The sequence below is a fragment of the Streptomyces sp. H51 genome (genome assembly GCF_035656535.1).
Lineage (GTDB): Bacteria > Actinomycetota > Actinomycetes > Streptomycetales > Streptomycetaceae > Streptomyces.
Genome location: NZ_JAYMHD010000083.1, coordinates 57,672 through 114,045, shown reverse-complemented (window position 1 = coordinate 114,045; position 56,374 = coordinate 57,672). Strand labels below are relative to the sequence as shown.

Annotated in this window: 44 protein-coding genes (1 of these 44 running past the window's edge); 9 read left to right on the top strand and 35 right to left on the bottom strand. The window is 72.4% G+C overall.

The features are described from left to right. Positions 1 to 161 precede the first annotated feature (161 nt). The 4 genes from VKA29_RS33135 to VKA29_RS33120 all read right to left on the bottom strand — a co-directional run bounded on the left by VKA29_RS33135 (position 162) and on the right by VKA29_RS33120 (position 5,105). On the bottom strand, positions 162 to 353 hold the full coding sequence (locus tag VKA29_RS33135; protein ID WP_324789739.1) for an acyl-CoA carboxylase subunit epsilon: 192 nt from the start codon (positions 351 to 353) through the stop codon (positions 162 to 164). Positions 354 to 410: 57 nt separating this feature from the next. Further along, the gene (locus VKA29_RS33130) at positions 411 to 1,994 is read right to left on the bottom strand and encodes an acyl-CoA carboxylase subunit beta (RefSeq protein WP_324789738.1); all 1,584 of its coding nucleotides are present in this window, start codon (positions 1,992 to 1,994) and stop codon (positions 411 to 413) included. 154 nt (positions 1,995 to 2,148) lie between these two features. Continuing rightward, on the bottom strand, positions 2,149 to 4,512 hold the full coding sequence (locus tag VKA29_RS33125) for a polysaccharide lyase 8 family protein (protein ID WP_324789737.1): 2,364 nt from the start codon (positions 4,510 to 4,512) through the stop codon (positions 2,149 to 2,151). A gap of 95 nt (positions 4,513 to 4,607) precedes the next feature. Then, the gene (locus VKA29_RS33120; RefSeq protein WP_324789736.1) at positions 4,608 to 5,105 is read right to left on the bottom strand and encodes a hypothetical protein; all 498 of its coding nucleotides are present in this window, start codon (positions 5,103 to 5,105) and stop codon (positions 4,608 to 4,610) included. A 227-nt stretch (positions 5,106 to 5,332) separates the two neighbouring features. Between VKA29_RS33120 and VKA29_RS33115 the strand changes: the two genes are divergently transcribed. Beyond that, positions 5,333 to 5,947: a YceI family protein gene (locus VKA29_RS33115; protein WP_324789735.1), complete on the top strand. Its 615-nt coding sequence runs from the start codon at positions 5,333 to 5,335 to the stop codon at positions 5,945 to 5,947. 350 nt (positions 5,948 to 6,297) lie between these two features. Here the strand turns inward: VKA29_RS33115 and VKA29_RS33110 are convergent, their stop codons facing one another. The 9 genes from VKA29_RS33110 to VKA29_RS33070 form a co-directional block, all read right to left on the bottom strand. Beyond that, positions 6,298 to 7,596, bottom strand: coding sequence for a hypothetical protein (locus tag VKA29_RS33110; RefSeq protein ID WP_324789734.1), 1,299 nt, complete (start codon positions 7,594 to 7,596; stop codon positions 6,298 to 6,300). 71 nt (positions 7,597 to 7,667) lie between these two features. Next, entirely contained in the window at positions 7,668 to 10,688 is a 3,021-nt protein-coding gene (locus VKA29_RS33105; RefSeq protein ID WP_324789733.1) for a glycoside hydrolase family 3 protein, read from the bottom strand. A 204-nt stretch (positions 10,689 to 10,892) separates the two neighbouring features. Continuing rightward, positions 10,893 to 12,497: a citramalate synthase gene (gene cimA / locus VKA29_RS33100; protein ID WP_324789732.1), complete on the bottom strand. Its 1,605-nt coding sequence runs from the start codon at positions 12,495 to 12,497 to the stop codon at positions 10,893 to 10,895. A gap of 324 nt (positions 12,498 to 12,821) precedes the next feature. Continuing rightward, complete coding sequence (locus VKA29_RS33095; protein WP_324789731.1) at positions 12,822 to 13,421, bottom strand: TetR/AcrR family transcriptional regulator; 600 nt, start codon at positions 13,419 to 13,421, stop codon at positions 12,822 to 12,824. A 10-nt stretch (positions 13,422 to 13,431) separates the two neighbouring features. Continuing rightward, positions 13,432 to 14,496 (bottom strand): agmatine deiminase family protein, encoded by a 1,065-nt coding sequence (locus VKA29_RS33090; RefSeq protein ID WP_324789730.1) that lies wholly within the window; start codon positions 14,494 to 14,496, stop codon positions 13,432 to 13,434. Positions 14,497 to 14,505: 9 nt separating this feature from the next. Next, a complete protein-coding gene (locus VKA29_RS33085; RefSeq protein ID WP_324789729.1) occupies positions 14,506 to 16,179 on the bottom strand; it encodes an urease subunit alpha in 1,674 nt (557 codons plus the stop codon). Then, a complete protein-coding gene (ureA, locus tag VKA29_RS33080) occupies positions 16,176 to 16,862 on the bottom strand; it encodes an urease subunit gamma (protein ID WP_324789728.1) in 687 nt (228 codons plus the stop codon). Before ureA ends, VKA29_RS33085 begins: the two co-directional genes overlap by 4 nt. A 167-nt stretch (positions 16,863 to 17,029) precedes the next feature. Next, positions 17,030 to 18,118 carry a branched-chain amino acid aminotransferase gene (locus VKA29_RS33075; protein WP_324789727.1) on the bottom strand — a complete coding sequence of 363 codons (1,089 nt, stop codon included), beginning with the start codon at positions 18,116 to 18,118 and terminating at the stop codon, positions 17,030 to 17,032. A gap of 252 nt (positions 18,119 to 18,370) precedes the next feature. Then, positions 18,371 to 19,414, bottom strand: coding sequence for a 3-isopropylmalate dehydrogenase (locus VKA29_RS33070; protein WP_324789726.1), 1,044 nt, complete (start codon positions 19,412 to 19,414; stop codon positions 18,371 to 18,373). Between the two features lie 142 nt (positions 19,415 to 19,556). Between VKA29_RS33070 and VKA29_RS33065 the strand changes: the two genes are divergently transcribed. Beyond that, positions 19,557 to 21,131, top strand: coding sequence for a metallophosphoesterase family protein (locus VKA29_RS33065; RefSeq protein WP_324789725.1), 1,575 nt, complete (start codon positions 19,557 to 19,559; stop codon positions 21,129 to 21,131). 21 nt (positions 21,132 to 21,152) lie between these two features. Here the strand turns inward: VKA29_RS33065 and VKA29_RS33060 are convergent, their stop codons facing one another. Next, entirely contained in the window at positions 21,153 to 21,284 is a 132-nt protein-coding gene (locus VKA29_RS33060) for a hypothetical protein (protein WP_324789724.1), read from the bottom strand. 331 nt (positions 21,285 to 21,615) lie between these two features. On the opposite strand from VKA29_RS33060, the gene VKA29_RS33055 reads away from it, so the two are divergent. Together VKA29_RS33055 and VKA29_RS33050 are read left to right on the top strand one after the other, a co-directional pair. Beyond that, positions 21,616 to 22,590 (top strand): NADP-dependent oxidoreductase, encoded by a 975-nt coding sequence (locus VKA29_RS33055; protein WP_324789723.1) that lies wholly within the window; start codon positions 21,616 to 21,618, stop codon positions 22,588 to 22,590. Between the two features lie 121 nt (positions 22,591 to 22,711). Then, positions 22,712 to 22,918: a DUF5988 family protein gene (locus VKA29_RS33050; protein WP_324789722.1), complete on the top strand. Its 207-nt coding sequence runs from the start codon at positions 22,712 to 22,714 to the stop codon at positions 22,916 to 22,918. Positions 22,919 to 22,986: 68 nt separating this feature from the next. Here VKA29_RS33050 and pruA read toward each other — a convergent pair whose 3' ends face one another. Together pruA and VKA29_RS33040 are read right to left on the bottom strand one after the other, a co-directional pair. Continuing rightward, positions 22,987 to 24,618: an L-glutamate gamma-semialdehyde dehydrogenase gene (gene pruA, locus VKA29_RS33045; protein WP_324789721.1), complete on the bottom strand. Its 1,632-nt coding sequence runs from the start codon at positions 24,616 to 24,618 to the stop codon at positions 22,987 to 22,989. A gap of 39 nt (positions 24,619 to 24,657) precedes the next feature. Continuing rightward, positions 24,658 to 25,584, bottom strand: coding sequence for a proline dehydrogenase family protein (locus VKA29_RS33040; RefSeq protein ID WP_324789720.1), 927 nt, complete (start codon positions 25,582 to 25,584; stop codon positions 24,658 to 24,660). A gap of 164 nt (positions 25,585 to 25,748) precedes the next feature. Between VKA29_RS33040 and VKA29_RS33035 the strand changes: the two genes are divergently transcribed. Further along, positions 25,749 to 26,954 (top strand): helix-turn-helix domain-containing protein, encoded by a 1,206-nt coding sequence (locus tag VKA29_RS33035; RefSeq protein ID WP_324789719.1) that lies wholly within the window; start codon positions 25,749 to 25,751, stop codon positions 26,952 to 26,954. Between the two features lie 52 nt (positions 26,955 to 27,006). Here the strand turns inward: VKA29_RS33035 and VKA29_RS33030 are convergent, their stop codons facing one another. Continuing rightward, positions 27,007 to 27,600, bottom strand: a complete 594-nt coding sequence (locus VKA29_RS33030) for a TetR/AcrR family transcriptional regulator (RefSeq protein WP_324789718.1) — start codon at positions 27,598 to 27,600, stop codon at positions 27,007 to 27,009. A 97-nt stretch (positions 27,601 to 27,697) separates the two neighbouring features. Between VKA29_RS33030 and VKA29_RS33025 the strand changes: the two genes are divergently transcribed. After that, positions 27,698 to 29,194, top strand: coding sequence for an MFS transporter (locus VKA29_RS33025; RefSeq protein WP_324789717.1), 1,497 nt, complete (start codon positions 27,698 to 27,700; stop codon positions 29,192 to 29,194). 84 nt (positions 29,195 to 29,278) lie between these two features. On the opposite strand, the gene serA is transcribed toward VKA29_RS33025, so the two are convergent. From serA to VKA29_RS32995, 6 genes are all read right to left on the bottom strand, one after another. Then, on the bottom strand, positions 29,279 to 30,868 hold the full coding sequence (gene serA / locus VKA29_RS33020) for a phosphoglycerate dehydrogenase (RefSeq protein WP_324789715.1): 1,590 nt from the start codon (positions 30,866 to 30,868) through the stop codon (positions 29,279 to 29,281). Between the two features lie 307 nt (positions 30,869 to 31,175). After that, the gene (gene ilvC / locus VKA29_RS33015) at positions 31,176 to 32,174 is read right to left on the bottom strand and encodes a ketol-acid reductoisomerase (RefSeq protein ID WP_324789714.1); all 999 of its coding nucleotides are present in this window, start codon (positions 32,172 to 32,174) and stop codon (positions 31,176 to 31,178) included. A gap of 118 nt (positions 32,175 to 32,292) precedes the next feature. Beyond that, positions 32,293 to 32,817 (bottom strand): acetolactate synthase small subunit, encoded by a 525-nt coding sequence (gene ilvN / locus VKA29_RS33010; protein WP_324789713.1) that lies wholly within the window; start codon positions 32,815 to 32,817, stop codon positions 32,293 to 32,295. Between the two features lie 20 nt (positions 32,818 to 32,837). After that, complete coding sequence (locus VKA29_RS33005) at positions 32,838 to 34,685, bottom strand: acetolactate synthase large subunit (protein WP_324789712.1); 1,848 nt, start codon at positions 34,683 to 34,685, stop codon at positions 32,838 to 32,840. Between the two features lie 243 nt (positions 34,686 to 34,928). Continuing rightward, entirely contained in the window at positions 34,929 to 38,099 is a 3,171-nt protein-coding gene (locus tag VKA29_RS33000; RefSeq protein WP_324789711.1) for a putative bifunctional diguanylate cyclase/phosphodiesterase, read from the bottom strand. 438 nt (positions 38,100 to 38,537) lie between these two features. Continuing rightward, entirely contained in the window at positions 38,538 to 39,488 is a 951-nt protein-coding gene (locus VKA29_RS32995; protein WP_324789710.1) for a 2-hydroxyacid dehydrogenase, read from the bottom strand. A gap of 74 nt (positions 39,489 to 39,562) precedes the next feature. Here VKA29_RS32995 and VKA29_RS32990 point away from each other — a divergent pair, with 74 nt between their 5' ends. Together VKA29_RS32990 and VKA29_RS32985 are read left to right on the top strand one after the other, a co-directional pair. After that, on the top strand, positions 39,563 to 40,561 hold the full coding sequence (locus tag VKA29_RS32990) for an aldo/keto reductase (RefSeq protein WP_324789709.1): 999 nt from the start codon (positions 39,563 to 39,565) through the stop codon (positions 40,559 to 40,561). Between the two features lie 395 nt (positions 40,562 to 40,956). Further along, positions 40,957 to 42,108: a PQQ-dependent sugar dehydrogenase gene (locus VKA29_RS32985; RefSeq protein ID WP_324789741.1), complete on the top strand. Its 1,152-nt coding sequence runs from the start codon at positions 40,957 to 40,959 to the stop codon at positions 42,106 to 42,108. Positions 42,109 to 42,115: 7 nt separating this feature from the next. On the opposite strand, the gene VKA29_RS32980 is transcribed toward VKA29_RS32985, so the two are convergent. The 5 genes from VKA29_RS32980 to VKA29_RS32960 form a co-directional block, all read right to left on the bottom strand. Then, positions 42,116 to 42,334, bottom strand: coding sequence for a DUF6191 domain-containing protein (locus VKA29_RS32980; protein ID WP_324789708.1), 219 nt, complete (start codon positions 42,332 to 42,334; stop codon positions 42,116 to 42,118). 42 nt (positions 42,335 to 42,376) lie between these two features. Beyond that, positions 42,377 to 42,775, bottom strand: a complete 399-nt coding sequence (locus VKA29_RS32975; protein WP_324789707.1) for a hypothetical protein — start codon at positions 42,773 to 42,775, stop codon at positions 42,377 to 42,379. A 196-nt stretch (positions 42,776 to 42,971) separates the two neighbouring features. Beyond that, positions 42,972 to 43,514 (bottom strand): hypothetical protein, encoded by a 543-nt coding sequence (locus VKA29_RS32970; protein WP_324789706.1) that lies wholly within the window; start codon positions 43,512 to 43,514, stop codon positions 42,972 to 42,974. A gap of 35 nt (positions 43,515 to 43,549) precedes the next feature. Further along, positions 43,550 to 44,125 (bottom strand): GNAT family protein, encoded by a 576-nt coding sequence (locus VKA29_RS32965; RefSeq protein WP_324789705.1) that lies wholly within the window; start codon positions 44,123 to 44,125, stop codon positions 43,550 to 43,552. Then, on the bottom strand, positions 44,103 to 46,367 hold the full coding sequence (locus VKA29_RS32960) for an MMPL family transporter (RefSeq protein ID WP_324789704.1): 2,265 nt from the start codon (positions 46,365 to 46,367) through the stop codon (positions 44,103 to 44,105). Before VKA29_RS32960 ends, VKA29_RS32965 begins: the two co-directional genes overlap by 23 nt. Before the next feature lie 321 nt (positions 46,368 to 46,688). On the opposite strand from VKA29_RS32960, the gene VKA29_RS32955 reads away from it, so the two are divergent. Next, positions 46,689 to 47,492 carry an SAM-dependent methyltransferase gene (locus VKA29_RS32955; protein WP_324789703.1) on the top strand — a complete coding sequence of 268 codons (804 nt, stop codon included), beginning with the start codon at positions 46,689 to 46,691 and terminating at the stop codon, positions 47,490 to 47,492. Between the two features lie 75 nt (positions 47,493 to 47,567). Here the strand turns inward: VKA29_RS32955 and gatB are convergent, their stop codons facing one another. The 7 genes from gatB to VKA29_RS32920 all read right to left on the bottom strand — a co-directional run. Continuing rightward, on the bottom strand, positions 47,568 to 49,082 hold the full coding sequence (gatB, locus tag VKA29_RS32950; RefSeq protein WP_324789702.1) for an Asp-tRNA(Asn)/Glu-tRNA(Gln) amidotransferase subunit GatB: 1,515 nt from the start codon (positions 49,080 to 49,082) through the stop codon (positions 47,568 to 47,570). Between the two features lie 15 nt (positions 49,083 to 49,097). Next, positions 49,098 to 49,337 (bottom strand): hypothetical protein, encoded by a 240-nt coding sequence (locus tag VKA29_RS32945; RefSeq protein WP_324789701.1) that lies wholly within the window; start codon positions 49,335 to 49,337, stop codon positions 49,098 to 49,100. Continuing rightward, positions 49,334 to 50,827 carry an Asp-tRNA(Asn)/Glu-tRNA(Gln) amidotransferase subunit GatA gene (gatA, locus tag VKA29_RS32940; RefSeq protein WP_324789700.1) on the bottom strand — a complete coding sequence of 498 codons (1,494 nt, stop codon included), beginning with the start codon at positions 50,825 to 50,827 and terminating at the stop codon, positions 49,334 to 49,336. Before gatA ends, VKA29_RS32945 begins: the two co-directional genes overlap by 4 nt. Before the next feature lie 4 nt (positions 50,828 to 50,831). Continuing rightward, positions 50,832 to 51,128 carry an Asp-tRNA(Asn)/Glu-tRNA(Gln) amidotransferase subunit GatC gene (gene gatC, locus VKA29_RS32935; protein ID WP_030231941.1) on the bottom strand — a complete coding sequence of 99 codons (297 nt, stop codon included), beginning with the start codon at positions 51,126 to 51,128 and terminating at the stop codon, positions 50,832 to 50,834. Between the two features lie 149 nt (positions 51,129 to 51,277). After that, a complete protein-coding gene (locus tag VKA29_RS32930; RefSeq protein ID WP_324789699.1) occupies positions 51,278 to 53,515 on the bottom strand; it encodes a bifunctional diguanylate cyclase/phosphodiesterase in 2,238 nt (745 codons plus the stop codon). A gap of 280 nt (positions 53,516 to 53,795) precedes the next feature. Beyond that, positions 53,796 to 55,985 (bottom strand): NAD-dependent DNA ligase LigA, encoded by a 2,190-nt coding sequence (gene ligA, locus VKA29_RS32925; RefSeq protein WP_324789698.1) that lies wholly within the window; start codon positions 55,983 to 55,985, stop codon positions 53,796 to 53,798. A 15-nt stretch (positions 55,986 to 56,000) separates the two neighbouring features. Then, a protein-coding gene (locus VKA29_RS32920) for a methionine synthase (protein WP_324789697.1) crosses the window boundary here: on the bottom strand, positions 56,001 to 56,374 show its final stretch. Its footprint extends 634 nt past the window's final position; 374 of the gene's 1,008 nt are visible here — the last part of the coding sequence; the start codon falls outside the window, past its right edge; the stop codon is at positions 56,001 to 56,003.

The window sequence follows — 56,374 nt, the reverse complement described above, 5'->3', positions numbered from 1 at the left end:
GGGGGCGGGCCGGGCGCCGTCCGCGGCAGCCCGTGGTCGTCTCCGGCGGTATCCCGCGGCCCCCGGACGGCTCGGAACGGCCGCGGGCGCACGAAGGAGGGCCCCTCTCGACCACTAGAACCTGAGGTCGAGAGGGGCCCTCCTTCGTGACGTGGAACGGCTCAGCGCCAGCTGTGCGGCGCCCGGAAGCCGGGCTCGCGCTCCAGGCGGCGCCAGCCCGCCTTCGGGCGGCCCCGGTGGGCCGGCGCGGTGGCGGGCCGGGCGGCCGCACGGGCCAGGAGGACGGCCGTGATGGCGGCGACTTCCTCGGGCTCGGCGTAGCCCTTCTCGACACGGATGTCATGGGTGGTCATAGGTCTCAGTCTCCAGGAGAGAGGTTTCCGCGGGGGTACCGGGAAGGATCCGCCGGGTTACTGCGGGGGGTTGCCGTGCTTGCGGGAGGGCAGGTCGGCGTGCTTGTTCTGGAGCATCGCGAGCGAGCGGACGAGGACCTCGCGCGTCTCGGCCGGGTCGACGACGTCGTCGACCAGGCCGCGCTCGGCGGCGTAGTAGGGGTGCATCAGCTCGGACTTGTACTCCTTGACCATGCGGGCCCGCATGGCGTCGGGGTCCTCGGCCCCGGCGATCTGGCGCCGGAAGATGACGTTGGCGGCGCCTTCCGCGCCCATCACGGCGATCTCGTTCGTCGGCCAGGCGAAGGTGAGGTCGGCACCGATGGACTGGCTGTCCATGACGATGTACGCACCTCCGTAGGCCTTGCGCAGGATCAGGGAGATCCGGGGCACGGTCGCGTTGCAGTAGGCGTACAGCAGCTTCGCGCCGTGCCGGATGATCCCGCCGTGCTCCTGGTCGACGCCGGGGAGGAACCCGGGCACGTCCAGGAACGTGACGATCGGAACGTTAAAAGCGTCACACATCTGGACAAAGCGTGCAGCCTTTTCGGACGCCTCGATGTCCAGGACGCCCGCGAGCGTCTGCGGCTGGTTGGCGACGATGCCGACCACCTGGCCGTCCAGCCGGGCCAGCGCGCAGATGATGTTGCGCGCCCAGCGCTCGTGGACCTCCAGGTACTCGCCGTCGTCGACGATCTCCTCGATGACCTTGGCCATGTCGTAGGGCCGGTTGCCGTCCGCCGGGACCAGGTCCAGCAGGACGTCCGAACGGCGGTCGGCCGGGTCCGAGCACTCCACCCGGGGCGGGTTCTCCCGGTTGTTCTGCGGGAGGAGGGAGAGCAGGTAGCGGACCTCCGCGATGCAGGTCTCCTCGTCGTCGTAGGCGAAGTGACACACGCCGGAGGTCTCGGCGTGGACGTCGGCGCCGCCCAGGCCGTTCTGGGTGATCTCCTCGCCGGTGACCGCCTTGACGACGTCGGGTCCGGTGATGAACATCTGCGAGGTCTCGCGGACCATGAACACGAAGTCCGTCAGGGCGGGGCTGTAGGCCGCGCCGCCCGCGCACGGGCCCAGCATCACCGAGATCTGCGGGATGACGCCGGAGGCCTTGGTGTTGCGCTGGAAGATGCCGCCGTAGCCGGCGAGCGCGGAGACGCCCTCCTGGATACGGGCGCCCGCGCCGTCGTTGAGGGAGACCAGCGGGGCGCCGGCCGCGATGGCCATGTCCATGATCTTGTGGATCTTCGTGGCGTGGGCCTCGCCCAGCGCGCCGCCGAAGATGCGGAAGTCATGGGCGTAGACGAAGACCGTACGGCCCTCCACCGTGCCCCAGCCGGTGATCACGCCGTCGGTGTAGGGCTTCTTCGCCTCCAGGCCGAAACCGGACGCCCGGTGCCGGCGCAGCTGCTCGACCTCCTGGAACGTGCCCGGGTCCAGCAGCAGCTCGATGCGCTCCCGGGCGGTCAGCTTGCCCTTGGCATGCTGAGCCTCGGTCGCCTTCTCGCTCGGCCCGGCCAGGGCCTGCGCACGGATCTCGTGCAGCTCGGCCACCCGGCCGCGCGCGTCCGTCGGCTCACTCGGCGCCTCATCCAAAACGGTCATGTAGTGACCTTACGGAGGTCACCAAGGAAAGCGAGCCGTCGACTCCGTACAGTGTCCGGCCCGTTTTCCTGGTAGCCCTGAACAGAACCGGGACGGGATGCAGCCGTTCTGACTGCTCGGGGGGCGTTCCGCTTGTCGGGGTTGCACAAAGCCGTCATGTGAGACGCAGCTCACATCGATGGGTGGAGCATGCCACGCCCGGCGTAATCCTCAGGGTCGCACGGCGGCCCGTCGAGACGACTTGCACGGTGTCGTCCGCCCGCACCACCCCGCGCACCGGATGGTGCCAGATGATCTCCAGCGGCTCGCCGGTGCGGGGCGGCTCGCTCACGCAGAGGGTGGCGGTGCGGCCGCGGCGGCGCAGCAGCACGCTCGCCCCGGCGGAGGCGGTCAGCGGGCCCACGGTACCGGCCTGCCAGAAGTTGGCGGCCGTCAGGCCGAGGGAGGCGGCGTGCACCCCCTGGCGGGCGCGGTCGTTCGCGAGGACCGCCGGACGGTCGCGGCCGGCGGCGCGGGCCGCGGTCGTCCGGCGGGAGGCGCCGGGCAGCAGGACGTACCGGTACGTGGCGTCGACCGGGTCGGTGCCGTGGTCCAGCCAGAGGGTCTGCCAGCGGCGGGTGCGCCGCTCGGTGGCGGACGTGCTGTTGATGTCGGACCAGGCGCCGGTGCGGTCCTCGCGCAGGGTGCGCAGTCCGCCCTCCGGGACCAGCCAGCCGCCGTGGCCTTCCAGGTGCGCCCAGCCGGGGCCGCGCGCGAAGGCCTGGGTGCCGCCCTCGCCCAGGTTGCGGTTGTCCACCACCGTCTCGACCGGGACGCCGTCGGCGCAGGTGATGCCCGCGCCCAGGCAGACCACCGCGTCGGCGAGGAAGAACCAGGACTTGCGGGCCTCGAGCGTGGAGCCGAGGCCCTTCAGGTGCTGGCCGACGGCCGCGAACTCGCCGTCGGTCGTGCCGCCGACCCAGCGCACGTCCGGCCGGGGCTCGCCCCACTCGCCGCCGGCCCGGTCGGGCAGGCGTCTGGTGGAGACCGTCGTACCGGGCAGGCGGTAGCAGTCCACGGTCGGCCAGAACCAGTCCGTGTACTGGTCGCTCGGGCCGCCGGCCCACCAGTAGAGCATTCCGGCGCCGGTGTGCCAGCCGCGCGGGTTCTCGCCGTTGCCGCACTCGTAGTGCGCGATGCGGTCGCTGGCCATGGCGAGGTTGGCGGTGAAGCCGGGGCGGCGGTGCACGGCCCGGTCCATGGCGGTGAAGAGCCGGTGGCCGACGGGTTCGGCGGCCGCCTCCACGGGCGCGTCGGCGATCGCGTGCAGCCGTGCCAGGTCGGCCACCGGGAACTGAGGCGCGGTCAGGATCGGTGACACGGTGTCCCGTGCGATCCAGCCCTTGACCAGCGCGTGCCAGCGGTCGCGTTCGGCCGGGCTCGCCCCGCCGGCCAGCAGGGCGACAGCCGCGATGACGCCGTGCCCGTGGAAGTGGTCGCCGCGCAGGACGTGCCGTTCGTCGCTCTTGAGCAGGCCCCGGCTGACGGCGCGGCCGTTGACGCTGTCCATCACCAGCCCGTCGTGGATCAGGGGCGCGTAGGCGTGCTCGACGGCGTCGAGGACGATCTGCCGGTTCGGGTCGGTCACCTCCCACTCGCTTCCGGCGAGGAGCGCGAAGAGGCGGCCGAGGCCGTCGAGCATGACCTGCCCGTAGGTCCCCGAATAGGCGACCCGGGTGTGCTGGACGAACGACCCGTCCGGGTACAGCCCGTCCCCCCGGGTGACGTACGGGAAGACCGGTGACAGCGCGTCCCGGGCGAGGGCGATCTTGGCCGGGTCGCGGCCCAGGATGCCACGCAGGGCGACGGAGCGGCACAGGTCGACGCGGTTGGCGCCGGTCGAGGTGCCGGAGTAGTCGCCGAGCATCGTGTCGGGGACGAAGTGGTCGACGGCCGCGCAGGCCGCGGCGATCCGCGCGTCGGTGAGCTGCTCGCCGAGGGCCGCGGTGATGTCCATGAGGAGGCGGGGGCTGCCGATCTGCCACTCCCACCAGTTGCCGTAGCGGGTGGTGGAGGGGTTGTAGACGGTGGCGGAGAGGTGGTCGAGGCCGCGCCGGACGTCCGCGAGGAGTTCCTGGTCGCCGGTGCGGCCGGTGCCCGGCTGGAGGCAGGCCTGGGTCATCGTCCACAGGCGGCTGTAGCTGAGGGTGATCCCGGACGGCGGGTCGAACGGGTGGCCCGGCCAGAGGGAGTCGGCGGCCGGGGCCATGCCGGCCTGGAAGCGCCGGGCCAGTTCGCCGGTCTCGGCCAGGCGCGAGGCGAACGGCTCGGCGGCGGGGTCGTAGCCGGTTCCGAGGGCGATGGCGAGCCAGCGGCGGCGGAGGGTGTCGTAGGGGTCGGCGCCGGAGTCGGCACCGGGTCCGGGGTCGGCGGCGGGTCCGGGGTCGGCGGCGCGGGCGGGTCCGGCGCCGGAGCCGAGGGACGTGGCCGCGAGGGCCGCGGCGGACAGGAAGGCGCGGCGCGTCGGAGTCGTGCCCATGTGCGTGTGTCACCTCGGTCGGCGGGACGGGGGACGGATGCGGCCGGGGAGCCCCGGACGGTGGCGGCCGTCCGGAACTCCCCGTGGTGCACGGCTCAGCAGCCGCCGCAGTTGTAGTACAGGACGTCCCAGTGGTTGCCCTCGTCGGCGTAGATGTTGCCGGAGCCGGACTGGTACTGCGGGGCGCCGTCGCCGCGCAGGCCGATGTAGGTGAAGTTGTTCTTGACGTAGCTCGTCACGCAGGTGTTCTTGCCGTAGTCGAGCTTGTAGCCGTTCCAGTGGGAGTAGGTGCCGGAGGCGTGGCCGGTCTCGGTGCCGCCGGTGATGTTCAGGGCGCAGCCGCTGGCGCGCTTGAGGGTCTGCGCCCCCTGGGCGGTGGCGAGGTTGAGCTGCTCGAAGGACGTGCAGGTGGAGTTGTAGCGGTCGGAGCAGTTGCCGGAGGAGGACCAGGTGATGCCGACCTCGCGGAACATCGAGGTCGCGGTGGCATGACTGATCTTGGTGACCGCGAAGGCGTCGGTGGCGGTGCCGACGACGGCGACGCCGGGGGCGACGACGAGCGCGAGCGCGGTCAGGGCGGACCTGATCTTCATGGGGGGACCTTCCTGCGGGGGACCGTCGACGGTCCGGGGACCGTGTGTCTGTGGGGCGGCTGTGCAGGTGGTGCCAGGAGATGGTGCCCGACTTCTACGCGCGTCCGCCAGAGGGCGCCCGGTGATCGCACGAGGAAGAGGTTGAAACTTGAACGGAATAGGTTTACGGTCGTCCGTGTTGGACCTCATTGAAGATTCAACTTCCCCCCTTCGCTTTGGAGCACACCATGGGCATCTTCGGCCGCAAGACCACCGACTCCGTCGAGACCGCGGGAGCGGCGCCCGCCGCCGTCAACCCCGACCTCGCCGCGCTGACCGGCGACTACACCATCGACCCGGCGCACACCACGCTCGGCTTCGTCGCCCGCCACGCCATGGTCACCAACGTCAAGGGCAAGTTCCTCGACTTCAGCGGCTCGCTGCACCTCGACGGCTCGGACCCGGCCAAGTCGACGGCGTCCATCGACGTCACGATGGACAGCATCGACACCGGCTCCGCGGACCGTGACGGCCACCTCAAGAGCGCGGACTTCTTCAAGACGGAGGAGTTCCCGACCATGACCTTCCGCTCGACCGAGGCGCGGGCCCTGGGCGGCGACGACTACCGCATCACCGGCGACCTCACGATCCTCGGCGTCACCAAGCCGCTCACCATCGACCTCGAGTTCAACGGCGCCGCGAAGGACCCGTTCGGCAACGAGCGCGTCGGTTTCGAGGGCAAGGCCGAGATCCTGCGCTCCGAGTGGGGCCTGACCTGGAACGCGGCGCTGGAGACGGGCGGCGTGCTGGTCTCCGACAAGATCAAGCTGAACTTCGACATCTCGGCGATCAAGTCCGCGTGACGCCCTGAGCGCGTCCGCCCCGACGCCACCTCCCGAGCGCGCCCGCCCTCCACTCCCGTGCCGAGGACGGGCGCTCGCCCGTACCCGGACCTGTACCCGGACCCGCGGCCGGAACGCGGACGCGGGCCGCGAACGCGGAAGCGGGCACGGGCGCGGAAGCGGGCACGGGCGCGGAAGCGGGCGCGGAAGCGGAAGCGGGCGCGGAAGCGGAAGCGGAAGCGGAAGCGGAAGCGGGCGCGGAAGCGGAAGCGGAAGCGGAAGCGGAAGCGGGTGGGCGTCAGTCGGGGGCGGCGTGGGACGACCAGGACGGGCGGGAGAACGGAGCCGGGCGTTGCGGGGGCGGGCGGGGGTCAGAAGCCTCCGCCGAAGTCGCCGCCGCCGTCGAAGCCGCCTCCGAAGTCGCCGGGGTCGAAGTCGGGGCCTGAGACGTCGCCGCCCTCGTAGCCGCCGAAGTCGCCGTAGCCGGAGCCGTAGTCCGCCGCGTAGGACGGGGTCGCCATCATGCTGCCGAGCAGGGCGGGCAGCAGGCCGCCGCCGAAGTAGCCGCCCGCCCAGGGGCCGTAGGCGGGGCCGGCGTCCCAGTACGGGCGGCGGCCGTACTCGGTGTCCACCTCGCGGACCGCGGGGTCGTGGCCGTCGGCCAGACGGGCCCGGTCGGCTGCGCAGACCGGCACCTCGCGCGGCGCGCCGGCCGCGGGCGTCCAGGCGACGTCGGCGACGGACGGGCCGTGGCGCGGGTCGAAGAAGCAGGGCGGCCTGCGCTCGGGGAGCGGCCGGTGCTCCCGGCGGGCGGCGAGCTGCGCGAGCGAGAAGCGGCCGTCCTCCAGCGCCCGGGTGACGGCCCGGACGTCCTCGGGCCTCGCCGCGGCGGCCATCGCCGTCTTGGCCTGCTCGTAGGCGTCCAGCGCGCGTTCGTAGTCGGCGCGCATGGCGTCGTCGGCACCGGACTCGGCCGGATGGAAGTCGAGGCGGTCCAGTTCCTCGCCGAAGGCCGTGATGTCCTCGTCGACGACGACCCGGAGCTTCTCCAGCGCGGCCCGCTGCTCCTCGGCCCGGCGGCGCCGGTTCCGCCGGGCGAGGGTGTACACGCCCGCGCCGCCGGCCACCAGCACCGCGCCCACCACGATCAGCCCGGTGGCCGAGACGCCGCCGGAGGAGGAGGCCCCCCAGCTCGCGGGCGCCGAGCCGCCCATGGTGGCGAGGGCGCGGTCCGCGAAGTCGTTCAGCTGCGTCTTGGCGTCCTCGCCCCGCACACTGGCGACGAGGTTGCGCCGGGCGGTGGCGGACATCACCGAGGAATCGGCGCGGGCGTCGAACCGGTCGCCCAGGCGGATGCCGTACAGGCCCGTGACGCCGGTGGCGGTGCGCAGGTCCGCGAACAGGTTCCGGGTGGGCTGGTCCGCGGGCAGGACCGCGATGAACAGCGGCTTGTCGGCCGCCTTGATCCGCCGGGCCAGTGCGTCGGCGTCGCCCGCGGACAGCTGGGCGGAGGCGGCCGGATCGACGTACACCGGGCCCTCGCGCAGGGCCGCGGCGATCACCGAGACGTCGGTGGCGGCCTCGGCCCGGGGCGCTGTCACGGTCAGAACGGCCAGCACCAGCGCGAACAGCAGCGCCGGGAGGCTTCGGGTCCGTGTGACGGCCTTCATGGTTCGAAGCTACCCGAAGCCCCCGAAGCCTCCCAAAGGGTGCGCATTCGCTCAGGTGGCGGGCCTCGTCATCAGGAGGCGGCTCGCCAGGCCGCCGCCAGGCGCCGCACGGCCGCCCCGTACCGGCCGGTCAGCGACAGGTGGTCGGCGTCGGCGAAGGGTTTCGCGGCCTCCGCCGTGATGTGCTGCCCCACCTTCCGCTGGACGATCAGCCGCGCCTTGTCGACCAGCGCGCGTCCGGTCCGGTCGGCCCCGGCCCGCTCGGCGGCCGCGGCGGCCGTCGCGAGCGCCCGCAGGGTGCCCGCCCCGCCGTCCGGCACTTTCGTCAGCGTCGTCAGGCCCCAGCCGTAGGGGTACTGCGGGTCGTACGAGGTGTCGCCGACGTTGATCGGCAGCTGCGCCTGCGACCTGGGCCAGGTGACCGGGAGCCGGCCGGTGAAGGGGCGGCGGCCGTAGAGGACGTCGGCGACCCCGGCGCCCTCGGTGCCCGGCAGCCAGGAGGCGACCAGGGCGTCGATCTCGCCGAGCCGGTCGCCGATCAGCTGCGGGCGCCCGGAGACGATCAGCACCGCGCACTTCATGGCGGCGCACACCTTGTCCACGGCCGCCTTGTCGGCGTCCGTCAGCTCCAGGTCGTTGCCGTTGCCGACATCGCCGACGCCCTCGGCGTAGGGGGTCTCGCCGACGACGACCACACCGACGTCGTAGCCGGCCGTGGGCGCGGAGGCGTCCTTCGAGTACGTCACGTCGCCGCCGGCGTCGCGCATCCCGCGCAGCACGGTGGTGCCCTCGGTGTGGGTGCCGGACGCGCCCTGCCAGGTGATGGTCCAGCCGCCGGTCTGGTTGCCGAGGTCGTCCGCGTTCGATCCGGCGACGTACACCTTCTGGGTCTTCCGCAGCGGGAGCACGCCGCCGGCGTTCTTCAGCAGCACCTGCGATTCGGCGGCCGCCCGCCGGGCCACCTCCCGGTGCGCGGCGGAGCCGATCCGGGAGGCGTTGCGGGTGTCGGCGTACGGGTGCTCGAACAGCCCCAGCCGGAACTTCTGGGTGAGGATGCGGGAGACCGCGTCGTCGATCCGCCGCTGGCCGATCCGGCCGGCCTTCGCCTCGTCGACCAGCGTGGTGCGGAAGTCCTTGTAGCCGTAGGGGACCATCATCATGTCGACGCCCGCGCCGACCGCGGCGCGCACCTGGGAGGCGTGGTCGCCGGGCAGCTGGTCGATGGCGTTCCAGTCGCTGATGACGAAGCCGTCGAAGCCCATGCGGCCCTTGAGCACTCCGCTGATCATGTCGGCACGGGCGTGCATCTTCACCGGGCCGCGCCCGTCGCCGACGAGGTCAAGTGAGGAGTACGAGGGCATGACCGAGCCGACGCCCCGGTCGACGGCGGTCCGGTACGGCGCCAGGTGGACGGCCTCCAGCTCCTGCCGGGTGACCGTGGTGACACCCTGGTCGATGGTGTAGGTGCCGGTGGTGGAGGAGCCGTACGCGGTGCCGCCGTCGCCGACGAAGTGCTTGGCGGTGGCGAGGACCCTGTCGTTCTCCTTCAGGTCCCGTCCGCTCGGCGCTCCTTGGAGGCCCTGGATGATCGTCTCCATGGACTCCACCAGGGCCGGGTCCTCGCCGAAGGACTCGTAGGAACGGCCCCAGCGCTCGTCGCGGGTCACGCAGAGGCAGGGGGCGAAGTCCCAGGGGACGCCGGTCGCGCGGACCTCGGACGCCGTGACGGCGCCGGTCTCCTCGACGAGCCGGGGGTCGCGGGTCGCGCCGAGGCCGATGTTGTGCGGCATGACGGTGGCGCCGGCCAGGTTGTTGTGGCCGTGCACCGCGTCGACGCCGTAGATCAGCGGGATCTGGTAGCGGGTGGCCCGCGCGCGCAGCTGGAAGCCGTCGATCATCTTCGCCCAGGCCTCGGGGGTGTTGGGCGTGGGGGTCGAGCCGCCGCCCGACAGCAGCGAGCCGAGGTCGTACCCGGCGATGTCGCCCTGGTCGGTCAGCGCGCCGCGCTCGGCCTGGGTCATCTGGCCGGCCTTCTCCTCCAGGGACATGCGGCCCACCAGGTCGGCGACGCGCTTGCGGACGGGCAGCCGGCTGTCGAGGTACGGCAGCCCGTGGGCGTCGACGACGACCTGCGGGGTCTCGGCGGGCGGCTTCGCGCCGGTCACCGTGAGCCGGAGCGGGATCGTCTCGGCGGCCTCGGCGGTGCCGTCCTTCAAGGTGGGGACCCGGACCGTGCGCACGGCGCCGGAGGCGGTGCCGGCCGGGAAGGTGACGGTGCCCTCGACCGGGGTGTAGTCCCGGCCGGGGTCGGCGGTACCGCCGGCGGTGGTGTAGGCGACCGTCACCGGTTCCTCCAGCGGCCCGGCGCCGGTGGTGGAGACGGTGACCCGCACGGCCGCGGTGGCGCCCTCCCCGACCGGGTAGACGGCGGCGTCGGTGGTGACGGCGGCGCGCAGCGACTGGTCGGCCCTGCCGTACAGCTCGACGCCGTCCATGGCGAAGGTGCCCTTGACGCCGGTGGGGAGCGTGACGGCGTACCCCCACATCCGCGTCAGGCCGAGGACGTGGTCGATGCCGCCGACGGGCTGGTAGTCGGTGCGGTAGGCGAAGTCGGTGAACGGGAGCTCGATGCGCTTCCAGCCGGTGAAGTCGTCGGCGAAGGAGGTCGTCCACAGCTCGGAGGCCTCGCCGTGGGCGCCGCCGTCCTTGATCTCGAAGGCGATCTTCCTGCCGCTTCCCCGGCCTTCCCACCAGAAGCGGACGCCCTGGTGGGCGGACCAGTCGTGGGCTGGTGCGTCGGCGGCGAAGTCGTGCGTGAAGCCGCCGTAGCCGCTGATGTCGTAGCTGCCGGAGAGGACCTTGGCGCCCTCGGGGGCGTCGGCGCGCTCCTCGAAGGCGAGCGTGGGCGGGTCGTCGCTGTCGCCGCCCCAGGTGAAGATGCCCTCCGCGGGCTGGGCGGCGAAGGGCACCTCCCCCTCGAAACGGTCGACGGCCACCGGGGCGGGGCCGGGGTCGTCGGCCGCGCGGGCCGCGGACAACGGCAGCAACGCGGCGAGCAATGCGGTGGAGACGAGCAGGGCGGTTCTCGGCATGGACCTTCCCTCGGCTCTCGGGAGTTCACTCATGGCTTAGCTCACGCCGTGAGTTAACTGGCGCCCCGCCGACCCGTCAAGACGTCGCGTCAGCCGCGCCCCCGGTCGCGTCAGCCGTGTCGTCCTTGCCGTCCCGCGGTGCGGCGAGTCCGCCCGGGTTCCGGCGAGTCCGCGGAACTCGCCGGAACCCGGGCGGCGGCGGGGCTACTGGGCCGGCGCCACGCCCGCCCGCAGCAGACCGTAGGTGTACGCGTCCTCCAGCGCCTGCCAGGAGGCGGCGATGACGTTGTCGGCCACGCCCACCGTGGACCACTCCCCCGCACCGTCGGAGGTGGAGATCAGCACGCGGGTCGTGGACTGCGTACCGTGCACGCCCTCCAGGATGCGGACCTTGTAGTCGACCAGGTCGAGCTTGGCGAGCTGGGGGTAGATCTTCTCAAGGGCGACGCGCAGGGCACGGTCGAGGGCGTTGACCGGGCCGTTGCCCTCCGCGGTGGCGACGATGCGCTCGCTCTTGGCCCACAGCTTGACGGTCGCCTCGTTGGCGTGGGTGCCGTCGGGACGGTCCTCGACGATCGCCCGCCAGGACTCGACCTCGAAGTACTTCAGGGGCCGGCCCTCGGCCTCGGCGCGCAGCAGCAGCTCGAAGGAGGCGTCGGCGGCTTCGTAGGTGTAGCCCTTGAGCTCGCGTTCCTTGACCCGCTCGACGACCCGGCCGACCAGTTCGCGGTCGCCGCCGAGGTCGATGCCGAGTTCCTTGCCCTTGAGCTCGACGGAGGCGCGGCCGGCCATGTCGGAGACCAGCATCCGCATGGTGTTGCCGACCAGCTCGGGGTCGATGTGCTGGTACAGGTCCGGGTCGACCTTGATCGCGGAGGCGTGCAGGCCGGCCTTGTGCGCGAACGCGGAGACGCCGACGTAGGGCTGGTGGGTGGAGGGGGTGAGGTTCACGACCTCGGCGATGGCGTGCGAGATGCGGGTCATCTCGCGCAGCCGGCCCTCCGGCAGGACCTTCTTGCCGTACTTCAGCTCCAGGGCGGCGACGACCGGGAAGAGGTTGGCGTTGCCGACGCGTTCGCCGTAGCCGTTCGCCGTGCACTGGACGTGGGTGGCGCCCGCGTCGACGGCGGCGAGGGTGTTGGCGACCGCGCAGCCCGTGTCGTCCTGGGCATGGACGCCGAGCCGGGCGCCGGTGTCGGCCAGCACCGTGGAGACCACCGCCTGGATCTGCGCCGGGAGCATGCCGCCGTTGGTGTCGCACAGCACCACCACGTCGGCGCCCGCCTCCGCCGCGGCCCGTACGACCGACTTGGCGTACTCGGGGTTGGCGCGGTAGCCGTCGAAGAAGTGCTCGCAGTCGACGAACACCCTCCGGCCCTGCTCGCGCAGGTGGGAGACCGTGTCGCGGACCATCTCCAGGTTCTCCTCGAGCGTGGTGCGCAGCGCCAGCTCGACGTGCCGGTCGTGGGACTTCGCGACGAGTGTGATCACCTCGGCGCCCGAGTCCAGGAGCGCCTTGACCTGCGGGTCCTCGGCCGCCTTGCCGCCGGCGCGGCGGGTGGCGCCGAACGCGACGAGCCGGGCGTGCTTGAAGCCGATCTCCTGCCGGGCGCGGGCGAAGAACTCGGTGTCCCGCGGGTTGGCTCCGGGCCAGCCGCCCTCGATGAAGCCCACGCCGAAGTCGTCCAGGTGCCGTGCGATGGCCAGCTTGTCCGCGACGGTGAGGTTGATGCCCTCGCGCTGCGCGCCGTCACGCAGGGTGGTGTCGAAGACGTGGAACGAATCGTCGAGCTCGCTGGTTTCGGTCATGGTCTCAAGGCTCCTGATGTCGGATCTCGGTCTTTACCGGAATGACCGGCTCCACCGTCCTCCAATGATCCCTCGCGCTGCGCCCCCGGCTGAAGGTGGGCCAGAAAAGCGAAAAACCCCTCGCGGGTGCGAGAGGTCTGCGCGCGGGTCGAGGACGACGGTGTCCGCCCGTACCTGGTCGTACGTGGCGGTCACTGCGGACCGGCGCGCCTGCTGCCAATAATCATGGCGAACGAGAGCACGGAGGCAGTCTGGCACAGACCGGACGGGCACCCGCGGCCCGTCTCAGGATGCGAGCACAGCCCTGGTCACCGCGGGCGGCGCTCAGGGATCCGGGAGCAGGGTCTGCGCCAGGAATTCCGCCACATGGGTGAGGACGTTCGTCCGGTCCGTGCCGCGCAGGCCGATCGCGACATGCAGGGAGAGCCCGTCCAGCAGGGCGCGCAGGCGGGTGCCGAAGCGGTCGGGGTCGACGGGGCGGAACTCGCCGCGGGAGATCCCCTCCGCGAGCAGTGCGACGAGGTCGCGGTGCCAGGCGAGTTCGATGGCGGCCTGGCGGTCGCGGGCGTCGTCGTCGGCGTTCTGCGAGCGGTTCCACACCTCCAGCCACAGTGTCCAGTGCGGGTCGCGGTGACCGTCGGGCACGTAGAGGTCGACGTACGCGTCGAGCCGGTCGCGGGCGGGGCCGGGCCGGGCCAGCAGGCGTCCGCGCTCGGCGCCGAGCCGGCCCTCGCTCCACTCCAGGGTCTGCAGGAGCAGTTCGTCCTTGGAGTGGAAGTAGTAGAGGAGGTGGCCGCTGCTCATCCCTACCGCGGTTCCCAGCGCCGCCATGGTCAGCTTCTCCAGACCGCGTTCCGCGATCATGCCCATGGCTGCGGCGAGGACCTCCTCGCGCGGCGGCGCGTTCCTGCGCGCACCGGCCATCCGTCTGCTCCTAGATCCTCGGCTGCTGCTGGGTGACACAGTGGATGCCACCGCCTCCGGAGAAGATCGTACGGGCGTCCACCAGGGTCACCGTCCGTTCCGGGAACAGTCGGCGGAAGATGCCCGCCGCGGTCTCGTCGCGTGGGTCGTCGAAGCCGCACAGGACGACGCCGCCGTTGCACAGGTAGTGGTTGATGTAGGACCAGTCGGCCCAGTGGCCGTCGGCCTCCAGGGTGGTCGGGGCGGGGATCTCGACGACCTCCAGGCGGCGCCCGCGGGCGTCGGTGGCGGACTTCAGGATGCCGATGACCTCCTTGGTCACCTCGTGGTCGGGGTGCGCCGGGTCCGGCTGGTGGTGCGCGACCACGACGCCCGGCCGGGCGAACGCGGCAACGATGTCGACGTGGCCCAGGGTGCCGTAGCCGTTGGTGGTCCCCCCACGGCTTTCGGACAGCGGGGGAGGGTAGTCGCCGGTCAGGCCGCGCGGCAGCCAGATCGCCCTGCTGGTGCCGAGCTGGGCGTGGATCTCCGCCTCGACCCGCTCACGCGTCCAGTGCGGGTTGCGCTCGGGGCCGAGGTGCACGGTCTCGGTCAGCAGCACCGTGCCCTCGCCGTCGACGTGGATCGCGCCGCCCTCGTTGACCAGCTCCGAGGCGTACGTCCGGGCCCCCGCGAGGTCGGCGACATACGCGGCGATCTTCGCGTCGTGTTCCCAGCGAGCCCAGCTCTGAGCGCCCCAGCCGTTGAACGTCCAGTCGACGGCGGCCAGTTCGCGCCCGTTCGTGAGGAAGGTGGGGCCGATGTCACGCATCCACGCGTCGTCGAGTTCCCGCTCGACGGTGTCGACGCCGGGGCCGAGCAGCGCCCGCGCCCCGTCCGACTGTCCGGGGCCGCACACCACCGTCACCGGCTCGAAGCGGCGTACCGCACGGGCGACCGACGCCCAGGCGATGCGGGAGGCGGCGAGGGCCTCGGGGTCGTGGAAGGTCGGGTTGGGGCCCGGCCACGCCATCCAGGTGCGCTCGTGCGGGGCCCACTCGGGGGGCATGCGGAAGCCGTCGGCGGCTGCGGACATGGGGGTTCCTCACAGGAAGTACAGGCGGTTGAGACTGACCGAGTCGGCGGGGTCGGAGCGGACCGGCTCGCCGTCGAGGGTGACCAGGCCGGTGCGCGGATCGACGTCGACCGTTCCGGTACGGCAGTTCAGGCGCAGGTCGGCCGGGCCGATGCCGCGCGTGCCGCGGACGGCGACCCGGCGCCTGCGCGTCGGCATGGTGTCGCCGCCCAGGTCGAGGGCGGCCTGCGCGACGAACGCGACGGAGAGGTCGGCGGGCGTGGCCCCGTACGCACCGAACTGCGGTCCGAGCACGAGGGGTTCGCAGGTGTCGGTGGCCGCCCCCGGGTCGCCGGTCACGCCGTAGGCGGGGAAGCCGGCCTTGAGCACCAGTTGCGGCTTGGCGCCGAAGAACTCCGGCCGCCACAGCACGATGTCCGCCAGCTTGCCGGCCTCGATGGAGCCGACCTCGTGGGCGAGCCCGTGCGCGATGGCCGGATTGACGGTCAGCTTGGCGATGTAGCGCAGCACGCGCTCGTTGTCGTCGCCGCCGTCCGGGGCGCCGAGCTGGGCCTTCATCTTCCCGGCCATGGCGAAGGTGCGGCGGACGGTCTCCCCGGCCCGGCCCATGCCCTGGGCGTCGGACGAGGTGATGCCGATGGCGCCCAGGTCGTGCAGCACGTCCTCGGCGCCCATGGTGCCGGCCCGGATGCGGTCCCGGGCCAGGGCGGCGTCGCCGGGCAGGTCGGGCTTGAGGTCGTGGACGGAGACGATCATGCCGTAGTGCTCGGCGACGGCGTCCCGGCCGAAGGGCAGGGTCGGGTTGGTGGAGGAGCCGATGACGTTGGCGACACCGGCCATCTTCAGCACGTTCGGCACGTGTCCGCCGCCGCAGCCCTCGATGTGGAAGGCGTGGACGGTGCGGCCCTCCAGCACGCGCAGGGTGTCCTCCACCGACAGGCACTCGTTCAGCCCGTCGCTGTGCAGGGCCACCTGGACGTCGTACTCCTCGGCGACGCGCAGCGCGGTGTCCAGCGCCCGGGTGTGGGCACCCATGTCCTCGTGGACCTTGAACCCGCAGGCGCCGCCCTCGGCCAGCGCCTCCACCAGGGGCGCCGGGCCGGACGACGAACCGCGGGCGAGGAAGCCGATGTTGACCGGCCAGGCGTCGAAGGCGTCGAACGCGTGCCGCAGCGCCCACGGTGAGTTGACGCCGACGCCCCACACCGGGCCGAACTCCTGCCCGATGATCGTGGTCACGCCGGACGCCAGCGAAGCCTCCATGATCCGCGGCGAGAGCAGGTGGACGTGCGTGTCGACGGCGCCCGCGGTGGCGATGAGCCCTTCGCCGGACACGATCGAGGTGCCCGTGCCGACGACGACGTCGACGCCGTCGAGGGTGTCGGGGTTGCCGGCCCGCCCGATGGAGTGGATCCGGCCCTCGCGGATCCCGATGGACACCTTGCGGATGCCCTGCACGGCGTCGATCACGACGACGTTGCTGATGACGACGTCGCAGGTGTCCCGGACGGCGGCGGCCTTGAGGTGCAGCCCGTCGCGGGCCGTCTTGCCGAACCCGGCGAGGAACTCGTCGCCGGGGCGCTGGGCGTCGGACTCGACGCGGATCACCAGCCCGGAGTCGCCGAGCCGGACACGGTCGCCGGCCCGCGGGCCGTGGGTGGCGGCGTACTCGTACGGGTTCACGCGTCCGCTCCCAGGTATCCGCAGGCGGCGGCCCTGCGCAGGGCCTCTTCCTTGGCTCCGGGCGCGTCCAGGGCGCCGTCGACGAGACCGGCGAACCCGATCGCGATCCGCTCGCCGCCGATCGGCACCAGCCCCACCTCGACGCTCTCCCCCGGCCCGAAGCGGACCGACGACCCGGCGGGCACGGCGAGCCGCATCCCGTAGGCGGCGGCCCGGACGAAGTCGAGGCGCGGGTTGGCCTCGAAGAAGTGGAAGTGGGAGGTGACGGAGACCGGCACGGTCGCGGTGTTGGTGACGGTCAGCCGGACGGCCGCCTCGGGCTCGGCGTGCCCGGTTCCGGGTCCGGGCAGCAGTGCGCCCGGGGCCCGCTCCCCGAGCCCGCCGCCGATCGGGTCGGCGACCACCGCCAGCCGGGAGCCGTCGTCGAAGACGGCTTCGACCTGCACCTCGGTGACGACGTCCGCGACACCGGGCAGCACGTCGTCCGGCCCGAGGACGGACCGGGCCCGCTCGATCGCCTCGGCGAGCCGGGCGCCGTCCCGGGCGGCCTCGCAGACGGTGTCGGCGATCAGCGCGATCGCCTCCGGGACGTTGAGCCGGAGACCGCGGGCCCGGCGGGCGCGGGCCAGTTCGGCGGCGCCGAAGAGCAGCAGCCGGTCGCGTTCGGTGGGGGTCAGCCGCACGCCAGAGCCTCCTCGTCCTCTCGATTAGAGCTTCACTCTAACCGTGTGAGCTTGGGAAAGAAAGGACAGGGCACGTCGATGACTCATAAGATTTGAGCAATGCTCAAACGGCAGCCGAAGAAGGGCGCCTCCCGGCAGGAGGCGCCCTTCGTGCCGGTGCGCGCGGGTCAGCCCAGCTTGTGCATCCAGCCGTGCTTGTCCTCGGCGATGCCCCGCTGGATGTCCAGCAGTGCCCGGCGCAGCCTCAGCGTGACCTCGCCGGGCTCGCCGCCCGCCTGCTGCCACTCGGCGCCCTCGCGCTTGACCGTGCCGACCGGGGTGATGACCGCGGCGGTGCCGCAGGAGAAGACCTCGGTCAGCGTGCCGTTCGCGGCGTCGCGCTGCCACTGGTCGATGGAGACGCGGCCCTCCTCGGCGGTGTAACCGAGGTCGCGGGCGACGGTGAGCAGGGAGTCGCGGGTGACGCCCTCCAGGATGGAGCCGGTGAGGGTGGGCGTGACGATCCGGTCGCCGTAGACGAAGTACACGTTCATGCCGCCGAGCTCCTCGACCCACTTGTGCTCGACCGCGTCGAGGTAGCAGACCTGGTCGCAGCCCTTGGCGGCGGCCTCGGCCTGGGCGAGGAGGGAGGCGGCGTAGTTGCCGCCGGTCTTGGCGTCGCCGGTGCCGCCGGGGACGGCGCGGACGCGGTCCTCGGACAGCCAGATGGTGACGGGCTTGACGCCACCGGGGAAGTAGGCGCCGGCCGGGGAGGCGATGACCAGGAAGAGGTACTCGTTGGCGGGCTTGACGCCCAGGCCGACCTCGGTGGCGATCATGAACGGGCGCAGGTAGAGCGACTCCTCGCCGCCGTGCGCGGGCACCCACGCCGTGTCCTGCCGGACCAGGACGTCGCAGGCCTCGATGAACGTCTCGACCGGCAGCTCGGGCATGCCGAGGCGGTGCGCGGAGCGCTGGAAGCGGAGGGCGTTCATCTCGGGGCGGAAGGTGGCGACGGAGCCGTCGGGCTGGCGGTAGGCCTTGAGGCCCTCGAAGATCTCCTGCGCGTAGTGCAGGGTCATGTTCGCCGGGTCGAGGGAGAGCGGCCCGTACGGCACGAGCTGGCCGTCGTGCCAGCCGCGGCCCTCCGTCCACTTGATCGTCACCATGTGGTCGGTGAAGTGGCGGCCGAACCCGGGGTTCGCCAGGATCGCCTCGCGCTCGGCGTCGGACAGGGGGCTGGCGGAGGGCTTGAGCTCGATCGTGGGCGTCGTCATGAGAAGTTGTCCTTCACCGGTTGTGTAGTGACAGGCCGCCTCACGCCCGTGACTGCCAGTGGCCAGTGCTAGGACGTCCGAGCATTCCCTCATTCCGCGGCCCCGCGTTCGATTATCGCAAGCGGGAGTCCGTGGAAGGAACGGCGTGAATGCGGCCCAGGGGATGATGGTGGCACCCGGCGGGGACGCAGGAAAGCCGCCGGGTGCGAGTGACCCGGCGGCTTCTGGTGTTTCTAGGAGCGCGGCGCGGGGTCAGCCGGCTACTCGTACGGCCAGCGCGTCGCCGATCTCGGCGGTGGAGCGGGCGGGCTTGCCGGTGCGCTCGGCGAGGTCGGCGGAGACCGCCTCCTCGATGCGGGCGGCCTCGGCCTCGTGGCCGAGGTGGCGCAGCAGCAGGGCGACGGACAGGACCGTGGCGGTGGGGTCGGCCTTGCCCTGGCCGGCGATGTCGGGCGCGGAGCCGTGGACCGGCTCGAACATCGAGGGGAACTCGCCGCCGGGGTTGATGTTGCCGCTCGCGGCGACGCCGATGCCGCCGGAGACGGCCGCGGCGAGGTCGGTGATGATGTCGCCGAAGAGGTTGTCGGTGACGATCACGTCGAAGCGCTCGGGCTGCGTGACCAGGTAGATGGTCGCCGCGTCCACGTGCATGTACTCGGTGGTGACGTCGGGGAACTCCGTCGCCACCCGGTTGAAGACATCCGTCCACAGGTGACCCGCGAAGGTCAGCACGTTGTTCTTGTGGATCAGCGCGAGCTTCTTGCGCGGGCGGGCCTGGGCACGGGCGAAGGCGTCGCGGACCACGCGCTCGACACCGAAGGCCGTGTTGACGGACACCTCGGTGGCGACCTCGTGCGGGGTGCCCTTGCGGATGGTGCCGCCGTTGCCGGTGTACGGACCTTCGGTGCCCTCGCGGACCACGACGAAGTCGATCTGCGGCTGGCCGGCCAGCGGGGTGGCGACACCCGGCAGCAGCTTCGACGGGCGCAGGTTGACGTGGTGGTCGAAGGCGAAGCGGAGCTTGAGCAGGAAGCCGCGCTCCAGGACGCCGGAGGGGACGCTCGGGTCGCCGATCGCGCCGAGGAGAATGGCGTCGTGCCGCTTCAGGGCGTCGAGGTCGGCGTCGGTGAGGGTCTCACCGGTGGCGTGGTAGCGCTTGGCGCCGAAGTCGTACTCCTGGGTCTCCAGCTTCACATCCTGCGGAAGGACGGCGGAGAGGACCTTCAGGCCTTCGGCCACGACCTCCTGGCCGATGCCGTCACCGGGGATCACTGCGAGATTGATGCTGCGAGACATGCGGGCACCCTACTCCTCGTCCCATGGAATGACACCCGGCGTCCGTCATGCGGACACCGGCACGGACGGCGGCACCGACGCGTCGCCGCCCGTTCATCCCGATGTGTGGCGGGCGTCGGGGTTCGCTGGGAAATTCACCGCCATGGACCTTCCCGATGTCGGCATCCCGCCGCGGCTCGCGAGCCGGATGAGCATGGCCGAGCAGTACGAGTACCTGCGCACGAGGCCGATCCGGCGCCGCACGCTGGTGACGGCCGGCGCGGTGGCGGGCGGGCTGCTGACCGGCTGCGGCGGCCCGGCGTCGCGGGGTACGGCGCCGGGCGGCGCGACCGCCGTCCCGTCGCCGGCGGCTTCCCTGGTCCACGGCTCCGCCGTCGCCCCGTTCGGCCGCCACCTCGCCTTCGGCGCGGACCCGAAGACGCAGATGCGGGTCTCCTGGCAGGTGCCGCTGGCGGTGCGCAGGCCCTACGTGCGCATCGGGACGGCCCCCGACGACCTGGGCCGGAAGACCGCGGCCGAGGTCCGCGCCCTGCACACCCCGGGGGTGACCGGCGTGCGCCCGGCCCTGGAGCAGTACTACCTGCACGCCGCCCTGGACGGCCTGCGTCCCGGCACGACGTACTACTACGGCGTCGGCCACGACGGTTTCGACCCCGCCTCCCCGGGCCACCGCTCGACGATCGGCACCTTCCGCACCGCGCCCGCGCGTGCCGAGACGTTCGTGTTCACGGCGTTCGGCGACCAGGGCGTCAGCCGGGCGGCGGCCGCCAACGACGACGTGCTGCTGCGCCAGAAGCCCGCCTTCCACCTGCACGCGGGCGACATCTGCTACGCGGACGTCAACGGGCGCGGCCGGCCGAGCGACGGGTACGACCCCGCGTTCTGGGACCTGTTCCTCAAGCAGAACGAGCCGGTGGCGCGGTCGGTGCCGTGGATGGTGACGACCGGCAACCACGACATGGAGGCCTGGTACTCGCCGGACGGCTACGGCGGCCAGCTCGCCCGCTTCTTCCTGCCCGACAGCGGCTTCGACCCGCGCACGGCGCCGGGCGTGTACGCCTTCACCTACGGCAACGTCGGCTTCGTCGCGCTGGACGCCAACGACGTGTCGTACGAGATCCCCGCCAACCTCGGCTGCACGGGCGGCCGGCAGACCAGGTGGCTGGCCGCGAAGCTGGCTGAGCTGCGGGCGGCGAAGGACGTCGACTTCATCGTCGTCTTCTTCCACCACTGCGCCTACTCGACCTCCACGCACGCCTCCGACGGCGGGGTGCGCGCCGAGTGGCTGCCGCTGTTCGCCGAGCACCAGGTGGACCTGGTGATCAACGGCCACAACCACGTCTACGAACGGACCGACGCGATCAGGAACGGCGGCGTCGGCAGGGCGGTGCCCGTCGGTGCGTCGACCGACCCGACGCGGGACGGGACCGTGTACGTCACGGCGGGCGGCGGCGGCAGGGACCTGTACGGCTTCCCGCCGGGCGTCAAGGAGAGCTACGAGGGGCATCTCACCCGCCACGACCCGATCGACACCTTCCGGTGGACCAGGTCGCGGGCCGCGAAGGCGGAGACCGTGGAGTGGTCGCGGGTGCGCTACCGGGGCTTCTCGCTGCTCTCGGTGGAGGCGGTGAGCGGCGCGGCGCCCCGGCTCAGGGTGTCGGCGCTCACCGACAGCGGCAAGCGCATCGACCACTTCGAGGTGCGGCGCGGGGGGTGAGTCCGCGCCGCGGGTGCCGGCTCAGTGGCCGGTGGCGCCGCCGTTGTCCCGGCGGTCGAGGGCGCGCTGGAGGGCGGCCGCGGCGTTCTTGCGCTCGGACTCACTCGTGCGGGTGATGCGACGGACTCGGCGGCGGGCGGTCGTCTCGGCCATGGGAAATCGACTCCTTCGGCATACGGGAGTGCAGGAGATGGAGATGGGGATGCGAGACGCCGGGTAGGGCGGGGAGCGGTGCCGCAGGGGTTGCCTGCACGGGGCCCGGCTCACGACCGCCATTCGCTTGGTCGAGCGATACGTTCGGCTCCTACAAAGCTAAGGGAGCGGCCCCGGTCTGTCTCCACAATTACTCGGACTTCCTACTATCTGAGACAGTGGATCGGGTCACACCGCTCCGACCTGCACTTTCCCTGCTCGCAGCGTCGTGGCCGGAGCGCGCGGCGGTGCCGGACTGTCCGGGGCCGGCCGGCGGAGTGACGATGGGGAGATGAGCACGCCACATCGCCGGAGCCAGGAGCGGCCGCGGCCGGTGCCCGCGGCGGACGAGGTGCTGCTGCGGGTGCTCGCCGCGGGCGTCGTCCCGGCGGGCCGGGCGGCGCGTCCGGGAGCGGCCCCGCCGAAGGGAAAGCCGCCGAAGGGAAAGCCGCCCAACGGGCAGCCGCCGAAGGCGGAGCCGCCGTACGGACAGCCGTACGGACAGCCGCCGTGCACGCCGGGCCTGGACGTCTCCGGCGTGGTGGCGGCGGCCGGAGCGGACGTCACCCGGTTCGGCGCCGGCGACGAGGTGTTCGGCAGGATCGACGACGGCGGCTGCGCCGGCCACGTCACCGTGCCGGCCGGTCGCCTCGCCCCGAAGCCCGCGACGCTGGACCACGTGCACGCGGCCGGGGCCCCGACGGCCGCGCTCACCGCCTGGCAGGCCCTGATCGACGTGGGCCGGGTGGGCCCGGGCACGCGGGTGCTGATCCACGCGGCCGACGGCGGCGCGGGGGACGTGGCGGTCCAGCTGGCCAGGGCGGAGGGCGCGTACGTCGTCGCCACCGCCCGCGCGGACCGGCACGGCCTGGTGCGCGACCTGGGGGCCGACGAACTCCTCGACCCGGCCGGCGCCGACCTGGCCGCCGTCGTGCACGACATCGACGTGGCCCTGGACCTGGTGGGCGGCGCCGACGGCCCGCGCACCCTGGGGACCCTGCGCCCGAACGGCCTGCTGGTGTGCGCGGTCCCCGGCGACCCGGGGCTCGCCCCGGAGGACGTGGAGGCCCGCGGCATGCGCTTCGCCGTGGTCCGGGCGGAGCCCTCCGGGGAACGCCTCGCCAAGGCCGCCGGTCTGCTGGCGGACGGCCGCCTGCGCGTCCACGTGGCGGCCGTGCTGCCGTTCACCGAGGCGGCGAAGGCCCGGGAGCTGTGCGAGACGGGCGGCGCCGGGGGCGCGGTGGTGCTGGTGCCCGGCCGCCCGTGAGCCGGACGGCGGCCTCTCGGCCGACAACGGCCGGGCGGGGGTCGATAATGGAGTCGTCCACGCGACTGAGGTCCGCTCCGCGCCACGCCGCGGCGGAGCGGGGCCACGGGAAGGTGACGTCATGAGCGACACGGCCAAGGCACTTCTCGAAGGCGGTCCGAAGGATCTGCCCCAGCGGATCGTCCCGGTCCCGCCGCCCGGGAACGACGTGAAGATCGAGTGGCTCAACGGATACGAGCACTTCCGCGCGACTCCGCGGCGGGCGGAGACGGACGAGGGCCGGCTGCCGGTGTACGAGTGGTGGGAGCGGACGGAACTGCCGAGCTGAGGCGCACGGAAGGGGCCGGGGCCGGACCGCTGCGGTCCGGCCCCGGCCCCGGTGCGTGACGGCGTCCGTCAGCCCATGTGCGGGTAGGTGTAGTCGGTCGGCGGGACCAGCGTCTCCTTGATGGCGCGGGTCAGCGTCCAGCGCAGCAGGTTCTGCGGGGCGCCGGCCTTGTCGTTCGTGCCGGAGGCACGGCCGCCGCCGAAGGGCTGCTGGCCGACGACGGCGCCGGTGGACTTGTCGTTGATGTAGAAGTTGCCGGCCGCGAAGCGCAGCTTCTCCATCGTGTACGCCGCCGCCGCGCGGTCGTTCGCGACCACCGAGCCGGTCAGCGCGTAGTCGGACACCGACTCCATCTGGGTCAGCATCTCGTCGTACTTGTCGTCCTCGTAGACGTACACGGCGAGGAACGGGCCGAAGTACTCGGTGCGGAAGACCTCGTTGTCCGGGTCGGTGCACTCGACGACGGTCGGGCGGACGAACCAGCCGACCGAGTCGTCGTAGCTGCCGCCCGCGACGATCGTGCAGCTGGGGTCCTGCTTCGCGCGGTCGATGGCCGCCTTGTTCTTGGCGAAGGCCCGCTCGTCGATCACCGCGCCCATGAAGTGGGACAGGTCGGTGACGTCGCCCATCGTCAGGCCGTCGACCTCGGCCGCGAACTCCTCCTTGAAGCCGGAGTTCCAGATCGACGCCGGGAGGTAGGCGCGCGAGGTGGCGCTGCACTTCTGGCCCTGGTACTCGAACGCGCCGCGGGTCAGCGCCGTCTTCAGCACCGCGCGGTCGGCGCTCGGGTGGGCGACGAGGAAGTCCTTGCCGCCGGTCTCGCCGACCAGGCGCGGGTAGGAGCGGTACTTCTCGATGTTGTTGCCGACCGTCTTCCACAGGTACTGGAAGGTCCTGGTCGAGCCGGTGAAGTGGATGCCGGCGAGGTCCCGGTGGTTCAGGGCGACCTCGGAGACCGCGACGCCGTCGCCGGTGAGGAGGTTGATGACGCCCTTGGGCAGGCCCGCCTCCTCCAGCAGCTCCATCAGCAGGACGGCCGCGTGGGTCTGGGTGGGGGACGGCTTCCAGATCACCACGTTGCCCATGAGGGCGGGGGCGGTGGGCAGGTTGGCCGCGATCGCGCTGAAGTTGAACGGCGTGATCGCGTAGACGAAGCCCTCCAGCGGGCGGTGGTCCAGTCGGTTCCAGACGCCCGGGGAGTTGGCCGGGGGCTGCTCGGCGAGGATCTGGCGGGCGTAGTGGACGTTGAACCGCCAGAAGTCGACCAGCTCGCACGGGGAGTCGATCTCCGCCTGCTGGGCGGTCTTCGACTGGCCCAGCATGGTGGAGGCGGCGATGGTCTCGCGCCAGGGCCCGGCGAGCAGTTCCGCGGCGCGCAGGATGATCGCCGCGCGGTCGTCGAACGACATCGCGCGCCAGGCGGGCGCGGCGGCGAGGGCGGCGTCGATCGCGTCGCGCGCGTCCTGCCCGGTGGCGTGGCGGAGGGTGCCGAGGACGGCCTTGTGGTTGTGCGGCTGGACGACCTGGAAGGGCTCGCCGCCGCCCATCCGCTTCTCGCCGCCGATGGTCATCGGCAGGTCGACCGGGTTCTCGGCCAGTTCCTTGAGCCTGGCCTCCAGGCGCTGACGCTCGGGCGAGCCGGGGGCGTAGCCGTGCACCGGCTCGTTGACGGGGGTGGGGACCTGGGTCACAGCGTCCATGAGATCCGTAACTCCTTGTACGTGAGCGGGTGTTCGGGCTCAGCCCTGGGTGAGCGTGGAGCGCAGGAAGAAGCGCAGGTTGGCCGGCTTCTCCGCGAGGCGGCGCATGAAGTAGCCGTACCAGTCGGTGCCGTAGGCGGTGTAGACGCGCATGCGGTGGCCCTCGGCGGCCAGCCGCAGGTGCTCCTCGCCGCGGATGCCGTACAGCATCTGGAACTCGTACTCGTCGAGCTTGCGCCCGGCGCGCCGGGCGAGTTCCTGGGCGATGGAGATCAGGCGCGGGTCGTGGGAGCCGATCATCGGGTATCCCCCGCCCTCCATCAGGGTGCGCAGGATCCGGACGTACGCCTTGTCGATCTCGTGCCTGCGCTGGTGCGCGACCGAGGCGGGCTCCTTGTACGCCCCCTTCACCAGCCGCACCCGGCTGCCGTTCGCCGCGAGCCGGCGGGCGTCGTCCTCGGTGCGGAAGAGGTAGGCCTGGATCACGCAGCCGGTCTGCGGGAAGTCCTCGCGCAGCGCGTCGTGGACGGCGAACATCGAGTCGAGGGTGGTGTGGTCCTCCGCGTCGAGCGTCACGGTCGTGCCGATCGCGGCGGCGGCCTCGACGACGGGCCGGACGTTGCTCAGCGCCAGTTCGTGGCCGCCCGCCAGCGCCTGTCCGAACATGGACAGCTTGACGGACATCTCGACCCGCGGACCGAGTTCGAGGTCCTTGAGACGGTCGACGAGCTCCAGGTACGCGTCCCGGGCCGTGGCGGCCTGCTCGGGCGTGGTGATGTCCTCGCCGACCACGTCCATGGTCAGCTCCAGGCCCTTGCCGGTGAGGTCCTGGATGACCGGCACGATGTCGTCGACGGTCTCGCCGGGGATGAAGCGGTCGACGACCTGCCTGGTCCCCGGCGCCGCCGAGATCAGGCGTCGCATCCGGTCGCTGCGCGACGCGGCGAGAATCACGGGACCCAGCACGGGGCACCTCCACAACAAGGCCAGAAGGGGGCCGGAACCCGGCGATGCGGGCACGGCACGGAGTACCACCGTGAAACCTAAGGATCCCTCCGATCGTCGGCCATCGACAGCTGTCACGCATCCGTGCCGCAGATCTCAGACAGATGTATGAAGGGTTCGCCGGTATGCGGGACAATGCCCGGGTGACCTCGGACTACAAGGGCGACTACCAGGAGCTGGTCGACGAGATCTCCGAGCTGCTGGGCGCGCCCGCGACGCTGGAGAACCGGGACTTCGAGCTGATCGCCTTCGGCGCCTACGACAGCGAGCGCGACCTCGACGCGTCGGCCCTGGACCCGGTGCGCACCCGTTCGATCCTGTCCCGGCGCTCCACCCCGGCGGTGCGCACCTGGTTCGAGGGCTTCGGCATCACCCGCGCGACCGGGCCGGTGCGCATCCCGCCCAGCCAGGAGGCGGGGGTCTACCGCGGGCGCATCTGCCTGCCCGCACGCCACCGGGGGGTCGTGCTCGGCTACGTCTGGCTGCTCGACGACGATCCGGGGCCGACCGAGCGGCAGCTCGACGCGGCCATGGCGGTGACGGCCCGGATCGGCGCGCTGCTCGCGGACGAGGCGCAGCACGGCGCGGACCTCACCCGGGAGCTGCGGGCGGTGCTGACCGCCGAGCGGGGGTGGCAGCGGGAGATGGCGGTGGCGGAGCTGCGCACCGCCCTCGGCGCCCGCGCGGACGGCCCGCACACGGTGGTGTGCGTGGCCCCCTGGCCCTCGGCCGACCCGGAGGACGCGCCCTCGGTGCGGACGGTGCCGGGCGCGACGGCGTTGTGCACGGTGCCCTGGGGAACGGCGTCCCAGTGCCTCGCCCTGCTGGTCCGGCTGCGCTCCGCGGACGCCCTGACCGCGGCGACGTCGGCGGCGGCACGGCTGCTGGAACGGGCGGGGCGGCCGGCCGGGGCGGACTCCGGCCCGGCGGCCGGGGTCGCCGCCGCGCGCGCCGGGCTCGCGGACCTGGGCGCGGCCTGGCGGGAGGCCGCGGCGGCGGCCCGGGCGGCGCTGGCCGAGCCGCGGCTGGGCCCGGTCGCCGAGTGGGCGCGCATCGGGCCGTTCCGCCTGCTGACGTCGCTGCCGCCGGACGTGGCCCGCGACCCCGCCGTGCACGCCCTGCTCTCCCCCGCCCACCGGGAGCTGGCCCGCACCGCCGAGGTCTACCTGGACCGCGCGGGCCAGGCCGGCCGCACCGCCGCCGAGCTGGGCATCCACCGCCAGACCCTCTACTACCGCCTCTCCCGCGTGGAGCAGCTCACCGGCCTCGACCTGGACGACGGCGAGCACCGGCTGCTGCTGCACATGGCCCTGAAGGCGGCCCGGCTGTGACCGCCGGGCCCGGCCCCGGCTCCCCTCGGCCGGATCGCCGCGGCCGCCCCGCTCAGGTCGTCTTCCCCGCGCCCTCGATCACCCTGCGCAGGCCCTCCGTCAGGCGGTCGGCGTCGGTGGCGGAGCCGGGGTCGAAGAGCCACTGGACCACGAGGCCCTGCAGCAGGGTCTGGTAGAAGCGGCCCTCGGTGTCCACGGTCTCCGGATCGACCTCGTCCTCGGGGACGCCGGTGAAGAGCGGCACGATGCCGGACCGGCCCTGTTCCTGGGCCTGGATCAGCAGCTTGCGCACCTCCGGGAGCCGGTCGCCCTGGAGGATCAGTTCGAAGGTGAGCAGCCAGACCGCGCGGGACTCGGGAAGCGCGCGGATGACGTTGCCCCACACCTCCCGGAACCGCTCCAGCGACCCCGGAGCGGCCGACGTCGCACCGCCCGCGCCCCAGCCCGGGTCGAAGCGGTCGCCCATGCCCTCGATCAGGGAGACGTAGGCCGCCACCAGCAGCGCGTCCTTCGACCCGTAGTGGTAACCGATCGACGCCAGGTTGGTCCCCGACTCCTTCACGACGTCCCGCGCCGTCGTGCGCAGGAACCCCTTGTCCAGCAGGCAGCGCTTGGCGCCCTCGAGCAGATCCTCACGGTGTCCCATGCCCACACCCTAGCGCCGTTCCATACATCCGTCCTAGACGAACGATTTATACGCTCGTACTAGACAGCTGTTTTATACGTCCGTACAGTCGCCTGGCATGACGAACTCGACGAGCACCGCCACCACTTCGGCCGGCCGGCGCGCCGGCCGCCGCGAATGGACCGCGCTGGGCGTGCTGATGCTCCCGCTGCTGCTGGTCTCGATGGACGTCTCCGTCCTGTACTTCGCCGTCCCGGAGATCAGCGCCGACCTGCGGCCGAGCGGCACCCAGCAGTTGTGGATCTTCGACGTCTACGCCTTCGCCCTGGCCGGCCTGCTGATGACGATGGGCTCGCTCGGCGACCGCGTCGGCCGCCGCAGGCTCCTGCTGCTGGGCGCGGCCGCCTTCGGCGCCGCATCCCTGGTGGCGGCGTACGCCGACAGCGCGGGGACCCTGATCGCGGCGCGCGCGGTCCTCGGCGTCGGCGGCGCCACCCTGATGCCGTCGACGATGGCGCTGATCCGCACGATGTTCGCCGACCCCGCCCAGCGGGCGAAGGCGATCGGGCTGTGGTCCGGCGTGATGACGGCCGGCATCGCGCTCGGCTCGGTGCTCAGCGGCGTGCTGGTCCAGTTCTTCTGGTGGGGCTCGGTGTTCCTGGTGAACCTGCCCGCGATGGCGCTGCTGCTGGTCCTCGGCCCCCTGCTGCTGCCGGAGTCGCGCGACCCCGCCCCCGGCCGCTTCGACTGGCCGAGCGTCCCGCTGTCGATGGCCGCCGTGCTCCCGGTGACCTACGGCCTGAAGGAGATCCCGTCCGAGGGCTGGAACGTCCGGTACGTCGTCCCGGTCACCGTCGGCCTGCTCTTCGCGGCCGCCTTCGTCCACCGCCAGCGCACCGCGGCCTCACCGCTGATCGACCCGGCCCTGTTCCGCGGCCGCGGCTTCGCCCCGTCCGTGGTCCTCAACCTGATCGCCTCGTTCGCGATGACGGGCTCGGCGTTCTTCACCACGCAGTACCTGCAGTCGGTGCTCGGCAGGAGCGCGCTGGAGGCGGCCCTGTGGGCGCTGCTGCCCTCGGTGCCGATCGGCATGGCGGCCCCGGCGGCGACCGCGCTCGTGCGGAGGGGCGTCGACCGCGCCCACGTGGTCGCCGCGGGTTTCGCGATCGCCGCCGCCGGTTACGTGCTGCTGGTCCTCACGGACGCGGACTCGTTGTGGCTGCTGCTGGCCGCCTGCGGCGTGCTGGCCTCCGGGATCGTCGTGGTGATCTCGCAGATCACGGACCTGGCGATGGGCAGCGCCCCGGTGGAGCGGGCGGGTTCCGCGTCCTCCCTGATGGAGACCGGCGCGGAGTTCGGCGGCGCGCTCGGCATGGCGGTCCTCGGCTCCATCGGCACGGCCGTCTACCGCCACGACGTCCCGGCCTCGGCTCCGGACGCGGCCCGCGAGACGCTGGGCGGCGCGCTGGCCGTCGCCGACGGCGTCCCGGGGCTGGCGACGGCGGCCCGCGAGGCGTTCACCGCCGGGATGCACGGGGCGGCGATCGCGGCGGCGGTCCTGCTGGCCGGGACGGCGGCGGCGACGCTGCGGAAGGCCGGTGCGCGGGACGGCTGACGGCACGCGAGAACGCCGGACGGGCCGAGGAGGATGCTCCTCGGCCCGTCCGGCGTTCGTGTGCGTCCGTGCGGTCCGGTCGCGTCAGACGAGGTTCACCGACCGGGCGAACGTCGCCCCGATCTCCTCGGCGACCTCGGACAGCACGTTCCCGGCCACCGTGTCGTCGACGGTCAGCACGGCCAGCGCCTCGCCGCCGACCGCCGCGCGGGCGACCTGCATGCCGGCGATGTTGATGCCCGCCTCGCCGAAGATCCGGCCCACCGTGCCGACGACGCCCGGACGGTCCTCGTAGCGCAGGACGACCATGTGGTCGGCGAGCGCGAGGTCGACGTCGTAGTCACCGACGGCGACGATCTTCTGCAGGTGCTTCGGGCCGGCCAGCGTGCCGGAGACCGACACCTCCTCGCCGCTGCCGAGCGTGCCGCGCACGGTCACCACGTTGCGGTGGTCGGCCGACTCCGAGCTGGTCGTCAGACGCACCTCGACGCCGCGCTCCTGCGCGAACAGCGGGGCGTTGACGTAGGAGACGGTCTCGTCGACGACGTCCTCGAAGACGCCCTTGAGGGCGCTGAGCTCCAGCACCTTCACGTCGTGCTGGGTGATCTCGCCGTACACCTCGACGTCGAGGCGGACCGCGACCTCGCCCGCGAGCGCGGTGAAGATCCGGCCGAGGCGCTCGGCGAGCGGCAGGCCCGGCTTGACGTCCTCGGCGATGACGCCGCCCTGGACGTTCACCGCGTCGGGGACCAGCTCACCGGCGAGGGCGAGCCGCACCGACCGGGCGACGGCGATGCCGGCCTTCTCCTGCGCCTCGTCCGTCGACGCGCCGAGGTGCGGGGTGCACACCACCTGGTCGAACTCGAACAGCGGGGAGTCCGTGCACGGCTCCTTGGCGTACACGTCGAGGCCGGCGCCCGCGACGCGGCCCTCCTTCAGCGCCGAGTACAGCGCCTCCTCGTCGACGATCCCGCCACGCGCGGCGTTGACGATGCGCACGCTCGGCTTCACCTTGCGCAGCGCCTCGTCGCCGATCAGGCCGAGGGTCTCGGGGGTCTTGGGCAGGTGGACGGTGATGAAGTCGGAGACCTCCAGCAGCTCGTCCAGCGACAGCACCTTGACGCCCATCTGCGCGGCCCGCGCGGGCTGCACGTAGGGGTCGTAGGCGACGACCTTCATGCCGAAGGCGGACATGCGCTGGGCGACGAGCGCGCCGATACGGCCCAGGCCCACGACGCCGAGGGTCTTCTCGGCGAGCTCCACGCCCGTGTACTTGCTGCGCTTCCACTCGCTGTTCTTCAGCGCGGCGTTGGCCTGCGGGATGTTGCGGGCGGTGGCCAGGAGCAGGCCGCAGGCGAGCTCGGCGGCCGTGACGATGTTGGAGGTCGGGGCGTTGACGACCATCACGCCGGCCTTGGTGGCGGCGGAGACGTCGACGTTGTCGAGGCCGACGCCGGCTCGCGCGACGACCTTCAGCCTGTTCGCGGCGGCGATCGCCTCGGCGTCCACCTTGGTGGCGGAGCGGATCAGGATCGCGTCGACGTCGGCGATGGCGGGGAGCAGCTCCGCTCGGTCCGCTCCGTTGCAGTGCCTGATCTCGAAGTCGGGTCCGAGTGCGTCCACGGTCGCGGGCGACAGCTCTTCAGCGATGAGTACGACGGGTTTCGAGCTCACGTGGTCCTCACATGTGCGATGCGGACGGCCGTCCCGACGGCCGCAGGCGGTGGAGGGGTGCTGGGGCCGGTCTGGCCATTCCCGTCGTCCGCCCGAGGAGACGCCGCGAGGCAGGCAGGAATGTCAGACAGGCCCTTGGGCCGCGTGGAAGACGCACGACGCTGTGGGCCTGACGCGTTTGTTGTGCAGCAGTCTAGTGGCGCCGTGGGCGTCGTCTCACGCCGCCGCGGAAGGATCACCCGTCCGAGGCTGGACGAGTTGGACAACGGGGCCGGAGCGATCCGCTCCGGCCCCGCGGCCAGGAGGCTTACGCCTCCTCGTTCACCCAGCTCATCAGCTTGCGCAGCTGCTTGCCGGTGGTCTCCAGCAGGTGCTCGGAGTCCTGCTTCTTGTACTCGTTGTACTTCTTCAGGCCGCCGTGGTACTCGTCCATCCAGTTCTGGGCGAAGGAGCCGTCCTGGATCTCGGCGAGGACCTTCTTCATCTCGGCCTTGGTGGCGTCGGTGATGATCCGCGGGCCGGTGACGTAGTCACCCCACTCGGCGGTCTCGGAGATCGACCAGCGCATCTTCTCCAGGCCGCCCTCGTACATGAGGTCCACGATCAGCTTCAGCTCGTGCAGGCACTCGAAGTAGGCGATCTCCGGCTGGTAGCCGGCCTCGGTCAGCGTCTCGAAGCCCGCCTTGACCAGCGCCGCGGTGCCACCGCACAGGACCGCCTGCTCACCGAACAGGTCGGTCTCGGTCTCCTCGGTGAAGGTGGTCTTGATGACGCCGGCGCGGGTGCCGCCGATGCCCTTGGCGTACGACAGCGCCAGCGCGAAGGCGCCTCCGGAGGCGTCCTGCTCGACGGCGACGATGCAGGGAACGCCGCGGCCCTCCTCGTACTGGCGGCGCACCAGGTGGCCGGGGCCCTTCGGGGCGACCATGCAGACGTCGACGCCGGCCGGGGGCTTGATGAAGCCGAAGCGGATGTTGAAGCCGTGGCCGAAGAACAGGGCGTCGCCGTCCTTGAGGTTCGGCGCGATGGACTCCTCGTAGACCTGGGCCTGGATCGGGTCCGGGACCAGGATCATGATCACATCGGCCTCGGCGGCGGCCTCCGCCGGGGTCACCACGCGCAGGCCCTGCTCCTCGGCCTTCGCCTTGGACTTGGAGCCCTCGTGCAGACCGACACGGACGTCGACACCCGAGTCACGCAGCGACAGCGCGTGGGCGTGGCCCTGGCTGCCGTAACCGATGACCGCGACCTTGCGGCCCTGGATGATGGACAGGTCGGCGTCGGCGTCGTAGAACAGCTCGGCCACTTTGGGTTCTCTCCTTGAGTGCTGGTGTTGCGTCCCACCGTATGACGGCGGGGGGAAGGGAAGTCTCACGGTCTCGGTATGCGGGCGGCCGGTGTCACCCGGTCGCCCGCATCCGCCGTCATGCCGACCGGTCGAGAGCGCGCAGCGACCGGTCCGTGATCGAACGTGCGCCGCGTCCGATCGCGATCGTGCCGGACTGCACCAGCTCCTTGATGCCGAACGGCTCGAGCATCTTGAGCATGGCGGACAGCTTCTCGGTGGAGCCGGTGGCCTCGACGGTGACGGCCTCCGGGGAGACGTCGACGGTCTTGGCGCGGAACAGCTGGACGATCTCGACGATCTGGGAGCGCGTCTCGTTGTCGGCGCGCACCTTCACCAGGACGAGTTCGCGCTGGACGGCCTGCGCCGGCTCCAGCTCGACGATCTTCAGGACGTTGACGAGCTTGTTGAGCTGCTTGGTGACCTGCTCCAGCGGCAGTTCCTCCACCCCCACGACGATGGTGATGCGGGAGATGTCGGGGTGCTCGGTGACGCCGACCGCGAGGGAGTCGATGTTGAAGCCGCGGCGCGAGAAGAGGGCGGCGATCCGGGCCAGGATGCCCGGCTTGTTCTCCACCAGGACGGAGAGCGTGTGCTTGGACATGTCTTCGTGGTCTCTCTCGCTCAGTCGTCTTCGTTGTCGCCGAAGTCGGGGCGGACGTCCCGGGCGGCCATGATCTCGTCGTTGGAGGTGCCGGCGGCGACCATCGGCCAGACCATCGCGTCCCCGTGGACGATGAAGTCCACCACGACCGGACGGTCGTTGATCGCGTTCGCCTCCGCGATGACCTTGTCGAGGTCGTCCGGGGACTCGCAGCGCAGCCCCACGCAGCCCATCGCCTCGGACAGCTTCACGAAGTCCGGCACGCGCGTGCCCCTGGCATCGGGGTTGACGTCGTCCGGGCCGGAGTGCAGCACGGTGTTGGAGTAGCGCTGGTTGTAGAACAGCGTCTGCCACTGGCGGACCATCCCGAGGGCGCCGTTGTTGATGATGGCGACCTTGATCGGGATGTTGTTCAGGGCGCAGGTGGTGAGTTCCTGGTTGGTCATCTGGAAGCAGCCGTCGCCGTCGATCGCCCAGACGGTCCGGTCCGGCATGCCGGCCTTGGCGCCCATGGCGGCCGGGACGGCGTAGCCCATGGTGCCCGCGCCGCCGGAGTTCAGCCAGGTGGCGGGCTTCTCGTACTGGATGAAGTGCGCGGCCCACATCTGGTGCTGGCCGACGCCCGCCGTGAAGACCGTGCCCTCGGGGGCGAGCCGGCCGATGCGCTCGATGACCTGCTGCGGGGAGAGCGAGCCGTCCTCGGGCAGGTCGTAGCCGAGCGGGTAGGTGTCGCGCCAGCGGGACAGGTCCTTCCACCAGGCGGTGTAGTCGCCCTTGTGGCCCTCGCTGTGCTCCTTCTGCACGGCCTGGATCAGGTCGGCGATGACCTCGCGGGCGTCCCCGACGATCGGCACGTCGACGGCGCGGTTCTTGCCGATCTCGGCGGGGTCGATGTCGGCGTGGACGATCTTGGCGTGCGGGGCGAAGCTGTCCAGCTTGCCGGTGACGCGGTCGTCGAAGCGGGCTCCGAGGGCGACGATCAGGTCGGCCTTCTGCAGCGCGGTGACGGCGGTGACCGCACCGTGCATGCCCGGCATTCCCACATGCAGCGGGTGGCTGTCGGGGAACGCGCCGAGCGCCATCAGGGTGGTGGTGACGGGCGCTCCGGTGAGTTCCGCCAGGACCTTCAGCTCCGCGGTGGCGTGCGCCTTGAGCACACCGCCGCCGACGTAGAGGACCGGCCGCCGGGCCGAGGTGATCAGCTTGGCCGCCTCGCGGATCTGCTTGGCGTGCGGTTTGGTCACCGGGCGGTAGCCGGGCAGGTCCATGACGGGCGGCCAGGAGAAGGTGGTCCTCGCCTGGAGGGCGTCCTTGGCGATGTCGACCAGGACCGGGCCGGGGCGGCCGGTGGAGGCGATGTGGAACGCCTGCGCGATGACCCGCGGGATGTCCTCGGCCTTGGTGACCAGGAAGTTGTGCTTGGTGACCGGCATGGTGATGCCGACGATGTCCGCCTCCTGGAAGGCGTCCGTGCCGATCGACGAGGAGGCGACCTGGCCGGTGATCGCCACCAGCGGCACCGAGTCCATGTGGGCGTCCGCGATCGGCGTCACCAGGTTGGTGGCGCCCGGGCCGGAGGTGGCCATGCAGACGCCGACCTTGCCGGTGGCCTGCGCGTAGCCGGTGGCCGCGTGGCCGGCGCCCTGCTCGTGGCGGACCAGGACGTGGCGCACCCGGGTCGAGTCCATCAGCGGGTCGTAGGCGGGAAGGATGGCACCGCCGGGAATGCCGAATACCGTGTCGGCGCCGACCTCCTCGAGAGAGCGGATGAGGGACTGCGCACCCGTGACGTGCTCGGGGGCGGAGTGCTGTCCTCCGGATCGGGGCCGCGGCTGCGGATGGTGGGCCCCGGTGGCCTGCTCGGTCATCGGCATTCTCTTCTCGATGCTGAGGGTTTTTGCGAGGTTTGGGCGGTGTTGGGCTGCTGCACGACAGGCGCCTGTGCAACAAAAAACCCCTCGTGCCGTAAGGCAAGCGAGGGGAGCGCGCCGGGTGTGTGGGCTGGGAGTTCCGGGTCCGTCCGGACGTCACCAGCGTCAGCCGACGCGCTTTCCAAGTACGAGAATTCGGGTGCGCATGGAACCGACCCTCTCCCCACCGCATACCGCGTGTCAAGCCGGTGGGACTGGAGTCTCATCATGTGAGCGGAGGGCGCTGGAGCCCCTCAGGACGGCCGTCACCCCGCTGGAGTACACCCGCCCCGTCGTCTCTCTCACGCCACCCGCGAACACGGGCTCGACAGGTCCGTGCGGCACCGCGCAGTGGCCGGAACCGAGCGCTCTGCGCAGCCGGTACTCCTCCAGCGGACCGGAGAACGCCATGCCCTGCCCGTGCGTGCAGCCCATCGCGCGCAGGGCGACGGCCTGCTCGGGCTGGTCCACCCCGACGGCCACGGACTGCAGCCCGAGATCGCCGGCGATGCGCAGCAGGCCGCTGGTGATCTTGTGCAGCCGCGCGGACTCGGCGACGCCCTCGACCAGGCAGCGGTCGAGTTTCAGCACGTCGACGGGGAGTCTGCGCAGGGCCGTGATCGCTCCGTGGCCGCCGCCGAAGCCGTCCAGCGCGATCCGGACGCCGAGCCGCCGCAGGGCCGACAGGCGCCGCTCCAGCTCGTCCGGCGAGACCCGGCAGTCGGTGTCGGACAGCTCGATCACCAGCGCACCGGACGGCAGTCGGTGCCGGGTCAGCAGCGCTTCCATCGAGCTGAGCGGCAGTGCGCGGTCGAGCAGCCGCCGGGCGCCGATCCGGACCGCCACCGGCACCGGCAGGCCGGCCGAGGCGCGCTCGGCGGCCTGGGCGACGGCCTCCTCGAGGATCCAGCGGTCCAGTTCCTGCGTCCTGTCGCTCTCCTCGGCCACGCGCAGGAACTCGGCCGGGGTGAACAGCACCCCCTGGGACGAGCGCCAGCGCGCCTGCGCCTCGACCGCCGTGATCCGGCCGTCCGACAGGCGCACCACCGGCTGGTGCAGCAGCGTGAACTCGCCGTCGTGCAGGGCCGCGCGCAGCCGCGTGGCGAGTTCGGCCTTTCGCACCACGTCCTGCTGCATCTGCGGCGCGTACAGCTCGACGCGGCCCTTGCCGCCCGCCTTGGCGCGGTACATGGCGAGGTCGGCGTTGCGCAGCAGTTCGCCCGCGCCGAGTCCCGGTTCGGCGAAGGCGACGCCGATGGAGGCGTTGACCCGGACATCGTTGCCGTCGATGAGGTACGGCTGGGAGAGCGTGGCCCTGAGGCGCTCGGCGAGCTCCATTATGTGGCGTTCGCGGGCGGAGCGGTCGCGGCCGCCGTCCCCGGCGATCAGGGCCGCGAACTCGTCGCCGCCGAGCCGGGAGGCCGTGTCGCCGTGCCGGACGGCGTCCTGGAGTCTGCGGGCGGCCTGGACGAGCAGTTCGTCCCCGGCCTGGTGCCCGATCGTGTCGTTGACGGCCTTGAAGCCGTCGAGGTCGATGAAGAGCACGGCCGTGCCGCGCAGCGCGGCCCCGCGGTCGGAGGACCGGCGGCCGGACAGGGCCTGCTGGACGCGCTTGGTGAACAGGGCGCGGTTGGGCAGGTCGGTGAGCGGGTCGTGTTCGGCGTTGTGCTGCAACTGCGCCTGCAGGCGCACTCTCTCGGTCACGTCCCGGCTGTTGAAGATGAGGCCGCCGTGGTGGCGGTTGACGGTGGACTCGACGTTGAGCCAGCCCCCGTCGCCGGAGCGGAACCGGCACTCGATGCGGGTGGTGGGCTCCTGGAGCGGGCTGGCGGCGAGGAAGCGGCGCGCCTCGTGCACCACGCGGCCCAGGTCCTCCGGGTGGATGAGGTTGGCCAGTTCCGTGCCCACCAGGTCCTCCGCGGGGCGTCCGTAGACCCCGGCGGCGGCCGGGGAGACGTAGCGGAGGATGCCGTTGGGCGCGGCGATCATGATGACGTCGCTGGAGCCCTGTACCAGGGAGCGGAAGTGGTTCTCCTTCTGCGCCAGTTCCTGGGTGAGGGTGATGTTGTCGAGCAGCATGATGCCCTGGCGCACCACGAGGGCGAGCACGACCGTGCCGCCGGTCAGCAGCACCACGCGGTCGACGCTGCGGCCGCTGAGTACGTTGTAGAGGATGCCCAGCGTGCAGACGGCGGCGGCGAGGTAGGGCGTGAGGGCGGCCAGCGAGCCGGCGATCGGCCGGGCGGCGGGGTACCGGCCGGGCTCGCCCGGCTGCGGCGGCGCGGGGTGCCCGGGTGGGCCGCCCCGCCCGCCCGGCAGGTGCTCGCGCATCACACGCGTGTGCCCGTCGTGACCGCCACGCCCGTCGTGACCGCCATGCTCGCCGTGGCCGCCACGCCCGTCGTGGCCGCCATGCTCGCCGGGCCCGGTGTGCCGGTCGTGCCCGCCGTGCCAGTCGTGCCGGCCGGACTCCGGACCGCCGGACTCCCGGCCGCCGGACTCCGGGCCACCGCCGGTCTCCTGTTGCGCGCGCCGGGACGCGGCCCAGGGGGCGTAGGCGAGGAGCAGGGAGCCGGCGAACCAGCCCGCGTCGAGCAACTGGCCGGAGTGGTAGCTGTCGTGCAGCAGCGGCGAGGTGAACAGCGCGTCGCACATCACGGTCAGGGCGAGCGCGCCGATGGCGGTGTTGACCGCCGTGCGGTTGACCGCGGAGCGCCTGAAGTGCAGCGCGAGAACCATGCTGACCAGGGCGATGTCCAGCAGCGGGTAGGCCAGCGACAGGGCGGTGCAGGCGACGCTGGGTCCGTCGAACCGGGCGGCCTGGGCGAGTGCGAGGCTCCAGGAGAGCGTGAGCAGCGAGCCGCCGATCAGCCACGCGTCCAGCGCCAGGCACACCCAGCCCGCCTTCGTCACGGGCCGCTTGGCGAGCACCAGCAGCCCCACGATGGCGGGCGGCGCGAAGCACAGGAAGAACAGGTCGGCGTAACTGGGGCTGGGCACGGGCCGTTTCAGGACGACCTCGTACCATCCCCAGACCCCGTTGCCCAGCGCCGCCATGGCGGAGGACAGGGCGAACAGCGTCCAGGCCGGCCGGAAGCGGACGCGGCGGTCGCGGGCGTACAGCCCGCAGGACACGGCGGCGGTGGCCGCGGCGGCGCTGAGCCCGAAGTCGCCCATGATCAGCGCGACTTCGTCGGATCCCCAGCCGACGGCGGACCCGACGGCGTACGCCGCGCAGACCAGGGCCAGCACGAGCTGGCGGACCAGGCACGGTCCGCCGACGGCCGCACGGCGACGCGGCGGCGCACCCGGGGAGCACCGCGGCCGCGGCACTCCGTCGACGGTGGTCGTGGGAGGCGGCGGCGAGGTCACCGGATCCTCCAGGTCCGCTCGGCTCCCGCGTCCCACAGCTCCCGGTGGGCCGGATGCGCCTGCCGCCGACGGCTGTTGTGCCTGTGGTGGTGATGGCTGTGCCGGCAGCCGTGACCGGTGTGGTGACCGCGTCGGCGTGCGGCCGCGCGCCAGGGTCGCCGCCGGCGGCTCCGCCGCGTCGGATCGTTCGTCCATAGGCCGTGCATCGCCCGTCGCCCCCCTCACAGTCTCAAGTCCGTCCCCGGCGCCGAACGGTGCGCGGCGCAGCCCCTGTCGGGACGATACACCAGGATCGTCACTCAGGGACATAGCTCCTCTACGCTCCGTGACGACCTGCGGCGATACGCGCACGCACCGCTTCCAAGGGATTGCGGAGGGTACCGGAAGCGGATTACGCGCCTGTTGCGCCGGTGGAGCGCGGCGCCCGGGCCACCCGCGTCACGCCTCGTTCGCGCCTGTTGTAAGGATCACGTTGCGCAGCGGCTCCCGGTTCACGAACCGGTTCAACTGGTCCGCCAGCAGGCGCTTGGCGCGCGGCAGGTAGGCGGAGGTGGGTCCGCCGACGTGCGGGCTGATCAGCACGCCCGGAGCACGCCACAGGGGGTGGTCGCGGGGCAGCGGCTCGGGGTCGGTGACGTCGAGGGCCGCGGTGATGCGGCCGCTCTCCAGCTCCGTGAGCAGCGCCTTGGTGTCGACGACGGGGCCGCGGGCGACGTTCACCAGGAGCGCGCCGTCCTTCATCCGGGCCAGGAAGCCGGCGTCGACCAGGTGGCGGGTGGTCTCGGTGAGCGGCGTGGACAGGACGACGACGTCCGCCTCGGGAAGCAGGGCGGGCAGGTCGGTGAGCGGATGCACCGGACCGCGCTCCGTGGTGCGTGCGGAGCGCGCGACGCGCACCACCCGCGCGACCTCGAAGGGAACGAGCCGGTCCTCGATCGCGGACCCGATCGAGCCGTACCCCACGATGAGGACGCTCCGGTCGGCCAGCGCGGGCCGGAACCCGCCGAGCCACTCCCCGCGTTCCTGTGCCCGCACGAAGTCGGGGATGCCGCGCAGCGACGCGAGGACGAGCGCGAGCGCGAGTTCGCCGGTGCTCGCCTCGTGCACGCCCTGCGCGTTGCACAGTCGCACGCCTGGACGCAGGTGCCCGAGCCCGGGCACCACGTGGTCGATGCCGGCCGTCAGCGTCTGCACGACCCGCACACCGCTCATCGCGGGCAGCGGACGTACGCCGACCGGACTGGGCTTCATGTAGGGGACGACGTAGAAGACGCAGTCGGCGGGGTCCGCGGGGAACTCCTCGCCGCCGTCCCAGAAGCGGTATTCCGGCCCCTCGGGGAGCCCTTCGATGTCGTCCGGCGGGATGGGAAGCCACACGTCAGCAGTCATGCCAGGAGGCTATGTCAGGTTCCTGGCGGCGCAGAGGTTAGGTTGGGGGCCGGGAAAGGGAGGGTCACGAGCAGGTGGAGCGCAGGACGATCGGCGCGGGGCCACTCGCGGTGGGGGCCGTCGGCCTCGGGTGCATGCCGATGAGCTGGGCGTACAGCGGGTCGCGGCAGCGGGGCGACGAGTCGCTCAGGGCGGTGCACCGGGCGCTGGACCTGGGCTCGACGCTCCTGGACACCGCCGACATGTACGGTCCCTTCACCAACGAGCTGCTGCTGGGGCGGGTGTTGAAGGAGCGGCGCCGGGACGCCTTCGTCTCGACGAAGGTCGGTCTGCTGGTGGGCGAGCAGCACATCGTGGCCAACGGCCGCCCCGGCTATGTGAAGCGGGCCTGCGACGCCTCCCTCAGACGCCTCCAGACGGACGTCATCGACCTCTACCAGCTGCACCGCGCGGATCCCGAGGTCCCGGTCGAGGAGACGTGGGGCGCGATGGCGGATCTCGTCCGGGCCGGGAAGGTACGGGCGCTGGGGCTGTGCGCGGTGGGCGCGCGTGGCGGCCGGCGGTCCGGCGGCGGGCTGCACGACGCCACGCTCCGGCAGTTGCACCGGGTGCAGCAGGTCTTCCCGGTGAGCGCGGTCGAGGCCGAGCTGTCGGTGTGGTCGCCGGAGGCGCTGGAGTCGCTGCTGCCGTGGTGCGAGGCGCGCGGTGTCGGCTTCCTGGCGGCGATGCCGCTCGGCAACGGCTTCCTGACCGGCACGCTCACCCCCGGCGAGGGCTTCGAACCGGATGACATCCGCGCCCGCCACCCCCGCTTCACCGCGGAGATGATGGCGGCGAACCAGCCGATCGTGGTCGGCCTGCGCCGGATCGCGGCGCGGCACGGCGCCGACGTGACGCCCGCGCAGGTGGCGCTGGCGTGGGTGCTGGCGCAGGGCCGGCACGTGGTCCCGGTGCCGGGGACGAAGCAGGAGCGGTGGGCGGCCGAGAACTCGGCGGCGTCCGCCCTCCGGCTCACGGCCGAGGACCTCGCGGACCTGGCCCGGCTGCCGCCGGCCCAGGGGTCCTGGGACTGAAGCGGGGGCCCGGCGGGCGGCCGCGGTACGGGCCCGGCGGGCAGCCTCGGTAACAGGCGGGCGGGGCACGGGCCCGGCGGGCAGCCTCGGTACAGGCCCGGTCGGGCAGCCGGGACGGCGGCGGTACGAGCCCAGCGGGCAGCCGGGACGACGACGGTACGAGCCCAGCGGGCAGCCGGGACGACGGCGGTACGAGCCCGGCGGGCAGCCGGGACGACGGCGGTACGGGCCCGGCGGGCAGCCGCGGTAACAGGCGGGCGGGCGGGGCGGTGGCGGTACGGGTTCGCCGGACCGGGAACCCGTGCGGCGCGAACGGTGTATGACAAGGAGAACGGACTGCCGCTGCGCGCCGCCTCGAAGGGACCAAGAACGTGCGACGACGAGCTGTGCCGGCCATGTGGGCCGCGACCGCGCTCCTGCTCACGGCCGGCTGCTCCTCCGGGTCGGGCGGGCTGCCGCCGGGCACCGGCGGCACCGCCCCGACCACGGCGACCGCGCCGTCCTCGCCCTCGCCCTCGCCCTCGCGGCAGACGGCCGGCCAGGTGCCGCCCGCCAAGGGCTCGGTCAAGGTGCTGCGCACCGTCGCCGAGGGCCTGGACACGCCGTGGGGCCTGGCCCCGCTGCCCGAGGGCGGCCTCCTGGTCTCCTCGCGCGACCAGGGGACGATCACCCGGATAGACACCCGGACGGGCAGGAAGACCGAGCTGGGCAAGGTGTCCGGGGTCGCCCCGGCCGGAGAGGGCGGCCTGCTGGGCATAGCCCTGTCCCCCGACTACGCCTCCGACCACATGATCTACGCCTGCTTCACCTCGGCCTCGGACAACCGCATCGTGCGCATGCTGTACGACGAGAAGAAGCCGGCCGGCGAGCAACTGGGCGCCCCCGACACGGTGTTCAGGGGCATCCCCAAGGGCGTGATCCACAACGGCGGCCGGATCGCCTTCGGCCCGGACGGAATGCTGTACGTGGGCACGGGCGAGACCGGCGACCGGGGACTGGCCCAGGACACCAAGTCGCTGGGCGGCAAGATCCTGCGCCTGACGCCGGAGGGCGAGCCGGCGCCGGGCGACCCGTTCCCGGGCTCGCCGGTGTACTCCTACGGCCACCGCAACGTGCAGGGTCTCGCGTGGGACGCGAAGCAGCGCCTGTTCGCCTCCGAGTTCGGCCAGAACACCTGGGACGAGCTGAACGCGATCAGGCCGGGCGGCAACTACGGCTGGCCGAAGGCCGAGGGCCGGTCGTCCGACCCGAAGTACCGCAACCCGATCGCGCAGTGGCACACCGACGACGCCTCCCCCAGCGGCATCGCCTGGGTCGACGGCGTGATCTGGATGGCTTCCCTGCGGGGTGAACGCCTGTGGCGCGTCCCCCTGAACGGCACCGCGACATCGGCGAAGCCGCAGTCCTTCCTCAAGGGCGAGTACGGCCGGCTGCGGACCGTGGCCCCGGCGGGCGACGGCAGGCTGTGGCTGGTGACGAGCGAGACGGACGGGCGCGGCACCCCCAGCAGCGGCGACGACCGGATCCTGGAACTCAAGGTGACCTAGCGGGCCTTCAGGATCCTTCCGGGGGATCCCGCTCCTCGCCCCGGTCCTCCGGGGTGGTCCGCCGCGCCGCGGGCGGCCGGACGACGACCTTCCCGGAGGAGAGGTCTATCGGGCCGCGGCCGGGATCCTGGTCACCGACGTCCTCCCGGGTCAGCTCCAGCCGGTTCTGCTCGTCCCGGGTGTGCTTGCGGCCGGGCGCGAACAGTTCCTCGAACATGTTGAACACGGGGCCTCCCCCTGCCGGTCCTGACAGCGTACGCCCGGCCGGTCACAGCGGGGCGGCGAGCAGGTCGGCGGGGAACAGTCCCAGCCGGTGGGCCACGGCCGCCGGCTCCCCCTCCTCGAGACGCCGAGCCTGGCCGGGATGTTCGACGGCCTCGGCCGTTGGCCGGGGCGCCCCGAATGCGGTCGGACGGCCGCCCCCGAATGCGGTCGGGCGGCCGCCCCCCCGGTACGGCCGCCCGACCGGGCCCCGCGCTCCTGTGGTGGCGCGGGCGGAGCGGAGCCGGCCGGGGCCGGGACTGTGCGCCTCGCCCGCGGCGCCTTCGCGGCGTGCGGCGGGCGGCGCGGCGGCGCGGCGGCGGACGGCCTCCCGGGCCAGCGGCTCGTTCTCGGCCCGCCGGATCAGCTCGGCGGTGCGGATCTGCTGGAGTTCGGAGTCGTACATGGGGTGTCCCTCGGAGACGTCGGTTCTCGGCCTCGCTCGGTGCGATGCCTCGACCTTCGTCCCCCAGGGGGGTGCGCCACATCGGGAGAGTTCCGCATCTTCGGGTCCGGGCCGGGGCCCCGGACGCGAGTAAGGGGCCTCAGGACGTCCGTCAGGTGCTCACGGATGCCCCGAGACCCCTCAGGATCGGCGGTGACTAGCTCGCGGACGGCAGTCCGAGCAGGACGTCGGTGTACTTCAGGACGGCCAGCAGCAGGCCGATCACGCCCAGCGAGACGCCCGCCCAGGCGACCGACTTGATCCACGGCGCCTGCGGCTTGCCGGGGGCTCCGAAGGCCGGCCGGGCGAGGACGAAGACGCCGACGACCAGCGCGGCCAGGGCGAAGAGGCCGCCCCACAGCGCGGTGGTCTGCCAGGCGTCGCCGTAGACCTCCTTGATCTGCTTGGCGACGCCCGCGTTCGACGCGGTGCCCAGCTGGCCGATGAGCGTCTCGCGCGCGGAGGCGACGGTCCCCACCCAGCTGCCGGTCAGCGAGACGACGCCCAGCGCGGCGGAGACGACGGCGCCCGCGCCCTGGCCGACGCCCGTGGGGCCCGCCTCCTGGGCGGTGGCGCCCGCGGCGGCGCCCGCGCCGGTCGTGCCGTCGGCGGCGGGGGTCCCGGTGAGGTCCTCCCTCTCGTCGCCGGGCTTCACTTCGTTGGCCTCGGGCCCGGTCTCGTCCACTGTCTTCGTTCCCATGCCTCGCACCGTACGGACGCTCTCTGAGAGCAACCTTAATGATCGTTGTCGGCGGCACGCGCGCGCGCCGCGCGCCATTCGGGGGCCAGGATCGACCACACCTCGAGGTCGTGCCGTACCCCACGATAGGGGTGCGCCTCCCGGCGCACTCCGTCGCGGGTCATTCCGAGGCGCCGGGCGACGTTCAGGCTGGCCTGGTTGCCGGAGGCGGCGACCCACTCGACGCGGTGGATGCCGCGCTGTTCGACGGCGTGGTCGATGAGCACGCGCATCGCGCGCGTGACGAGCCCGCGGCCGGTGCCGGCGGGCTCCAGCCAGCAGCCGACCTCGCAGTTGCCGTTGACCGCGTCGAAGTTGAGGAAGAGCACCCCGCCGACGAGCTTGCCGTCCAGCCACAGGCCGTGCAGGGAGGCGCTGTCGGCGGCGCGCAGGTCGGCGTAGCGCTGGAGCATGGCCCGCGCGGAGGCCAGGTCGGTCTCCTTCGAACCGAAGGAGATGAACTGCCCGACGAAGTCCCGGCCCCGGTCCAGGTGCGCCAGGAACTCCTCGGCGTGCCACGGCTCCAGGGGCCGCAGTTCGGCTCCGTCGTCACCCAGGGACATCGTGTACATCCCGATCCCGCTCCTTCGCCAGTACCTCGGCCGCCTCGGCGTCCGGGCCCGTGCCGGTGCCCGTGCCCGCCGCGGCCAGCCTCTCATGGGCGGCGCGGCACCCGGGCGGCTCGATGCTGATGCGGGGCAGCCGGGCGTCGAGCCGGCGCGGCAGCCACCAGTTGGCGCTGCCCAGCAGGTGCATCAGGGCGGGGACGAGGAGGGTGCGCAGCACGAAGGCGTCGAGGGCGACCGCGGCGGCGAGCGCGATGCCGAACATGGCGATCACCCGGTCGCCGCTGAGCACGAAGGCGAGGAAGACGGAGATCATGATGACCGCGGCGGAGTTGATCACGCGGCCGGTCTCGGCGAGCCCGACCCGGACGGCGCGCCGGTTGTCCCCGGTCTCCAGCCACTCCTCGTACATCCGGCTGACCAGGAAGACCTGGTAGTCCATGGACAGTCCGAACAGGACGGACACCATGATCACGGGGAGGAACGGCTCGACGGGTCCGGCGCGGCCCAGTCCCAGCAGGTCGCTCCCCCAGCCCCACTGGAAGATCACCACCACGACGCCGAAGGCGGCGGCGACCGCGGCGACGTTCATCGCGGCGGCCTTGACCGGTATGGCCACGGACCGGAAGGCGAGCAGCAGGAGCAGGCAGCCCAGGCCGATGACCACGCCGACGAAGAGCGGCAGTTTGCCGACGATGACACCGGCGAAGTCGTCGTAGCTCGCCGTGACGCCGCCGACCTGGAGGTCGAGCGAGGTGCCGGTCTCGGCGCGCGGCAGGACCTCGGTGCGCAGCCGGTGGACGAGGTCGCTGGTCCGCTGCGACTGCGGCGCCGACTCCGGGACGACGGTGACGTAGGCGGCGGTGCCGGCGGCGTCGTACGTCACCGGGGTCACCGACGCGATGCCCTCGGTGGCGCGCAGGGTGGCGTCGAGGCTGTCGAGGGCGAGCTTGTCCTCGGCGCCGCCGACCCGGGTGACGAGGGTCAGCGGGCCGTTGACGCCGGGGCCGAAGCCGGCGGCGAGGAGGTCGTAGGCCTGGCGGGTGGTGGACGACTTCGGGTCGTTGCCCTGGTCGGAGGTGCCCAGGCGGAGGGAGAGCGTGGGCAGCGCGAGGACGGTGATCACGGCCAGCGCGAGGGCGCCGAGCAGCTTGGGGCGGCGCTCGACCAACGCCGACCAGCGGGCGGCGAACCCGGTGGGCAGTTCGGGTTCGGGTCCGTACCGGGTGAGCCGCTGCCGTTCGCGCCGGCCGAGGGCGCGCATGCCGATGAGGGACAGCAGGGCGGGCAGCAGGGTGACGGAGGCGGCGACGGTGAGGACGACGGTCAGCGAGGCGGCGATCGCGACGCCGTTGAGGAAGTTCAGCCTGAGGATCAGCATGCCCAGCAGGGCGATGCAGACCGTCGCGCCCGCGAACACCACGGCCCGTCCGGTGGTGGCCACGGCGTCCGTGACCGCCTCGGTGACGGTCAGTCCGCGTTTGAGTCCGCGCCGGTGCCGGGTGACGATGAACAGTGCGTAGTCGATGCCGACGCCGAGGCCGATCAGCACGCCGAGCATGGGCGCGAAGTCGGCCACCGTCATGACGTGGCCGAGCAGCACGATTCCCGCGTACGCGGTGCCGACGCCGACCAGCGCGGTGGCGACGGGCAGCAGGGAGGCGGCGAGGGAGCCGAAGGCGAGGAACAGCACGACCGCGGCGACCAGCACGCCGACGCCCTCGGCGAGGTGCCCGCCCAGGGGCTCGGTGAGCGCGACGGCGCTGCCGCCGAGCTCGACCCGGAGCCCGTCGGTCCGGGCGGCCTCGGCCGCGGCGACGACGGCCCGCGCCTGGCCGGCGTCGATGTCCTCGACCCGGTCCGCGAAGGTGACCGTGGCGTACGCCGTGTGCCCGTCGGCGCTGATGCGGCCCGCCCCCTGCGCGCCGTAGGGGCTGGTCACGGAGGCGACGCCGGGCAGGCCGCCGATCCGGTCGAGGGTCCGGGTCATCGTCTGGACGACGTCGGCGGCGCGGACGGTACCGGACGTGGTGTGCCAGACGACGGTGTCGCTGTCGCCGCCCAGGCCGTCGAAGTTCTCCTGGAGCAGCCGGTTCGCGCGGCCCGACTCGGTGCCGGAGACCTCGTAGTCGTTGGAGTACGCGGAGCCGGCGACGACGGCGGCCGCGGCCGTGCCGCCGAGGGCGAGGAGCCAGATCAGCACCGCGACCAGGCGGTGCCGGACACACCAGCGTGCTAGGGCTGCCACGACGTGCTCCCAGGGTGACTGTCTGTGAGATCTTTGACCGGGAACAGTCGTTCATGACATGAACAGCCCGCAAAGAACGCATGTGCAATGTGTTAAACACTCTTGCAGGCGAAATTGATCGTTTGAGCCACTCGTGGGACGAATCACAGGAGCGGGAGGAAGATCACAGGACAGTAACGACCCCGCTGCCGCCTCTTGGCGGGCGTACCTCTTACGGGTGAGAGAACGGGAGGCGGGGCAAGATTTTGAGGCATCGGTCCGGCTCCGGCGTATCCCTGTGCGCTGCGATGGACCCCCCGGACACAAGGAGCCCGTTCACCGATGTCGGACACCGCACTCGAGACCTCGACCGACGACCTCGCCGGCCGGCCGGCCCACCCCCGGTTCCCGCGCAGCAATCACTACGACGTCCGCTGGACGATCGACAACCAGATGGGGCCGCACGCCCTGTGGCTGCTGGAATGGCTGGCCCCCGCGCTCGGTCTGGACTCGCTGCGCCCGGGCGCGCGGGTGCTGGACCTGGGCTGCGGCCGCGCCATGACCTCCGTCTTCCTCGCCCGGGAGTACGGCGTCCAGGTCACCGCGGCGGATCTGTGGGTGGACCCCGACGACAACGCGCGCCGGGTCGCCGAGGCGGGCTTCGCCGACCGGGTGCTGCCGCTGCGCGCCGAGGCGCACGAGCTGCCCTTCAGCGAGGGCACCTTCGACGCGATCGTGAGCATCGACGCCTACCACTGCTTCGGCACCGACGACCTCTACCTGCCCACCCTGACCCGGCTGCTGAAGCCGGGCGGGCGGATCGGCGTGGTCGTGCCGGGGCTGCGGGAGGAGATCGAGGGGGCCGAGCCGCCCGGGCATCTGGCGCCGTACTGGGATCCGGGGTTCTGGGCGTTCCACTCGCCCGCCTGGTGGCGCCGGAACTGGACGCGCACGGGCGCGGTGACCGTGGAGACGGCGGACTGGCTGGCGGACGGCTGGCGCGACTGGCTGCTGTGGAGCGAGGTGTGCGCGCAGGAGAGCACCGACGAGGTCATGGCGCGGACGGCGCGCGACTCGGTGGACCTCCTGAGGGCCGACGCGGGACGCCTGCTCGGTTTCACCCGCGTCGTGGGACGCCACGGCTGAGCGAACGGGTACGGCCCCGGAGGACCTCAGTGGTCCTCCGGGGCCGTGTGCGGCTGTCTCCCGGTGCGGGTCGGCTCAGCCCTCGGCGACGCCCAGCTTCTCCAGGATCAGTTCCTTGACGCGGGCCGCGTCGGCCTGACCGCGGGTGGCCTTCATCACGGCGCCGACCAGGGCGCCGGCCGCGGCCACCTTGCCGCCGCGGATCTTGTCCGCGACGGCCGGGTTGCCGGCGATGGCCTCGTCGACGGCGGCGGTGAGCTCGCCCTCGTCGGAGACGACCTTCAGACCGCGCTTGTCGACGACCTCGTCCGGGGTGCCCTCGCCCGCGAGGACGCCCTCGATGACCTGGCGGGCCAGCTTGTCGTTCAGGTCGCCGGCAGCCACCAGCTCGCTGACCCGGGCCACCTGCTCGGGCGTGATGGCCAGTTCGTCCAGCGTCTTGCCGGACTCGTTGGCGCTGCGCGCGAGTTCGCCCATCCACCACTTGCGCGCGGAGGCCGCGTCGGCGCCCGCGTCGATCGTGGCGACGATCGGCTCCAGGGCGCCGGCGTTGAGGATGGCCTGCATGTCGGTGGCGCTGACGCCCCACTCCTCGCGCAGCCGGTTGCGGCGCACCAGCGGCAGCTCCGGCAGCGCGGCGCGGATCTCCTCGACCCACTCGCGCGACGGCGCCACCGGCACCAGGTCCGGCTCGGGGAAGTACCGGTAGTCCTCGGCCTCTTCCTTGACCCGGCCCGATGTCGTCGACCCGGTGTCCTCGTGGAAGTGCCGGGTCTCCTGCACGATGGTGCCGCCGGAGGACAGCACGGCCGCGTGCCGCTGGATCTCGAAGCGGGCCGCCCGCTCCACCGAGCGCAGCGAGTTGACGTTCTTCGTCTCCGAGCGGGTGCCGAACTTCTCGGCGCCCTTCGGCATCAGCGACAGGTTCACGTCGCAGCGCATCTGGCCCATCTCCATGCGGGCCTCGGAGACGCCCAGCGCCTTGATCAGCTCGCGCAGCTCACGGACGTAGGCCTTGGCCACCTCGGGAGCCCGGTCACCGGCGCCGACGATCGGCTTGGTGACGATCTCGATGAGCGGGATGCCGGCGCGGTTGTAGTCGAGGAGCGAGTGCGAGGCGCCGTGGATACGGCCGGTGGCGCCGCCGACGTGCGTCGACTTGCCGGTGTCCTCCTCCATGTGGGCGCGCTCGATCTCCACGCGGAAGGTCTCGCCGTCCTCCAGCTGCACGTCGAGGTAGCCGTCGAAGGCGATCGGCTCGTCGTACTGGGAGGTCTGGAAGTTCTTCGGCATGTCCGGATAGAAGTAGTTCTTCCGGGCGAAGCGGCACCACTCGGCGATCTCGCAGTTCAGCGCGAGACCGATCTTGATCGCGGACTCGACGCCGGTCGCGTTGACGACCGGGAGCGCGCCGGGCAGGCCGAGGCAGACCGGGCAGGTCTGGGTGTTCGGGTCGGCGCCGAGCGTGGTCGAGCAGCCGCAGAACATCTTGGTGTCGGTGCCGAGTTCGACATGGACCTCGAGGCCCATGACGGGGTCGTACGACGCCAGCGCGTCCTCGTACGACACCAGGTCGGTCGTGGTGGTCACGGTGAAACTTCCCTCTCAGCCCAGCAGGACGTCGTCGTCGCCCAGCCGCTTCAGTTCGCGGTACAGGATGGCGAGGCCGGTGACGATCGCGACCGCGGAGACGGTGGCGTCGATCAGCCGGAGCGTGTCCTGCTCGGCGCGGGCCTTCTTGATCTGCTTGGCGACACCGAACGCGCCGAACGCGGTGGTGGCAATCGACAGGTACGTACCGGACTTGGACTTCTTGAAGTCCTTGGCCTTGGACAGCTTGCTCACAGCGACGGAGCCTCCTCCAGCAGCGGGTGGCCCCACCTTTCCATGAACGCGGCCTCGACGGCGGCGCCGACCTTGTAGAGCCGGTCGTCCTTCATGGCCGGGGCGATGATCTGCAGGCCGACCGGGAGGTTGTCCTCCGGGGCGAGGCCGCAGGGCAGGGACATGGCCGCGTTGCCCGCCAGGTTGGTCGGGATGGTGCACAGGTCGGCCAGGTACATCGCCATCGGGTCGTCGGCGCGCTCGCCGATGGGGAAGGCGGTGGTGGGCGTGGTCGGCGAGACGATCACGTCGACCTGCTCGAAGGCCTTCTCGAAGTCGCGCGTGATGAGCGTGCGCACCTTCTGGGCGCTGCCGTAGTAGGCGTCGTAGTACCCGCTGGAGAGGGCGTACGTGCCGAGCATGATGCGGCGCTTGACCTCGGGACCGAAGCCCGCCTCACGGGTGAGGGAGGTGACCTCCTCGGCGGAGTGCCCGCCGTCGTCGCCGACGCGCAGGCCGTAGCGCAGGCCGTCGAAACGGGCCAGGTTGGAGGAGCACTCGGACGGCGCGATCAGGTAGTACGCCGACAGCGCGAGGTCGAAGGACGGGCAGTCCAGCTCGACGATCTCGGCGCCCAGCTCCTTCAGCAGCGCGACCGACTCGTCGAAGCGCTGGATGACGCCGGCCTGGTAGCCCTCGCCGCGGAACTGCTTGACGACGCCGACGCGCATGCCCGCCACGCTGCCGTTGCGTGCGGCCTCGACGACCGGCGGGACCGGGGCGTCGATGGAGGTCGAGTCGAGCGGGTCGTGTCCGGCGATGACCTCGTGCAGCAGGGCCGCGTCGAGGACGGTGCGGGCGCAGGGGCCGCCCTGGTCGAGGGAGGACGAGAAGGCGACCATGCCGAAGCGGGACACCGCGCCGTACGTCGGCTTCACGCCGACCGTGCCGGTGACGGCGGCGGGCTGGCGGATGGAGCCGCCGGTGTCGGTGCCGATGGCGAGCGGCGCCTGGAAGGAGGCGAGCGCGGCGGAGGAGCCGCCGCCGGAGCCGCCGGGGATCCTGGTGAGGTCCCAGGGGTTGCCGGTGGGCCCGAAGGCGCTGTTCTCCGTCGAGGACCCCATGGCGAACTCGTCCATGTTGGTCTTGCCGAGGATGACGACGTCGGCGGCCTTCAGCTTCTTGGTGAGGGTCGCGTCGTACGGCGGGATCCAGCCCTCGAGGATCTTCGAGCCGACGGTCGTGGGCACGCCCTCGGTGGTGAAGATGTCCTTGAGCGCGAGGGGGACGCCGGCCAGCGGGCCGAGCTTCTCCCCGTTGGCCCGCTTCTCGTCGACGGCGCGGGCCTGGGCCAGCGCGCCCTCGCGGTCGACGTACAGGAAGGCGTGCACCTTCTCGTCGACGGCCTCGATGCGGGCCAGGTGCGCCTCGGTGACCTCGACGGCCGTGAGTTCGCCGGAGGCGATCTTCGCGGCGGTCTCGGCGGCCGTGAGCTTGACGATGTCCGTCATGGGATCAGTCCTCCCCCAGGATCTGCGGCACCTTGAAACGCTGCTGCTCCTGGGCAGGGGCGCCGGAGAGCGCCTGCTCGGGGGTGAGCGAGGGACGGACCTCGTCCGGGCGCATGACGTTCGTCAGCGGGAGCGGGTGCGAGGTCGGCGGTACGTCTTGGTCGGCGACCTCGCTGACGCGGGCGACCGCGCCGATGATGTCGTCGAGCTGTCCCGCGAAGTGTTCGAGCTCTTCGGGCTTCAGCTCCAGACGCGCCAGCCGGGCGAGGTGGGCGACCTCCTCGCGCGTGATGCCAGGCATGCAGCGTTCCTCTGGGGTGAGTGTGTGTGGTTTGGCCCAATCCTATGGGTCGGGGGCGGGTGACCGTGAAACGGTTCGCCTCCACCGCCCCGGCCCGGCCCCGGCGGCCGTGCCGGGCCCCGCTCCTCGGCGGCCGAGCGGGCGGGTTTTCACTCGGCGGCCGGCAGGGCGGCCTTCGGGCGCTGCCAGCCCCGGGATCCGCGCGCCCGCAGCCAGGCCGTGGTCTCCTCGGGCGGCATGGCGGCGGCCACCAGCCAGCCCTGTACGGCGTCACAGCCGAGGTCGCGCAGGCGCTCCCAGGTCTCGTCGTCCTCGACGCCCTCGGCGACGACGAGCAGCCCGAGGGAGTGCGCGAGGTCGACCGTGCAGCGGACGATCTCCGCGTCCTCCGTGTCCACCGCGAGGCGCGCCACGAAGGACCGGTCGATCTTCAGCTCGCTGACCGGCAGCCGCCGCAGGTGCACCAGCGAGGAGTAGCCGGTGCCGAAGTCGTCCAGGGACATCTTCACGCCGTGCCCGGTCAGCGCGGCGAGCGTGTCGGCGGCGCGCTGCGGGTCCTCCAGCAGCACATGCTCGGTGATCTCCAGTTGCAGGGCGCCCGCCGGGACGCCGTGCCGGGCCAGTCGCGCCGCCACCGACCCCGCGAACCCGGGGATGTGGACGTCGCGCGGGGAGACGTTCACCGCGACCGGCACGAACAGCCCCTGCGACCGCCACCGGGCGACCTGCCCGAGCGCCGTCTCCAGCACGTACTCCGTGAGGTGCGGCATCAGCCCGGAGGACTCGGCGATCGCTATGAACTCGTCCGGCGGCACCTTGCCCCGCTCGGGGTGGACCCATCGCACCAGCGCCTCGAGCCCGGCGACCTGGCCGTCGAAGCGGACCTTGGGCTGGTAGTGCAGCTGCACCTCGTGCGCGTCCAGGGCACGCCGCAGGTCCCCCAGCAGTCCGAGCCGGTCGGGCGTGTTCGAGTCCCGCTTGGACTCGTAGGCCTCGACGCCGGTGCGGTCCCGCTTCGCCTGGTACATCGCCACGTCCGCGCGCCGCAGCATCCCCTCGGCGTCCAGGGCGTGGTCGGGGAAGACGGCGACGCCCGCGCTGGCCTCCAGGACGAGGGTGAGCCCGTCGAGGTCGAGCGGGGAGCTGAGCGCGGCGACCAGGCCGCGGGCCACCCGGGTCGCGGACGTCGTGGAGTCGGCGACGGGCAGTAACACGGCGAACTCGTCGCCGCCGAGCCGCGCGGCCTCCGCCCCGCGCGGCAGCGCCACCCGCAGCCGGTCGGCGATCTGCAGCAGCAGCCGGTCGCCGGCGAGATGGCCGAGCGTGTCGTTGACCGACCGGAAGCGGTCGAGGTCGATGAGCATCAGGGCGGAGCGGACGCCGATGCGTTCGGCGTCGTCCAGCGCGGTCCAGATGCGCTCCAGCAGCCACTGCCGGTTGGGCAGCCCGGTCAGCGGGTCGCGCAGCTGCTCCTCCGCGCGGGCGCGGGCGATCCACAGGGTGGAGTCGAGGGCGATCAGCGGGATGGCGAACAGCGGCAGCAGCACGGGCTGGGCGGTGGCCACCACGCAGACCAGCGGGGCGATGCCGAGCAGCGCGACCGCTACCAGGCCCTGCCGGACCAGGGCGGTGCGGGCGACGGTGGGCACGCCGCCGCGGGGGGCGTTCAGGTACCACAGCAGGGTGCGGGTGACCGCGAGGTAGGCGACGGCGACCAGCACCACCGCGGGGGCGGTGTACAGGGTCCAGGTGCCCGGGTCCCAGGGCGTCTCCACCGACGGCACCCGTCCGAAGGCGCCCAGCACCAGGGCTCCGGCGCCGATGCCGAGGATGTCCACGGAGCCGTGCAGCACGCCCTGCCGCCAGCGGCCCCGCCGGGCGACGCCGACCAGGACGACGACGCTGAGGCTGACCATGCCGGCGGGCACCCAGCCGTACAGCATCAGGACGGCGAGGGTGAGCGCGGCGCCGGAGCCGGTGCCGCCCCACCAGCGGGACCGCCCGAGCATGACCAGGTGGCCGACGATGACGCCGGTCAGCACCGCCAGGGACCAGCCGACGGGGCCGTCCGGGAAGAGGGCGTGGCTGCCGGTGAACGCCCGGTAGAAGCCGGCGCCGAGGACGAACCCGGCGACCGCGACGATCGCGGCGGGCAGCGCCGGCCAGGACGGGTGGCGTTCGGTGTCGGCGTCCGGCGGTCCGGACGCGGGCACCGCGGTGAACTGCCGGACGCCCCGGCCGTCCGCCGCGGGGTACCGTCCGGTGGCGCTCTCCCGCCCGCCCGGGCGCTCCGAAGCCCGCACGCCCCGCCGGCCCGCCCACCGGACGCCGGTCACCCGGCCCCGGCGCAGCCATGATTCCGGGGCGGCGCTCTCGGTCGGTTCCATTCGCGTCCCTCTCACAGCCGGCGGTGCCCACGCCCCGCGGCCCGATGCCCGACGACCGCCAACGGCACCGCGTCGGAAAACCCTTGCCGCGTCCTCACGAACCCGTCGAGGGCCCGTCGAGGACAGCGGGGATGCCCCGGCCGCGGCTGGGCACGGCAGGCGCACCTCTCAACAGTAGGCCGCAGAAGGCTTTCACGGGCGGCGGTCGCCTACGGTCGCCCGAATGCGCCCCCGCCACCCGTATGCATCTGATATGCGCCGATCGGGTGGCCTTCAACCGCTATTCCTCAGCCGAAAGCGCGACTTCGGCCGCCGCGTCCGGCCCTTGTCCGAGCAGGACGCCGAACCCCCGCTCGTTCAGGACGGGAACCTTCAGCTGCATCGCCTTGTCGTACTTCGAACCGGGGTTGTCGCCCACGACGACGAAGGACGTCTTTTTCGAGACGGAACCGGTGACCTTCGCCCCGCGGCTCTGCAGCGCCTCCTTGGCGCCGTCGCGGGTGAAGTCCTCCAGGGTGCCGGTCACGACGACGGTCAGGCCCTCCAGCGGGCGGGGGCCCCGGTCCTCGCCGGCCTCCTCCTCCAGCCGCACCCCGGCGGCCTTCCACTTGCGGATGATCTCCCGGTGCCAGTCCTCGGCGAACCACTCCTTGACGGCCTTGGCGACGATCTCGCCCACGCCGTCCACGGCGACGAGTTCCTCCTCGCTCGCCTGCTCGATCCGGTCGATCGAGCGGAACTCGCGGGCCAGCGCCTCGGCCGCGACCGGGCCGACGTGACGGATCGACAGACCGGTGAGGACGCGGGCGAGCGGGCGCTGCTTGGCGGCCTCGATGTTCTCCAGCATGGCGAGCGCGTTCTTGCGGGGGGCGCCCTCCTTGTTGGCGAAGACCGTGGCGGTCTTCTCCTCGCCGGTCTCCGGGTCGCGTTTGGGCAGGCCGCTGTCCTGGTCGAGGACGTAGGCCGTGATGGGCAGCAGTTGTTCGACGGTGAGGCCGAACAGGTCGCCCTCGTCCTTCAGCGGCGGGTCCTCCGGCTGCAGCGGCTGGGTGAGGGCGGCCGCGGCGACGTACCCGAAGTGCTCGATGTCCAGGGCCTTGCGGCCCGCGAGGTAGAACAGGCGCTCGCGCAGCTGGGCCGGGCAGCCGCGGGCGTTGGGGCAGCGCAGGTCGACGTCGCCCTCCTTCATCGGCCGGAGCGGCGTACCGCACTCGGGGCACTCCGCAGGCATCACGAACTCCCGCTCGGTGCCGTCCCGCAGGTCGGCGACCGGCCCGAGGATCTCCGGGATGACGTCACCGGCCTTGCGCAGCACCACGGTGTCGCCGATGAGGACGCCCTTGGCCTTGACGACGTCCTGGTTGTGCAGGGTCGCGAACTCGACCTCGGAACCGGCCACGGTGACCGGCTCGACCTGGGCGTACGGCGTGACCCGGCCCGTGCGGCCCACGCCCACGCGGATGTTGACGAGCTTGGTGTTGACCTCTTCCGGGGCGTACTTGTAGGCGATGGCCCAGCGCGGCGCGCGCGAGGTGGAGCCGAGCCGCCCCTGCAGCGGGATCTCGTCGAGCTTGACGACCACCCCGTCGATCTCGTGCGCCACCGAGTGCCGGTGCTCGCCGTAGTGGGCGATGAACTCCCGTACGCCGTCGAGGTCGTCGACCACCCGGTTGTGCGGGGAGGTGGGCAGGCCCCAGGTCTTGAGCAGGTCGTACACCCCGGACAGGCGGGAGGGGCCGTCGAACCCCTCCAGGACGCCGACACCGTGGACGACCATGTGCAGCGGGAGGGTCGCGGTGACCTTCGGGTCCTTCTGGCGCAGCGAACCGGAGGCGGAGTTGCGGGGGTTGGCGTACGGCTTCTCGCCGGCCGCCACCCGGCGGGCGTTGAGGTCCTGGAAGGCCTCCATGGGGAAGTAGACCTCGCCGCGGATCTCGACCAGCCGCGGGACCCGCTCGCCCCTCAGCCGGTGCGGGATCTCCCCGATCGTCATCACGTTGGGCGTGATGTCCTCGCCGATCTGCCCGGTGCCCCGGGTGGCGGCGCGTACCAGGCGGCCGTCCTCGTAGGTCAGGTTCACCGCGAGGCCGTCGACCTTGAGCTCGCACAGGAAGTGGTGGTCGGAGGTGCCGACGTCGCGTTGGACGCGCTCGGCCCAGGCGGCGAGCCCAGCGTCGTCGAAGACGTTGTCGAGGGAGAGCATGGGCGAGCGGTGCTCGACCTTGGCGAGGTCGCTCTTGAACTCGACCGCGACCTTCTGTGTCGGCGAGTCCGGTGTGCGCAGCTCCGGGTACTCCTCCTCCAGGGCCTGGAGGGAGCGCAGGAGTTCGTCGAACTCCGCGTCGCTGATGACCGGAGCGTCCTTCCCGTAGTACCGGGCGCGGTGCTCCTCGATCTGTTCAGCGAGCCGGGCGTGCTTCTCCCGCACCTCGGCGGGCACCGTCGTCTCCGCTTGCTTGTCGCCGGCCACCGTGTTGTCCTCCCGTTACTCTGGGTTGTCCGCGAGGGATCTCGCCGCCCGGACGCAGTGGGCGAGCGCCGCCCGCGCGTACCCGGGGGAGGCGCCCGCGAGTCCGCACGTCGGGGTGAGGGTGACGGTCTCCGCGAGAAGTCCCGGTCGCAGCCCCAGCCTGCGCCACAGCGTCCTGACACCCATGACGCTACCGGCCGGGTCCGACAATGCGGTGTCCGTGCCGGGCACGATCCCGGCGAACAGCCGGGTGCCCCCTTCCACCGCCTCTCCGATCGCGTCGTCGTCACGCTCGGTGAGGAGTGAGAAGTCGAAGGAGACGGCCGCCGCGCCCGCCCGGCGCAGCAGGGCGAACGGGACGTCCGGTGCGCAGGAGTGCACCACGACGG

Coding starts and splice junctions, on each gene's coding strand:
- VKA29_RS33135 (WP_324789739.1), bottom strand. CDS start 353: ATGACCACCCATGACATCCGTGTCGAGAAGGGCTACGCCGAGCCCGAG.
- VKA29_RS33130 (WP_324789738.1), bottom strand. CDS start 1,994: ATGACCGTTTTGGATGAGGCGCCGAGTGAGCCGACGGACGCGCGCGGC.
- VKA29_RS33125 (WP_324789737.1), bottom strand. CDS start 4,512: ATGGGCACGACTCCGACGCGCCGCGCCTTCCTGTCCGCCGCGGCCCTC.
- VKA29_RS33120 (WP_324789736.1), bottom strand. CDS start 5,105: ATGAAGATCAGGTCCGCCCTGACCGCGCTCGCGCTCGTCGTCGCCCCC.
- VKA29_RS33115 (WP_324789735.1), top strand. CDS start 5,333: ATGGGCATCTTCGGCCGCAAGACCACCGACTCCGTCGAGACCGCGGGA.
- VKA29_RS33110 (WP_324789734.1), bottom strand. CDS start 7,596: ATGAAGGCCGTCACACGGACCCGAAGCCTCCCGGCGCTGCTGTTCGCG.
- VKA29_RS33105 (WP_324789733.1), bottom strand. CDS start 10,688: ATGCCGAGAACCGCCCTGCTCGTCTCCACCGCATTGCTCGCCGCGTTG.
- cimA (WP_324789732.1), bottom strand. CDS start 12,497: ATGACCGAAACCAGCGAGCTCGACGATTCGTTCCACGTCTTCGACACC.
- VKA29_RS33095 (WP_324789731.1), bottom strand. CDS start 13,421: ATGGCCGGTGCGCGCAGGAACGCGCCGCCGCGCGAGGAGGTCCTCGCC.
- VKA29_RS33090 (WP_324789730.1), bottom strand. CDS start 14,496: ATGTCCGCAGCCGCCGACGGCTTCCGCATGCCCCCCGAGTGGGCCCCG.
- VKA29_RS33075 (WP_324789727.1), bottom strand. CDS start 18,118: ATGACGACGCCCACGATCGAGCTCAAGCCCTCCGCCAGCCCCCTGTCC.
- VKA29_RS33070 (WP_324789726.1), bottom strand. CDS start 19,414: ATGTCTCGCAGCATCAATCTCGCAGTGATCCCCGGTGACGGCATCGGC.
- VKA29_RS33065 (WP_324789725.1), top strand. CDS start 19,557: ATGGACCTTCCCGATGTCGGCATCCCGCCGCGGCTCGCGAGCCGGATG.
- VKA29_RS33060 (WP_324789724.1), bottom strand. CDS start 21,284: ATGGCCGAGACGACCGCCCGCCGCCGAGTCCGTCGCATCACCCGCACG.
- VKA29_RS33055 (WP_324789723.1), top strand. CDS start 21,616: ATGAGCACGCCACATCGCCGGAGCCAGGAGCGGCCGCGGCCGGTGCCC.
- VKA29_RS33050 (WP_324789722.1), top strand. CDS start 22,712: ATGAGCGACACGGCCAAGGCACTTCTCGAAGGCGGTCCGAAGGATCTG.
- pruA (WP_324789721.1), bottom strand. CDS start 24,618: ATGGACGCTGTGACCCAGGTCCCCACCCCCGTCAACGAGCCGGTGCAC.
- VKA29_RS33035 (WP_324789719.1), top strand. CDS start 25,749: ATGCGGGACAATGCCCGGGTGACCTCGGACTACAAGGGCGACTACCAG.
- VKA29_RS33030 (WP_324789718.1), bottom strand. CDS start 27,600: ATGGGACACCGTGAGGATCTGCTCGAGGGCGCCAAGCGCTGCCTGCTG.
- VKA29_RS33025 (WP_324789717.1), top strand. CDS start 27,698: ATGACGAACTCGACGAGCACCGCCACCACTTCGGCCGGCCGGCGCGCC.
- ilvN (WP_324789713.1), bottom strand. CDS start 32,817: ATGTCCAAGCACACGCTCTCCGTCCTGGTGGAGAACAAGCCGGGCATC.
- VKA29_RS33005 (WP_324789712.1), bottom strand. CDS start 34,685: ATGACCGAGCAGGCCACCGGGGCCCACCATCCGCAGCCGCGGCCCCGA.
- VKA29_RS32995 (WP_324789710.1), bottom strand. CDS start 39,488: ATGACTGCTGACGTGTGGCTTCCCATCCCGCCGGACGACATCGAAGGG.
- VKA29_RS32985 (WP_324789741.1), top strand. CDS start 40,957: ATGTGGGCCGCGACCGCGCTCCTGCTCACGGCCGGCTGCTCCTCCGGG.
- VKA29_RS32975 (WP_324789707.1), bottom strand. CDS start 42,775: ATGTACGACTCCGAACTCCAGCAGATCCGCACCGCCGAGCTGATCCGG.
- VKA29_RS32970 (WP_324789706.1), bottom strand. CDS start 43,514: ATGGGAACGAAGACAGTGGACGAGACCGGGCCCGAGGCCAACGAAGTG.
- VKA29_RS32965 (WP_324789705.1), bottom strand. CDS start 44,125: ATGTACACGATGTCCCTGGGTGACGACGGAGCCGAACTGCGGCCCCTG.
- VKA29_RS32955 (WP_324789703.1), top strand. CDS start 46,689: ATGTCGGACACCGCACTCGAGACCTCGACCGACGACCTCGCCGGCCGG.
- gatA (WP_324789700.1), bottom strand. CDS start 50,827: ATGACGGACATCGTCAAGCTCACGGCCGCCGAGACCGCCGCGAAGATC.
- gatC (WP_030231941.1), bottom strand. CDS start 51,128: ATGCCTGGCATCACGCGCGAGGAGGTCGCCCACCTCGCCCGGCTGGCG.
- VKA29_RS32930 (WP_324789699.1), bottom strand. CDS start 53,515: ATGGAACCGACCGAGAGCGCCGCCCCGGAATCATGGCTGCGCCGGGGC.